The organism is Stenotrophomonas sp. SbOxS2 (assembly GCF_013416715.1).
In the GTDB taxonomy this organism is placed as follows: Bacteria; Pseudomonadota; Gammaproteobacteria; order Xanthomonadales; family Xanthomonadaceae; genus Stenotrophomonas; species Stenotrophomonas lactitubi.
Window position 1 is genome coordinate 567,554 of the sequence record NZ_JAAVXD010000005.1, and the last position, 56,662, is coordinate 624,215.

Sequence of the window (56,662 nt, forward strand, 5' to 3'; positions counted from 1 at the left end):
GCCGAAGATCCGTCGATGCGCCGGCTGGTGCAGCGTGGCGTGGCGGCGGCCGTGCCGGAGCTGGCCCATTCGGTGCACGTGGAAGTGACCGGCCTGCGTCCAGGGCGCGATTACTACTATCGATTCGCCTGCGACGGCGGCGAGGAGAGTGCGGTCGGGCATTTCCGCACCGCGCCGCTGCCGGATGCGCAGCTGCAGCAGCTGCGGCTGGCGCTGTGCACCTGCCAGGCCTGGAACAGCGGCTACTACCCGGTACTGGCGGATATCGCCCGCAGCGATGTTGATCTGGTGCTGCATGCCGGTGACTACCTGTACGAATACAGCCCGTTGCAGAACGCGCGTGGCAGCACCCTGGATGCACAGCGCTTCAGCGGTGAAACCCTCAGCCTGGAGCGTTATCGCGACCAGTACGCGTTGTACAAGCTCGACCCGGACCTGCAGGCCGCGCACGCCGCACACGCCTTCGCGGTGATCTGGGACGACCACGAAGTGCAGAACGACTATTCCGGCATCCATCCGGAAAAGAGCGACGTACCGACCGAGGACTTCATCGTCCGTCGCGCCGCGGCGTATCGCGCGTTCTACGAACACCTGCCGATGCGCAGTACGCCCACCGGCAACGGTGGCCTGCGCGTGCACCGTCGCCTGCGCTACGGCGACCTGGCCCAGCTGACGCTGCTGGATTGCCGTCAGTTCCGTCCCGCCAATCCCTGTGGCGTCGGCGAATCGGCGCGCTGCGAGGCGGCGCTGGACCCGCGCATGAGCATGCTCGGGGTGGGGCAGGAGGCCTGGTTCGCGCAGTCGATGGCGGCTGCGGCGGGAACGCGCTGGAACGTGGTGGTGCAGCAGCTGTTGATGGCGCAGTTGCGGTTGGAGCAGGGCACGCCGCGCGAACGTTTCTGGAACGACGCCTGGGATGGCTACCCGGCCGCCCGCAAGCGCCTGCTGCAGGCGATGCAGGCCGGTGGGCAGGGCAACGCCATCGTACTGGGCGGCGACTGGCACTCCACGTTCGTCAATGACCTGAAGCTGGATTTCGATGCCGGGGATGCAGCGGTGATCGCCACCGAGTTCATCGCCCCGGCGATCAGCAGCGGTGGCGATGACACCCCGTATGGCCCGTATTACGGCCCGTCGATCCCGCAGAATCCGCACATCCGGTACTTCGATGGTGACCGGCGTGGCTGGTGGAAGCTGCAGTTGAACCGGCAGACCGTGGACGCGGAACTGCGCTTCGCCGACAGCGTGCTGCGGCGCGATGCGGAAGTTCGCACTGCCGCCCGGTTCCAGGTGAGCCACGGTCGTCCGGGGGCAGTGCCGGTGTAATGGCGGGTGCGGACCTCCTCGGTGGGTGCGGACCTTGGTCCGCACACTCATGCAACCCGCCGGGCATGGCCCGGCGCTACCGGGCAGAGGCAGGGCGCAGATCGACCGGTTTCGTCGCCCCCAGCCGGGTTTCATCGCAAACCGTTTGCCCGGGCCGGGGCAGGGCGCCAAGGTGATGGCAGGCGGCGGGGTGCCGCCGAGGGAGCCTGTGATGAAGACCTTGTTCGCGCTCGGTGTGTGGTGCCTGTTGTTCGTGCTGTGCTGGCCGTTGGCGATCCTCGCCTTGATCGCCTGGCCGTTCGTATGGCTGCTGAGCCTGCCGTTCCGGTTGGTCGGCATCACGTTCTCGGCGCTGTTCGCCTTCCTGCGCGCGCTGTTCATGCTGCCGGCACGCCTGCTCGGCGGTGGCCGCGGCGCGGTGACGGCATGAGGCCGCTGCTCATCGCGATGCTGGCGCTGCTGATGGCGGCGCCGGCCTGGGCCAGGCAACCGACGTCGGCCTACCTTGAGCGTCAGCACCCTGCCGGCAAGACGGAAGCCAAGGCGACCGACAAGGACGCCGGCAAGGAGAGCTGCCGGGTGGTGAAGGAATGGAAGGTGGGTGAGGTGATCGCCCAGCACCGTATCTGTGACGATCCGCCGAAGCCGGACACTACGGACCGGGAAACTGCACCGCCGCAGCGTTGATGCGCGACCCGCGATGGGTGCAGGCAGTCCCGGCACGCGCCAGGACCCGGACGACGCACGACTCAGCCCGAGGGCGGTCGGCCAATAGCCAGCGACCGGACCAGCTCTTCGCCGGTCGCGGCGATTTCGAAATCCACACCGTTGAAGGTGACGGAATTGCCGTTTGCCAGCGCGTATCTCGGCAGGCCTTCGGCCAGGCGTGCGCCGGGAAGAATCGTCGCGTCGAACTGCGGCCAGAACTTGAACACCAATACTCTGCGGCCATCTTCGCCGCGGGTCTCGATTCGTTCGTTTTCCATGGAAATCTCCACTGTCTGAGCAGCCCCACGAGCAGGTGCGGGAGCACCACCTGTCGCGCATCCGTGGCTTGGCGATGCAACGCGACCTCAGGGGTGAGCCTACCGCACTGGAGGTCGACGCCCGTGTGAGGGCGAGGGTGACACTGTTTGCCTGCCACGCGCCGAGTGCCAATGGGCTCCGCCCTTGCTCCGCAGTCATCGTGCAACAAAAAACCCCGCCGAGGCGGGGTTTCAGCATCCGGGGATGCCGGCCAGCGGCCGGCACTACCCGCGAACGATCAGTTCGCCTTGTGGATCGCGCGCTTGCTCACGGCCATTGCCGCGTCGTGCACCACTTCCGACAGCGACGGGTGGGCGTGGCAGATGCGCGCCAGGTCGTCGGCCGAACCGCTGAACTCCATGGTCAGAACGCCTTCGTGCACCAGCTCGGACACGTTGGCGCCGACCAGGTGCATGCCCAGGATGCGATCGGTTTCGGCGTGGGCCAGAACCTTCACGAAGCCTGCCGGCTCGATCATCGCCACGGCACGGCCGTTGGCGGCGAACGGGAAGCTGCCGGCCTTGTACGGGATGCCCTCGGCCTTCAGCTGCTGCTCGGTCTTGCCGACCCAGGCCAGCTCCGGCTCGGTGTAGATGACCCACGGAATGGTGTCGAAGTTGACGTGGCCGGGCAGGCCGGCGATCAGTTCGGCAACCGCGATGCCTTCCTCGAAGCCCTTGTGTGCCAGCATCGGGCCGCGCACGCAGTCACCCACCGCCCAGACGCCATTCACGCCGGTGTGGCAGTGCGCGTCGACTTCGATCTGGCCACGCTCGTTGATCTTGACGCCGGTACCTTCGGCCAGCAGGCCCTTGGTGGCGGCGCGACGGCCGACGGCCACCAGCAGCTTGTCCACCACCAGCGACTTCTCGCCTTCGGCGTCGGTGTAGGTCAGGGCGACTTCCTTCTTCTTGCCCTTGCCGGTCACTTCGGCCTTGGAGACCTTGGCACCCAGGCGGATGTCCAGGCCCTGCTTCTTGAATTCCTTGGCGGCGGTCTTGGCCACTTCGGTATCAGCCGCCGCCAGGAAGTCCGGCAGCGCTTCCAGGATGGTCACTTCCGAACCCAGGCGCTTCCACACGCTGCCCAGCTCCAGGCCGATCACACCGGCGCCGATCACGGCCAGGCGCGCCGGCACTTCGGTGAAGTCCAGGCCGCCGACGTTGTCGACGATGGTCTCGCCGTCGAACTTGGCGAACGGCAGTTCGATCGAATCCGAACCGGCGGCGATGATGACGTTGGTGCCCTTCAGCTCGACGACCGAACCGTCATGCTGGGTGACCTTGACCACGTTGCCCGGCTGCAGTTCGCCGAAGCCGTAATAGGCGGCGACCTTGTTGGCCTTGAACAGCATGGCGATGCCGCCGGTGAACTGCTTGACGATCTTGTCCTTGCGGCCAACCATCGCCTCGACGTCCATCTTGGCATCCTTGAAGCTGATGCCGTGGTCGCCAAAGATGTGGCCCATGTTCCAGAACTGGCGCGAGGAATCCAGCAGCGCCTTGGACGGGATGCAGCCCACGCGCAGGCAGGTGCCACCCAGGGCCGGCTTGCCGTCCTTGCCCAGCGCTGCGTCGATGCAGGCGGTCTTCAGGCCAAGCTGGGCCGCGCGGATGGCAGCGTGGTAACCGGCCGGGCCGGCACCGATGACGACGACGTCGAATTGTTCAGCCATTGAAATAGTCCTTGTTGCATTACCAGAACCCCTCCGCGCAGGCGCGGAGGGGCGGGAGGTCTCTTACAGGCCGAACAGCATGCGGCCCGGGTTTTCCAGCTGGTTCTTGATGTCCACCAGGAACTGCACCGAGTCCTTGCCGTCGATGATGCGGTGATCGTAGGACAGCGCCAGGTACATCATCGGCGCGATCACGACCTGGCCGTTCTGGGCGATCGGACGCTCCTTGATGGCATGCATGCCGAGGATGGCGCTCTGCGGCGGGTTGATGATCGGGGTCGACAGCAGCGAACCGAAGGTGCCGCCGTTGGTCACGGTGAAGGTGCCGCCCTGCAGTTCTTCCAGGCTCAGCTTGCCGTCACGGGCCTTCTTGGCGTAGTCGGCGATGGTCTTTTCGATGTCGGCGAACGACATGCGCTCGACGTTGCGCAGCACCGGCGTGACCAGGCCCTTCTCGGTCGACACGGCGATCGAGATGTCCGAGTAGCCGTGGTAGATGATGTCGTCGCCGTCGATCGAGGCATTGACCAGCGGGAAGCGCTGCAGCGCGTTGGCGGCGGCCTTCACGAAGAAGCTCATGAAGCCGAGCTTGATGCCGTGTGCCTTGACGAACTCGTCCTGCAGTTCCTTGCGCGCCGCCGACACCTTGGACAGGTCGACTTCGTTGAAGGTGGTCAGCATGGCGGTGGAGTTCTTCGACTCCATCAGGCGCTCGGCGATGCGCTTGCGGATGCGGGTCATCGGCACGCGTTCTTCCGGACGTGCGCCACCGGCCTTGCCGGCACCGCCGTTGCGGGCGAAGTTGACGATGTCTTCCTTGGTGACGGCGCCACGACGGCCGGTGCCATCGACGTCGGCCGGATTCACGCCTTCGGTGATGGCGCTGAAACGGGCGCCCGGCGGCAGTGCATCGGCAGCCGACTTGGCAGCCGGGGCCGGAGCAGCGGCAGCGGCCGGAGCAGCAGCGGCCGGAGCGGCCTCAGCCTTCTTTTCTTCGGCAGCCGGAGCCGGGGCAGCGGCCACGGCGCCTTCTTCGATGATCGCCACGACCTGGCTGGAAGTGACGGTGTCGCCTTCCTTGAACTTGATTTCCTTGATCACGCCATCGACCGGCGACGGCACTTCCAGGACGACCTTGTCGGTTTCCAGGTCAAGCAGGTTTTCGTCGCGCTTGACGGCGTCGCCCACCTTCTTGTGCCAGGTGGCGATGGTGCCGTCGGCGACGGATTCGGGCAGTACCGGGGCTTTGACTTCGGTGGCCATGCGGGAGCTTCCTGGTTTGTCTTCTAAATAGGGGGAGAGTTATTCAGCGAACGAGTCGTTGAACGGGTTGACCAGTGCATCGGCGACCAGCTGCTGCTGTTCGCGGACGTGGTCAGCCATGTGACCGGCAGCCGGCGAAGCCGAACGTGCGCGACCGGCGTAGTGCAGGCTCTGGCCATCGGCCAGGCAGAACTGCAGGTGGTGGCGGATCTGGTACCACGCCCCCTGGTTCTGCGGCTCTTCCTGCGTCCACACCACGTCGGTGGCCTTGCCGTACTTCTTCAGTTCGGCAGCCAGCAGCGCACGCGGGAACGGATACAGCTGCTCCACGCGGATGATCGCCACGTCGTCCTGGCCACGCTTGGTCTGGTCTTCCAGCAGGTCGTAGTAGACCTTGCCCGAGCACAGCACCACGCGCTTGACCTTCTTGGCATCTGCATTGGCATCGCCGATCAGGTGCTGGAATTCGCCATTGGCCAGCTCGTCCAGGGTCGACACGGCCAGCTTGTGGCGCAGCAGCGACTTCGGCGACATCACCACCAGCGGCTTGCGGGTGGTGAGGTGCTGCTGGCGACGCAGCATGTGGAAGGCCTGCGCCGGGGTCGACGGCACCACCACCAGCATGTTCTCCAGCGCGCACAGCTGCAGGAAGCGCTCCAGGCGCGCCGAGCTGTGTTCCGGACCCTGACCTTCATAACCGTGCGGCAGCAGCAGGGTCAGGCCGGAAATACGGCCCCACTTTGCTTCACCGGCGGCGATGAACTGATCGATCACCACCTGGGCGCCGTTGGCGAAGTCGCCGAACTGGCCTTCCCAGATGCACAGGGTGTTCGGATCGGTGGTCGAGAAACCGTACTCATAGGCCATCACGGCTTCTTCGCTGAGCAGCGAATCGATGATGGTGGCCTTCTCCGGCGAATCCACCAGCTGCCGCAGCGGCAGGTAGTAGTTGTCGGTCTTCTGGTCGTGCAGGATCGCGTGGCGGTGGGTGAACGTACCGCGGCCGACGTCCTGGCCGACCAGGCGCAGGGCACTGCCTTCATCCAGCAGGGTGGCGTAGGCCAGGTTCTCGGCAAAGCCCCAGTCGCCCGGGATCTCGCCGGCAGCCATCTTGCGGCGGTCGTCGTACACCTTGGACACGCGCGAGTGCAGCTGCACTTCTTCGGGCACGGTGTTGATCAGCTTGGCCAGCGCGACCAGCTTGTCCTTGTCGACCTTCGTCGACACCGGGTCGGACAGCTTGCCTTCCAGCAGCTTGGGCCAATCAACGAACAGCGGGCTGGTCGGCGGGGTCTTTTCGACCTTGGCCAGCTCGGTGGTCACTTCACCGGCATCGAGCTTCTCACGGTACGCATCGACCATCGCCTTGCCGGCACCGGCGGCGATCACGCCAGCCTTTTCCAGCTGCTCGGCGTACATCTCGCGGGTTGTGGCGTGCTTGCGGATCACCTGGTACATCAGCGGCTGGGTGATCGCCGGCTCGTCGGCCTCGTTGTGGCCCCAACGGCGGTAGCACATCAGGTCGATGACCACGTCCTTGGCGAACTTCTGGCGGAACTCGAACGCCAGCTGCGCGGCGAACACCACCGCTTCCGGATCATCGCCGTTCACGTGCAGCACCGGCGCGGCGATCATCTTCGCCACGTCGGTGGCATAGCGCGTGGAGCGCGTATCCAGCGGATTGGAGGTGGTGAAGCCAACCTGGTTGTTGACCACGATGTGCACGGTGCCGCCGACGGCGAAGCCGCGGGCCTGCGACATCTGGAACAGCTCCATGACCACGCCCTGGCCGGAGAAGGCCGCGTCGCCGTGGATCAGGATCGGCATCACCTGCTTGCGCGCGGTGTCCTTGCGGCGTTCCTGGCGCGAACGCACGGAACCGGCAACTACCGGGTCGGCGATTTCCAGGTGCGACGGATTGAACGCCAGCGCCAGGTGGACTGGGCCACCTTCAGTGGCGACGTCGGCGGAGAAGCCCATGTGGTACTTCACGTCGCCGGCCGAGGCGTGCTCGTCGTGCTCGAACTTGCCTTCGAATTCGTCGAACAGCTTGCGCGGGTTCTTGCCGAGGGTGTTGACCAGCACGTTCAGGCGGCCACGGTGGGCCATGCCCACCACCACGTCCTTGACGCCATCCTTGCCGGCGCTGCGGATGATGGTGTCCATCATCGGGATCAGCGAGTCGCCGCCTTCCAGCGAGAAGCGCTTCTGGCCGACGTACTTGGTGTGCAGGTAGCGCTCGAGGCCTTCGGCGGCGGTCAGGCGCTCCAGCGTACGGCGCTGGGTGTCAGCGTCCAGCTGGTAGTTGCCACCGGCCAGTTCCAGCTTCTTGTAGATCCACTGGCGCTGCTCGACCTCGGAGATGTGCATGAACTCCGCACCGATCGAACCGGTGTAGGTCGCCTTCAGGCGCGCCAGCAGGTCACGCAGCTTCATGCGCGGCTGACCGCCCACGCCGCCGGTGCTGAACTCGCTGTTGAGGTCAGCATCGGACAGGTTGTGGAAGGGCAGGCCCAGGTCCGGGGTGTTGACCGGAGCGGCCAGGCCCAGCGGGTCCAGGCGGGCGTCCAGATGACCACGCGAACGGTAGGCGGTGATCAGGCGACCGACATTGCGCTCGCGCTCATCGCCTGCACCGGTGCCGGTGCCTGCTTTCAGCGCATCCTTGGCCGCGTCCGCGATGTGGGAAATGACGGCCGAGTGCGGAATGTCGCCTGCTTCGCGGCCCTTGAAGCCGTCGAAGTAGGTTTTCCATTTGGGATCGACACTATCCGGGGAGACCAGGTACTGCTCGTACAGGTCCTCGACATAGGAGGCGTTGCCGCCGGCGAGTTGCGAAGATTGCGCAAACTGCTTCAGTTGATTGTCCACGATGGAGGGTGCTGATTCGCTTTGTGGGGTATGGCTTCAGAAGGACCCGGCACGAAGATGAATAGCCATGCACGGGCGCGTTCAAACGGCCAAATTGTACCCCCATCCGGACACGAAGGGGCAGCGACGAGGGCATCGGGCGTCCCCCGGTGTCGGTCCCAGACAGGTTGAGCGCACCGGTCGCGGTCAGATGCCGAGTGCGCGCAATTCGCTGCATTCGCGCGAACGGTCCCAGACACGCTGCAATTGCTGCTCGAACGGCTGCGAACGTGCCGGCAGCGCGATTGCGGATTCGCCGTCGAGGCGATGACCGATGAGACGAAAGTAGAAGTCGCCTGCATCGTTGAGCAGACAGGCCGAGGCCAGGGCGCGATCGATCGGATCGGCCACCTCGCGGAACTGGATCACACTGGGAAGGCGCTGGAACAGCGCCAGCAGTGGCGCACCGGCGCTGGCGATGGCGGCCGCGTCATGCACGATCACCCGCAACTGCTTGTCGTGGCGGGCGGTGACGAAGCGGCGCAGGGCCGCCTGCACCGGTGGCGCATCCAGCAGGCCGGGGTCCAGCTGCCGGCTGTGCAGCCACAGCCGGCGGCGTGCGCGGTGGATGATTGCCGTGGTGATCGCCACCGCTTCAGCACGGCTGTCGATGGCGGAAACGGCTTGCAGCCGGCGCCGCATCTGCTGGTGGCCGATGCCGGCTTCTTCGAATTCCGGGCCTTCCGGCAGGAAGCCCTGGCGGGCGTAGAAGTCGCGGGCCGGCAGCTGCGCATGCAGGTGCAGCTCGGCCAGGCCGAGCTGGCGCCCGGCCTGTACCAGCGCCTCCAGCAGGGCCTCGCCAACGCCGTGGCCGCGATACGCAGCCAAGACCGCCATGCGGCCGATGCGACCATCCGGCGCCAGCCGCCCGGTGCCGACCGGTTGCCCGTCGGCATCCAGCGCCAGCACGTGGGCGCAGACCGGGTCCAGGGCATCGCGCTCGAGTGCGGCGTCGATGCCCTGTTCCTGCACGAACACCCGTTGGCGCACGTCGTGGATGGCGACGTGGGCCTCGGCATGGCGTACCTGCTGGACCCGCAGTGGGCTCATGGCTCAGGCGTGGCTGGGGTCGCTGTCGTCTTCGTCGTGGTCGTCGAAGTTGACGATCACTTCAATGCCGTCATCGTGCACGGTCACCAGATGGACGTCATCGGACATGGCGTCAGCGTCGATGACCTCGACCTGCTCGCGGCCCTCGATCACCTCACCCAGCACCGCTTCCTCCTCGTCGGCATACACCTCGTTCGGATCGATCAGCTGGAACACACCGCCGACCAGCAGCTGCTGGAGTACTGTGCGGCCCTTGTCGGACAGGCCGCGGTAGGCGGCAGCGTCGAGCTGCTCCGCACCGGCCAGGCGCTGCGCGTCCTTGACCGGCAGGGCGAAGTCCTGGCCGCTGACATACAGGCTGGCGCCGCGCTTGGCCCGGCGCCAGGCCAGGCGCGCCCACGGGTGACGCTGCAGCAGCAGGCCCGACTGCAGGGCCTCGAGCACTTCTTCCTGCGGTGGCGCGGCCTGGTGGGCCATCACCTCGCCGGCGGCGCGGTAGGTGGTGATGAAGCGGCCGAACCAGTCACCCAGCTTGTCCGGGTCATTCATGCGAATGGCGTTGAGCGCGGTGATCACCCGCGCCATCGCCACGGTGTCGATCTCGTTCGGGTCGGCCGGTGCCTTCAGGTCAGCGTCCTGGTAGCGGATGTTCTCGTCGGCGTCGGCGATCAACGTGTCCAGATAATCACTGATCAGCTCGGCCGAGGACGGTGCACGCATGCCGAACGAGAACGTCAGGCACGGGTCTTCAGCGACGCCGTGATGCGGCACGTTCGGCGGCAGGTACAGCATGTCGCCCGGCGCCAGCACCCAGTCGTGGGTCGGCTTGAACACTTCCAGCAGCTTCAGTTCCACGTCGGGGCGGAAGCCCAGCGGCGGGCGCTTGCCCTTGATCGATTCGCTGGCATCGATCTGCCAGCGGCGGTGGCCGTGGGCCTGCAGCAGGAACACGTCGTACTGGTCGACATGGGCGCCGACCGAGCCACCGGTAGCGGCGAAGCTGATCATCACATCGTCCATGCGCCAGCGCGGCAGGAAGCTGAAGTGTTCGATCAGGGCGCGCACGTCCTTGTCCCACTTGTCCACGTCCTGCACCAGCAGGGTCCAGTCGTGGTCGGGCAGGGCGGGGAAGATGTCTTCCTGGAACGGGCCGCTGCGCACGCGCCAGCTGTCCTGGGCCTTGTCGTGCTCGATCAGGCGGGCCAGCACGCCCTCTTCGCAGGCCAGGCCGGCCAGGTCTTCCGGCTGTACCGGGGTCTGGAAGTCGGGAAAGGCGTTGCGGATCAACAGCGGGCGTTTCTGCCAGAAATCGCGCAGGAACACGGCCGGGGACATGCCCAGCGGCTGGCCACGACGGGCGGTGACTTCGATCAGGGGGGAGGTGGACTTGCGGGCGGCCATGGGGGAGTTCCTTGCAGCGGAAAGCGGGAGGGGCGGCGTGGCGGGCCGCCAAGGCCTCCATTGTCCGACGTTCGTTGGGATTGCGCACGTGCGGTGGTTTGTCGCGGGGTTCCGGCCAACGGCTGAGCCCCTCGTGGCGACATCTTGGTAGGGTCGACTGTTAGTCGACCGGCTTCATGGGCTTGGCCGGGCGGGTGGGCCATGCAGGGGACGCTGCAAGTACGTCCCTGTAAGCTTGGCCGCGGCATCCATGCCGCGGACACCCCCGCGCAGCCCACCCGCCCGGCCCCTGACAGTTTCCTGCGTGGCCCGCCACGGAATGGAAGAAAATCAAAGGCAAGAGCGGGTCGCGCGCTGCGCTTGCTCGTGCATCTGTAGAGCCGAGCCCACGCTCGGCTTGCTGTTGGAACAAGCAGCCGAGCATGGGCTCGGCTCTACAAAGACCCCAAAAACCAAAACGAAAGAGGGACGCGGCGAAGCCGCGTCCCTCTTTCAAATTCCGTCCCGACAACCCAATGCTCTTCGATCCGTCACCGGACAACTGTCAGAGGTGGGGCGGGTTGGGTTCGCGGGGGTGTCAGCCGCATGGATGCGGCTGCCAAGCCTCCACGGACGGATTCACGGCGTCCCCCGCGAATCCAACCCGCCCCGCCAAGCACGGCAAAAACCCAGAGCCGCCTTTGACGTTGCAGTTGCAGTTGCAGTTGCCTGCCGCAGGCAGCGCCCGCGGCCGCCGCCGCAAGGAAACCCCTTAGATCTTCTTCGCCAGCGACTCCGCCAGGCCGGTATAGCTGCCCGGGGTCATCTCCAGCAGACGCTGCTTGGCATCGGCCGGCAGTTCCAGCCCCTGCACGAACGTGCGCATCGACTCTGCCGTGATGCCCTGGCCACGGGTCAGTGCCTTCAGCTGCTCGTACGGATTCGGCAGGCCATGGCGGCGCATCACCGTCTGCACGGCTTCGGCCAGCACTTCCCAGGCCGCATCCAGATCGGCGTCGAGGCGCTGCGGGTTCACTTCCAGCTTGCCCAGGCCCTTGGCCAGCGAATCCAGCGCCACCTGGCTGTGGCCGAATGCGGTGCCCAGCGCGCGCAGCACGGTGGAATCGGTCAGGTCGCGCTGCCAGCGGCTGATCGGCAGCTTCGCGCTGAAATGCTCGAACAGCGCGTTGGCGATGCCGAAGTTGCCTTCGGCGTTCTCGAAATCGATCGGGTTGACCTTGTGCGGCATCGTCGACGAACCGACTTCGCCTTCCTTCAGGCGCTGCTTGAAGTAGCCCAGCGAGACGTAGCCCCAGATGTCGCGGGCCAGGTCGATCAGGATGATGTTGGCGCGACGGGCGGCATCACCGATTTCGGCGATGTTGTCGTGCGGCTCGATCTGCGTGGTGTACGGGTTGAACACCAGGCCCAGGCCGGTGACGAAGCGCTCGGCGAAGGCCGGCCAGTCCACGTCCGGGTAGCTGGCGACGTGTGCGTTGTAGTTGCCGACCGCGCCGTTGATCTTGCCGGTCAGTTCGACTGCGGCAATCTGCCGGCGCTGGCGCTCCAGGCGGGCGACCACGTTGGCCAGCTCCTTGCCCAGGGTGGTCGGCGAGGCGGTCTGGCCGTGGGTGCGCGACAGCATCGGCTGGCCCGCCTGGGCGTGGGCCAGCGTGCGCAGTGCGTCGGCGACGCCGTCCAGGGTCGGCAGCAGCACGTCGCAACGGGCCTGTTCCAGCATCAGGCCGTAGCTGAGGTTGTTGATGTCTTCGCTGGTGCAGGCGAAATGCACGAATTCCAGCGCCGGGGCCAGCTCGGCATCGTCCTTCAGCTGTTCCTTGATGAAGTACTCCACCGCCTTGACGTCATGGTTGGTGGTGCGCTCGATTTCCTTCACGCGCGCGGCCTGGGCCGGGCTGAAGCCGCTGGCCAGTGCACGCAGGCGGGCGATGACAGCATCGGAGAATGCGGCCAGCTCGACGATGCCCGGCTCGGCGGCCAGGGCCAGCAGCCACTCCACTTCGACCGTGACACGGGCCTTGATCAGGCCGTACTCGGAGAAGATCGGGCGCAGGGCGTCGACCTTGCCGGCATAGCGGCCATCGAGCGGGGACAGGGCGAGCAGGGCGGATTCGGACATGTCGGCAGGGCTGGGACGAGCGGCGGGGGCCATATTCTACGACGCGTGGCCATCGCATGCTTGGTAGCGCCGGGCCATGCCCGGCGGAGGATGGCCGCGCTGCGCGCTCGCCGGGCGCGGCCCGGCGCTACCCGTTCAATCGGCCCTTCGGATGAAACGATCTGGCCCGTCCTCGCCATCCCACGCTGCGGACAAGGGAGTATCGTTGTCGCAGCCGCCAGCCCGGGAAGCGACACCCTGCCAGCCGCCGCTTCCCTTTCCCCAACCGAAGTAGTGCGGAGTTGATGCAATGAGCAAAGCTGCAAGCAAGAGCGCCCCCAAGGGTTTCCGGATCGAGCACGACAGCATGGGCGAGCTGCAGGTGCCTGCCGACGCCCTGTGGGGCGCGCAGACCCAGCGCGCTGTACAGAATTTCCCGGTGTCGGGCCAGCGCATGCCGCGCGGCTTCATCCGTGCACTGGGCCTGGTCAAGGGAGCCGCCGCCGGCGTCAACGCCGAGCTGGGCCACTTGCCCAAGACCGTAGCCAAGGCCATCCAGTCTGCCGCCGCCGAAGTGGCTGACGGCACGTGGGACGCGCAGTTCCCGATCGACGTCTACCAGACCGGCTCGGGCACTTCCTCGAACATGAATGCCAACGAGGTCATCGCCACGCTGGCCAACCGTGCCGGCAAGGCAGGCAAGACCACCGTGCACCCGAACGATCACGTCAACCAGGGGCAGAGCTCCAACGACGTGATTCCGACGGCGCTGCGCGTGTCGGCCGTGCTGGCCACCCATGAGCAGCTGCTGCCGGCGCTGGTGCACCTGCGCAGGACGCTGGACAAGAAGGGCCGCAGCCTGCGCAAGGTGGTCAAGACCGGCCGCACCCACCTGATGGACGCGATGCCGCTGACCTTCGAGCAGGAATTTGGTGCGTGGTCGGCGCAGCTGGCCTCGGCACAGGAGCGCATCGAGGACAGCCTGAAGCGCGTGCGCCGCCTGCCGCTGGGCGGTACCGCCATCGGCACCGGCATCAATGCCGACCCGCGCTTTGGTGCGCAGGTGGCCAAGGCGCTGAAGCAGCAGACCGGCTTCAAGTTCGACAGTGCCGAGAACAAGTTCGAAGGCTTGGCCGCGCAGGATGATGCGGTGGAACTGTCGGGCCAGCTCAATGCGCTGGCGGTGGCCCTGATCAAGATCGCCAACGACCTGCGCTGGATGAATGCCGGTCCGCTGGCGGGCCTGGGCGAGATCGAACTGCCTGCGCTGCAGCCGGGGTCCTCGATCATGCCGGGCAAGGTCAATCCGGTGATTCCGGAGGCGACGGTGATGGCCTGCGCGCAGGTGATCGGCCACCACACGGCGATCACCGTGGCCGGCCAGACCGGCAATTTCCAGCTCAATGTGACGCTGCCGCTGATCGCGGTGAACCTGCTCGATGGCATCGGCCTGCTGGCCAATGTGTCGACCCTGCTGGCCGACAGCGCCATTGCCGGCCTGAAGGTGCGCGAAGACCGTGTGGCCGAAGCGCTGGCACGCAATCCGATCCTGGTGACCGCACTGAACCCGATCATCGGCTACGAGAAAGCCGCAGCGATCGCCAAGCGTGCCTACAAGGAACAGCGACCGGTGCTGGACGTGGCGCTGGAAGACAGTGGCCTGGCCGAAGCCGAGCTGCGCCGGCTGCTGGACCCGGCCGCGTTGACCGCCGGTGGCATCCAGGCCGGTGGCGGTGGTGCCGGCGGCTGATCTGCAATCTGCACTCTGTAGAGCCGAGCCTATGCTCGGCCCTACAAACGTAAACGCCGCCCGGGAGGGCGGCGTTCTCGTTTCAGCGACGGTCGGCGACGATGTTGCCGAAGGTCTCGGTGTAATCCTTGAACTCGGGAATGGTCTGCACCAGGTCCGGCGGAATCACCTCCATGCCTTCCGGTGGCACGATCTTCACCGGCTGCATGTTGGGATCGGCCGGGGCGGCCACCAACGTGTTCTGGCGCAGCACCTGCAGCTTTCCGAACATCGTCTGCAGCATCTGCTTCTGCTCGGCGTTGAGCGGGATCAGGATCTCGTCGATCTTCATCTGCCCGTCGGGCAGGATGATGATGTTCGGCGCCGGCTGGCGACGCACGGTCACGATGCTTTCGCTGACCGAGATCTTCGGTTTGCCGCGCTCGGCGCGGTGGTTGCGGTAATCCTGGTCACAGCCGACCAGGCCCAGGCAGAGCAGGGCGGCCAGCAGCAGAAACAGCTTTTTCATGGCGGTTCAATGAAGTGCATCCGGGGCCGCCATTGTAAGCCCGCTGGGGCGCAGCAGCCGGCAACGCCTGCGCGCTGCCGGCCGGGTGCGCTGATCTGTCACAGGGTCAGCGGTTGACGACGGTGTCCTTGCCGCAGTCGTCCACATCGCTCTGGTCCATCGTGGCGTAGGGCTTGAACGCCGGCAGCGAGGCCGCCAGCGCCTGCTGGCTGGCCAGCAGGGCCGGCATGCGGTCGCAGATGCGCTTGGCCTGCGCTTCGATCTTGGCGGCCTCGGCGTTGATCCGCTTTTCGATGCCTTCGCTGTCGCCGCTGAAGATGCCCTTCAGTGCTTCCCCGGCAGCGTTGGCGCCGAGCTTGGCGCCCGCCAGGCCCACATCCATGCCGTTCATCGCCACCGCCACCACGTGGCCGCGGTAATCGATCAGCTGGCGGCGCTGGCCATCGTCCAGCGTCACCTGCTTGCCGCCGATCAACAGCTGTCCCTGCGGGGTGATCTCCGCGCGCGGCTGGTTGTCGGCGGAGATCTTGATGTTGCCCTCGGCGATTTCCTTGCGGGCGTCGTCCATCGCTTCCTTGACGGTCTGGCCGACGCCCCCGGCGGTCTCGGCCACCGCCTTGCCGGCGGTCTTGTCGGGGCTGGAGGCGCCGCCACAGGCGATCAGCGGCAGGCACAGCAGGGCAGCAGGCAGCAGGCGCAGCAGGTTCATGGCATTCCCCTCGAATCGGATGGTTGGGCGTTACTTGCCGCGGGGCAGGGTGACGGTGCCGGCCACACTGCGATGCTGGACGTCGCCGCTGCCGCTGTGCTCGACGGTGAGATTGCCGCGCACGCCATCGACATCGATGTCGCCCGAGCCGTGGCTGCGCACACGGACATTGCCGCCGACCTGCTCGATCTCGACATTGCCGGAGCCGACCACGCCGATCTCGACGTTGCCCTGCACCTGCTTGAAGCCGATGTCGCCGGAGCCGACGGTATCCAGCCGTGCGTTGCCACGCACGTCGGTCACCTTCAGGTCACCGGAGCCGACGGTGCCGACGCTGGCATCACCGCCGATGTTGCGGGCGTTGACGTCGCCCGAACCGAGCGAGAGCAGGTTGAACGATGCGGCGCCATCGACGTCCAGGTCGCCCGAACCCACGGCGGCATGCACGCTGCCACGGGTGCCGCGGGCGATGCCATCACCGGAGCCCACGTCCATGCTCAGCGACTGCGCGTTCTCGATGCTGCCATCACCGGAGCCGATCTTGAACTGCAGCGGCAGGTTGTCCGGCACGCTGCCACGGATGTCCAGCCAGGCATAGCTGTTGCCCATCGACAGCGCGTCGCGGCTGTCGCGGCGCAGGCTCACCACCAGCTTGTCGCCCACGCGCCGCTGGTCCAATACCAACTGATCCAGCCAGTCCTTGTTGGACGCGCACGCGCGGCCGTCGAGCTGGCCGCCACCCGCGCTGGCGACCACCTTCAGGTCATGCTGGTTGATCTCAAACACCACCGCCTTGGCGCCGGCCGTGTCGATCTTCAGCGCGCGCGGCGCGGAGTACTTGCAGTTCGGTGCATCGGCGGCCAGCGCCGACAAGGGCAACAGCAACAGCGCAGTACAGGCAATCAAGGAACGCATGGGTGGTGCCTCCAGGTTGAAGATCAGATTTCGCCGGCGCGCTTGCGCAGGCGGATGGCGATGAAGATGAAGACCACGCCGAAGGCCGCGCCGATCCACAGGCCGGGCATTGCCAGCGACTTCAGCTGCGCGGCGGGCGCCATCAGCGCCACGATCGAGTCCAGATCCTGCCTGGATTCGCCGCCACCGGCGCGGTACAGCAGGTCCATCCCCGGCATCGCACCCAACAGCAGGCGACCGACGATGTGCTGCCAGAACCAGCCGGTGGTCAGGTCGAACAGGTGCATCAGCTTGGTGGTGCTGACGATGATGCCGGCGAACAGCGGCAGCATGACCGCCCACAGGAACGGCTTGCTCTTGGCCCAGGCCGAGCACAGCAGCAGCCAGCCGGCAGTAGGCAGCGCCCACAGGGCGTACACCGGGATGGACACGAACATGCCCAGCACCAGGCTCATCGGGTTGGCCGGGCCGACGATCAGCTGCATCGCGTCACCGCCGTGCGAGACCACCACCAGGCACAGCACCAGCATGAACACGAGCAGGGTCAGGCTGGACGCGATGATGGCGATCAGCGGTGCGACGATCAGTGCACTGAACACCTTGGACAGCACGGTCTGGGTATCCGACAGCGGCAGCGATTTCCAGAACAGGATGCTGCGGTCGCGGCGGTCGTCATACAGCGCGCCCAGGCAGTAGAAGAACACCACGAACGCGAGCACGATCAGCGGCCAGGACGAGGTCAGTACCATCGCCAGGTCCAGGCCGTTGCCCAGGTCGGCCATGTCCTTGGCGCTGATGTCGCGGGTCAGCACGGCCAGATCCAGACCGTTGATGTTCACGCTCTCGCCGTCGATGTGCAGGCCGCCATCGCGCGCGGCACGATGCAGGGCGAACAGGCCCAGGCCGATGCCGATGCCGCTCATCAGCAGCGAAACGATGCCGGCGATCACCGGGGCATACAGGAAACCACCACGGTTTTCCCAGTATTCGCGCTTGAGCAGCCAGCGCAGGGTGCCGGCCGGACTGACGGGATGATTGACGGCATTCATGCGTAGGTCCCCTTCATGACAGCGACGAACAGATCGGCAAGGCCGGCGTTGCGGGTTTCACCCAGGCTGGCCAGCTGGCTGCGTGGCACCCCGTCGAACAGCAGGACGGTCTTGCCGAAGGCCTGGCTGCGCTCGTCGATGGGCTTCAGTGCGCGGGCAGTTTCAAGCTGGTCGGCGCCGACCAGCAGCTCGGTATAGCGCTCGCCGACCTCATCCATTTCCGCATTGAGCACGATGCGGCCGTCGCGGATGAACATCACGTCGGTGAGGATGTGCTCGATCTCTTCCACCTGGTGGGTGGTGACGATGATGGTCTTCTGCTCGTCGAAGTAGTCTTCCAGCAGGCGCTGGTAGAACTCCTTGCGGTACAGGATGTCCAGGCCGAGCGTGGGTTCGTCCAGCACCAGCACCTTGGCGTCGATGGCCATCACCAGGGCCAGGTGCAGCTGCACGATCATGCCCTTGGACAGCTCGCGCACGCGCTGCTTGGGCTGCAGCTTGGTGTTGGCCAAAAAGCGCTCGCAGCGGGCACGATCAAAGCGCGGGTGCACGCCGGCGACGAAGTCGATCGCCTCACGCACCTTCAGCCAGCGCGGCAGCACGGCGACATCGGCGATGAAGCAGATGTCGTTCATCAGATCGTCGCGGTGCGCACGCGGGTCTCGGCCGAGCACGCTCAGCTCGCCTTCCACCGAGGTCAGGCCGAGCACCGCCTTCAGCGCGGTGGTCTTGCCGGCACCATTGGGGCCGATCAGGCCGATGATGCGGCCTGCCGGAATGGAGAAGCTGGCGTTGTCGAGCGCGAGCGTGTTCTTGTAGGCCTTGCGAAGGCCACGGGCGGTAATGACAGCGTCGCTTGGCACAGCGGTAGTGGGACTGGCATTCATCAGAATTTCCCCTGGGGCAACAATTCGTCGAGACTCAGGCCCAGTCGCTGGATCCGTTCCAGTACGGCCGGCCATTCTTCATTGAGGAAGCGTTCGCGCTCGCTGCTGCGCAGCTGCGTGGCCGCCTGTTCGGTCATGAACATGCCCAGCCCGCGGCGCTTCTCGACCAGGCCTTCATCGGCCAGCTCCTGGTAAGCGCGCGAAACGGTGATGGGGTTGAGCTGGTAATCGGCGGCCACCTGGCGCACCGAGGGAAGGGCATCGCCCGGCTTGAGGATTCCGTCAAGCATCATGGCGATGACGCGTTCCTTCAGCTGGCGGTAGATGGGAGCGCCGTCGCTCCACTGGATGTCGCTCATATTCAGCTCCGTGGGGTCAGCGGCTGTGCGAACGAGAAATACGGCATGGACAGGGAGCTGTGCAGCCGACGCGGGGGGGAGGGGGAGGGAGCGGCATTCCCTGCCGGGGGTACTGCTGCGTCCTGCGTACTGTCTTCGGAGAGGGCGGGGGAGGACGCGGCCGGTGGGGCCGGCATGGCCAGCCAGACCAGGACGAACAGGGTTGATACCGCGGTGACCGCGGGGGCGGTAAGGCTGCGACGCATCCGGGTGTTCATGGTTCCCCCCTGTCTCAGGTGACTGGTGTTGTATGCAACTATAACACCGGCACGCCTGTGTGCAAGTCCTGCCCCTACCCAACTGATGGCAGGGGTGGTCATGGCACCGAAATAATTATTCAACCATTTGATTTTCATTGAAAAAGCTAAATTTCGGAAGGCTGTTCTCGGCCAATCTCCCATTCAGTCATGTCCATGCTATGTCATCAGCTGAGGACGGAGACGCGTTTCCGGCGACTTCCGCCACGCCGCGCAAAGCGCAACAGCGCCTGTGCTCCAGAGGGGGGCAGACCCCGGTGCTATAGTTCGGCCGATTCCCGGCCGGCCACGGCCGGACCCCTGGAACGGCTACCGCGGAACGTCTCCCATGCCCTTGTCGACTGCCTCCTCTCGCCGCCTTCGCGGCCTGTCCCTGTTGACCCTGCTGGCCGCAGGCCTGGCCACGTCGGCCGGCGCGTTCGCCGCCGATCTGCTGGATCTGTCGTATCGGCCGCTGGCGGGCAAGCAGCAGGTCAACCTGCAGCAGCGTTACCACGGCCAGGTGCTGCTGGTGGTCAATACCGCAAGCAAGTGCGGCTATACCCCGCAGTACGAAGGCCTGGAAGCGCTGCAGAAGCAGTACGCCGGCAAGGGATTTGCAGTGCTCGGCTTCCCGTCCAACGATTTCAAGGGACAGGAGCCCGGTGACGAAAAGCAGATCCAGGATTTCTGCACACTTACTTATGGTGTGAAGTTCCCGATGTTCGAAAAGGTGCACGTGACCGGCGCGCAGGCTACGCCGCTGTATCAGCGCTTGACCGCCGCCACCGGTGTGGCGCCCGCCTGGAATTTCCACAAGTATCTGGTCGGGCGCGATGGCAGGGTAATTGCCCAGTTCGCCAGCAAGGTCACCCCGGATGATCCGCAGCTGAAAGCGGCCATCGACAAGGCGCTTGCAGCACCAGCTGCACATTGAATGCCGGCATGGATGCCTCGACATCGACGGCATGCGTGCGACAATACGTGTTTTCGCGCCGACGTCGGCGTCCAGTCACTTCCAGGAATGCAGCGAATGAAAATGGGAATGCGCGGCGCCGCGGCGTCGGTTCTGATTCTGGCGATGGGCACCTCCGGTGTCGCCCTGTCGCAACAACCGGCCGCTCCCTCGGCCGCCAAGGAGACCGCACCCTTGAATTCCCCCAAGCAGAAGCTCGGCTACGCCATTGGTCTGGATGTGGCCAAGTCGTTCGCGCCGATCGCCGATGAAATCGATGCGGCCGCGCTGCGCACTGCCGTGGAACGTTCCTTCGAAGGCCTGCAGCCGCAGATCACCCAGGAACAGGCCAAGGCCACCGATGCCGCCCTGCGCCAGGTCGTGATGGCCCGCAGCGGCCAGCAGGTGCCGGGCGTTGCGCCGGGCTCGCAGCCGGCGAAGGTCGACCGGGTCAAGGTCGCACAGATGATCGGCGCCTATTCGGTCGGGCCGTCGCTGGCACAGCTGAAGGACGATATCGATACCGCCTCGCTGTTTGACGCGATCAACACTGGCCTGAGCAAGGGCCAGCCGAAGATGACCGAAGCTGACGCCACTGCCACCATCCAGGCGTTCATGGGCGCCAAGCAGGCCGAAATGCAGGCCAAGGCCGCACAGGCCGCGCAGACCAACCGTCAGGAAGGCAATGCGTTCCTGGCCAAGAACAAGACCCAGCCGGGCGTGGTGACCACCCCGTCGGGCCTGCAGTACCAGGTGATCCGTCCGGGCAGCGGCGAGCGTCCGTTGCCGTCCAGCAAGGTGCGCGTGAACTACGAAGGCAAGCTGCTCAACGGCACCGTGTTCGACAGTTCCGCAGGCCGTGGTCCGGCCGAGTTCGGTCTGGACCAGGTCATCAAGGGCTGGACCGAGGGCGTGGCCCTGATGCCGGTCGGCTCGAAGTACCGCTTCTGGATTCCGGGTGAACTGGCATACGGCGAGAACGGCACCCCGGGTGGTCCGATCGGTCCGAACGCCACCCTGACCTTCGACGTCGAGCTGCTGGGCGTTCTGCCGTAAGCCACCACGGAGTCAGTACGGATATGCGCGTTGCGATTTTTGGTACGGGCTATGTAGGCCTGGTGACCGGCACCTGCCTGGCCGACGTCGGCCACCAAGTGGTCTGCGTCGATATCGACCAGGCCAAGGTGGATGGCCTCAACCGGGGCATCATCCCGATCTACGAGCCCGGCCTGGAGCCGATGGTGAAGGCCAACCACGCCGCGTCGCGGCTGGCGTTCACCACCGACGCGGCGACCGCCATCGGCCACGGCCAGGTGGTGTTCATCGCCGTGGGCACGCCGCCGGACGAGGATGGCAGCGCCGACCTGCAGTACGTGCTGGCCGTGGCCCGCACCATCGGCCGGTACATCTCGGTGCCGACGGTGGTGGTCAACAAGTCGACGGTGCCGGTGGGCACCGCCGACAAGGTCCGTGCGGCCATTGCCGAGGAACTGGCAGCGCGTGGCGCGGATATCGCCTTCGATGTGGTGTCCAATCCCGAATTCCTGAAGGAGGGCGACGCCGTTGCCGACTGCATGCGGCCTGACCGCATCATCATCGGTGCGACCAGCGCCGAGTCGGTCGCCGTGATGCGTCGCCTGTATGCACCGTTCAATCGCAACCACGATCGCGTGGTGGAGATGGACGTGCGTTCGGCCGAGCTGACCAAGTACGCCGCCAATGCAATGCTGGCAACCAAGATTTCGTTCATGAATGAAATCGCCAACATTGCCGAGCGCGTGGGCGCCGACGTCGAGCAGGTCCGCCAGGGCATCGGTTCGGACCCGCGCATCGGCTGGCACTTCATCTATCCGGGTGCGGGTTACGGCGGTTCGTGTTTCCCCAAGGATGTGCAGGCCCTGGCCCGCACCGCGCAGCAGGCCGGCCTTGAGCCGAAGCTGCTGAACGCAGTGGAGGCGGTCAATGAATCGCAGAAGGGGCACCTGTTCGCCCTGATCCAGCGGCACTATGACAAGGGCGAAGACGAGGGTGTGCGCGGCAGGACGTTTGCCATGTGGGGCCTGGCGTTCAAGCCGAATACCGACGACATGCGCGAGGCCTCCAGCCGCCGCCTGCTGGCCCAGTTGTGGGAAGCCGGTGCAACGGTGCGTGCCTACGATCCGGAGGCGATGCATGAATCGCAGCGGATCTTCGGCGAGCGCGACGATCTGGTGTTCTGTGACAGCGCCGACGACGCGCTGCAGGGCGCCGATGCGTTGGTGGTGGTGACCGAGTGGAAGCAGTTCCGCAGCCCCGATTTCCAGATGCTGCGCGAGCGGCTGAAGGATGCGGTGGTGTTTGATGGCCGCAATCTGTACGAGCCGGCCGAAGTCGAGGCCGCTGGCCTTGCGTATTACGGCATAGGCCGGGGACGTTCGCTGCATGTCTGAAGTGCCGACCGAACGCGAGCAGGCGCTGGAAGCGCGCCTGGTCGAACTGGAGATGCGCGTGTCCTTCCAGGAACACGCGCTGGCCGAACTGAGCGATGCGCTGGCAGACGCGCGTATGGAAGGCAGCCGCAATGCCGGCATCCTGCGCGTGCTGCTGGAGGACCTGGGCAAGGTCCGCAATGCATTGAATTCTTCTGATCCGGCGAGCGAACCGCCGCCGCCGCACTACTGATCCATATCCTATGAGCGATACCCTCCGCGACCAGCTGATGGGCCTGGGCTTCAAGCCCGCGCCTAAGCCCGAGCGCAAGAATGATGGCCCCCGCCGTGATGGCCGCCCGCAGGGCAAGGGTGGCGCTGGCAATGGAAAGCCGCAGCACGCAGGCAAGGGCGAACACAAGCCTGGCGAGCGGCGGGCGCATGGCAATGGTGGTCCGGGCAAGCCCGGCCAGCAGCGTGGTCAGGGCCAGGGCCAGGGCCAGGGGCAGGGCCAGGGCCAGGGCCAGGGGCAGGGGCAGGGCCAGGGGCAGGGGCAGGGCCCGCGCAAGCCGCGTACCGCTGAGGAAATGGATCTGGCCAAGGCCTACGCGATCCGTGCGCAGCGCGAAAAGGAAGAGCGCATCGAGACCGAGCGCCTGAAGCAGGAAGAAGCACGCCAGCGCCGCGAGGCCAAGGTGAAGCTGGAAGAACTGCTGAAGGACAAGAGCCTGAATGCCGAAGCGGCTGATATCGCGCGCCACTTCCCGTACGGCGGCAAGATCAAGCGCATCTACGTCACCGCCGAGCAGCTCAAGGCACTCAACGCCGGCGAACTGGGCGTGGTCCAGCTCAACGGTCGCTACCTGCTGGTGACGGCCGACGTTCTGGCCCAGTCCGAGGCGGTGTTTGCCGCGTCGGTGGCGTTGAAGGTCGACCCGAATGCGCCGGCCGAGGATGATCCCTACGCCGACCCGCAGTACCAGGTGCCAGACGACCTGGTCTGGTAAGTCTCTGGAAAGTCACAACAACGACGCCGGGCAATGCCCGGCGTCGTTGTTTGATGCGGTACTGTTCTGGACGCGGTGCGTGCTCATTGGGTGGAGTCGGGCGCTAGCTGCCCCTGCTGCTCCAGCCGCCCAAGGAAGGTGACTACCCGTTGCGCGATCAGCACGGCGTGCTCCTCAACGGCGAAATGTCCCGCATCGATCAGGCTGATGTCGGCGTCGGGTAGATCGCGGCGATACGCCAGTGCACCGGCGGCGATGAACGCGGGATCATGCTTGCCCCATAGCACCAGCGCTGGAGGTTGGTGCGCACGCAGGAATGCCTGCCATTCCGGATAGGCCTCTATATTGCTCCAGTAGTCCTGGAAAAGTTGCACCTGCGCCAGTTGCTGGGCTTGGCTGGCCAGGCCTCTGAGATCGTGTTGCCATGCGTCGGGGCTGATCTTCTCGGGGTGGCCGTTCACGTCCCGCAGGTATTGCAGGTTGATCACGCCTTCAGCGGAGGTCAGGCCATGCAGCTGCAGGAGGGTGCCGGGGGAAGCGTCACGGTGTGCCTGTTCGAAGAAGCGCAGCCGTGCTGGTGTGAGTCCGTCCAGGTAGGCATTGGCGTTCTGCACCACCAGCGCCTGCAATCGTTCGGGCTGCAGTTGCATGAGGCGGAAGCCCACTGGTGCACCGAAGTCCTGCATGTACAGGCTGTAACGCTGCAATCCCACCGCGTCGGTGAACGCGGCGATGTGCCGTGCCAGGCGCTGGAACGTGTAGTTCTCGTCGGTAGGGTCGGGATGGTCTGTCAGGCCGGAGCCAAGGTAGTCTGGTGCGATCACATGGTAGTGGCCGGACAGGAGAGGAATGAGTTCGCGGTACGTATGCGACGACGACGGATAGCCGTGCAGTAGAAGCAGGGTGGGCCGTGAGCGTTCGCCGGCCTCCCGATAGAAGGTGCGATGTCCATCAACGTCGACGCTGCGATAGAAGGTCTTCGATGGCCAGGCCGCTGGAGGCGGCGCGGCTGCCGCAGACGCGGACGCCAACAGTGTGAGCAGAAGCAGGAGGAGTCGCATGAGGGATCCACTCTGGGGAGCGGGCAGGATGAAACAGCGTTGTCTCGTATGGAGACGATCTCGAGCTTCTGAAGCAATCGCGTTCAGGAACATTGGCTGCACGCGTCAATTGGCGTCGCAATTGCGACTCAACGGGTGATGGATGCGCCCCGTGGCGATAACACCGCTTCGCAGGGACTAGTCGAATGCGTCAGATGGTCACGTATGCAACGTATCGGACTCGACGGCATCATTCCGGATCGTAATCGAGGTTCGAAGCCAGCCAGCGCTCGGCCTGCGCGCGGTCCACGCCCTTGCGGCGTGCGTAATCGATGACCTGCTCGCGACCGAGGCGGCCGACCACGAAATACTGGCTCTGCGGGTGGCTGAAGTAATAGCCCGACACTGCCGCGGTCGGCAGCATCGCGAAGCTCTCGGTCAGCTGCATGTCGGCGTTGGTTTCCGCGCCCAGCAGGTCGAACAATCGGCGCTTTTCACTGTGTTCGGGGCAGGCGGGGTAGCCGGGCGCGGGGCGGATGCCGCGATATTTCTCGTCGATCAGCGCTTCGTTGTCGAGTGTTTCGGCATGGTCGTAACCCCAGAAGCTGGTGCGTACGCGCTGGTGCAGGCGTTCGGCCAGAGCTTCGGCAAAGCGGTCGGCGAGCGCCTTCAACAGGATCGCGTTGTAGTCGTCGTGGTCGGCCTCGAAACGAGCCACGTGCGCGTCGATACCGATGCCTGCGGTGACCGCGAAAGCGCCGATCCAGTCCTGCTTGCCGCTGTCGATCGGGGCGATGAAATCGGCAAGGCAGAAATCCGGGCGTTCGGCAGGCTTGTCCACCTGTTGCCGCAGGAAGTGCAGGGTTGTCTCGCCATCGGGATGCTGCACGCGTACGTCGTCGCCGATGCTGTTGGCGGGCCACAGGCCGAACACGGCCTTGGCCTGCAGCCACTTCTCGTTGACGATGCGGTCCATCATCGCGCGCGCGTCCTGGTAAAGCTCGCTGGCCTGGGTGCCGACGATTTCATCGGTGAGGATGGCCGGGTACTTACCGGCCAGTTCCCACGCCTGGAAGAACGGCGTCCAGTCAATGTAGGGCACCAGTTCGGCCAGCGGGTAGTCATCGAATACATGCAGACCCGGCTGCTTCGGTGCGGGTGGCGTGTACGCCTCCCAGTCGCACTTGAATTTCTGGCCGCGTGCATGCTCCAGCGAGACCAGGCGCTTGGCGTCGCCGCGGTTGCGATGGCGGGTACGGATCTCGGCATAGTCCGCCTCGTTGGCAGCGACGAACGCATCGCGCAGCTCGCGCGAGATCAGCGACTGCGCCACGCCCACGGCGCGCGAGGCATCCTTCACCCAGACCGTCGGCGCTTTGTAATGCGGGTCGATCTTCAACGCGGTGTGCGCGCGCGAGGTGGTCGCACCGCCGATCATCAGCGGCAGGTCAAAGCCCTGTCGCTGCATTTCACGGGCGACATGGCTCATTTCCTCCAGCGACGGCGTGATCAGGCCGGACAGGCCGATGATGTCGGCGTGGTGCTCGCGTGCGGCATCCAGGATCTTCTGCGCCGGTACCATCACACCGAGATCGATCACCTCGAAGTTGTTGCAGGCCAGGACCACGCCGACGATGTTCTTGCCGATGTCGTGCACATCGCCCTTCACCGTGGCCATGATGATCCTGCCATTGCTGCGGGCGGTGTCGCCGCTGCGTGCCTTCTCAGCTTCAATGTAGGGCAGCAGGTAGGCCACCGCCTTCTTCATCACCCGCGCCGACTTCACCACCTGCGGCAGGAACATCTTGCCGGCGCCGAACAGATCGCCGACCACGTTCATGCCATCCATCAGCGGGCCTTCGATCACGTCCAACGGGCGGCTGGAACGCTGCCGGGCTTCTTCGGTATCGGCTTCCACCCATGCGTCCAGACCGTGCACCAGCGCATGCGCCAACCGCGCATCCACCGGCTTCTCGCGCCAGGCCAGGTCTTCGGTCTTCGCCGCGCCCTTGCTGCCCTTGTAGCGCTCGGCGATTTCAAGCAGGCGCTCGGTGGCATCACGGCGGCGGTTGAGGATCACGTCTTCCACCCGCTCGCGCAGGTCCGGTTCCAGTTCGTCGTAGATCGGCATCGCGCCGGCGTTGACGATGCCCATGTCCATGCCCGCGGCGATCGCGTGGTACAGGAACACCGAGTGGATCGCCTGGCGCACGGTCTCGTTGCCACGGAACGAGAACGAAACATTCGACACGCCGCCGGACACATGGCAGTGCGGCAGCGTCTGCTTGATGATGCGGGTGGCTTCGATGAAGTCGACCGCATAGTTGTCATGCTCTTCAATGCCGGTGGCGACGGCGAAGATGTTCGGGTCGAAGATGATGTCCTGCGGCGGGAAACCGATCTCATCGACCAGCAGGCGATAGGCGCGGGTGCAGATTTCGACCTTGCGCGCGCAGGTGTCGGCCTGCCCGGCCTCATCGAAGGCCATCACCACCGCGGCGGCGCCATAGCGCAGCACCTTGCGCGCATGCTCGCGGAACAGCTCCTCGCCTTCCTTCAGCGAGATCGAATTGACCACGCTCTTGCCCTGCAGGCACTTCAGGCCAGCCTCGATCACGCTCCATTTGGAGGAATCGACCATCACCGGAATCCGGGCGATGTCCGGCTCGGACATGATCAGGTTGAGGTAGCGGGTCATTGCCGCTTCCGAATCGATCAGGCCCTCGTCCATGTTGACGTCGAGGATCTGTGCGCCGCTGGCCACCTGCTGCCGGGCCACGTCCACCGCTTCTTCGTAACGGCCTTCCTTGATCAGCTTGCGGAACTGCGCACTGCCGGTGACGTTGGTGCGTTCACCGACGTTGACGAACAGCAGGTCCGGGGTGATGACCAGCGGTTCCAGGCCGGACAGGCGGGTAGGGCGGACAGGTGTCATGGTGGGCGGCGGCTCAGCGGCAACAGGGCGGAAGATGGATGTCGGTGTCAGTGCTGCTCATGCGGCCTGGACCTGGGCGGCCGGCAGGGCGCGCGGCGGCAGACCGGCCACCGCCAGCGCGATCGCGCGGATGTGGTCCGGGGTGGAGCCACAGCAGCCGCCGACCAGGTTCAGCAGGCCATCTTCGGCAAAGCCGCGCAGGGTGGCCGCCATTTCCTCGGGTGTTTCGTCGTACTCGCCGAACGCATTGGGCAGGCCCGCATTGGGATGGGCACTGACGTAGCAGTCCGACACCTGCGACAGGGTTTCCACATGTGGACGCATCGCGTCGGCGCCGAGCGCGCAGTTCAGGCCGATCGACAACGGCCGTGCATGCGCCAGCGAGGCCTGGAAGGCCTCGGCGGTCTGCCCGGACAGGGTGCGCCCGGAGGCATCGGTGATGGTGCCGGAAATCATGATCGGCAGCCGCGCGCCACGTGCATCGAAGGCTTCCTCGATGGCATACAGCGCGGCCTTGGCGTTGAGCGTATCGAAGATGGTCTCGACCATGATCGTGTCGGCGCCACCATCGATCAGGCCATCGATGGCTTCGCGGTAGGTACTGCGCAGCTCGTCGAAACTGGTGTTGCGGAAACCGGGATCGTTGACGTCCGGGCTGATCGAGGCGGTGCGGCTGGTCGGGCCGAGCACACCGATGACGAAGCGCGGCTTGCCCGGCGTGGTCGCCGCCACCGCATCACAACAGGCACGGGCAACGGCAGCGCCCGCCTTGTTCAGCTCGTACACCAGGTGTTCGAGGTGGTAGTCGGCCTGGCTGACCGAGGTGGCGTTGAAGGTATTGGTTTCCACCAGGTCCGCGCCTGCTTCCAGGTAGGCGGTGTGGATGCCGGCGATGACTTCCGGCCGGGTCAGCAGCAACAGATCGTTGTTGCCTTTCAGGTCGTGACCTTCCGGTGTTCCGCCATGGTCGCAGCCGGGGCCATGGGTGTGGTCGTAACCGCCGGCGAAGCGCTCGCCCCGGTAGTCGTCTTCCTGCAGGCCGTGGCGCTGGATCATCGTGCCCATCGCGCCGTCGATGATCAGGATGCGATCACGCAGGGCAGCGAGCAGCGATTCCACACGTTCCGGGTGCAGCCAGGGCAGGGCGGGCATGTCGACCTCAGGGCTTGTTGGCGATCAGCGAAATCACTTCGAAATGCGGCGGGCGCTTTTCGCGGGTGACCGTTTCCAGGTTGGAGACCTGCAGTCCGGCCTTGTCGACGAACTTCTTCAGTTCCTTGTCGCTGAAGCCGAGGTTGACGTGGCCATAGGCATCGACCGCGGCCTTGTGCTCGTGGCGGGCCAGGCTGCACAGCAGCAGGCGACCGCCGGGGCGCAGCACGCGCGCGGCCTCGGTGACGGCCTGCGCCGGCTTGCTGGCGTAGGTCAGCGCGTGCATCAGCACGACCAGGTCGAAGCTGCGGTCCTTGAAGGGCAGGGCATGCATGTCGCCCTCGCGCACTTCCACATTGGGCAGGCGACGCAGGCGTTCGCTGGCGGCGGCCACCACGCGCGCACTGGTGTCGATGCACACGTAACGCCGGGCGTGCGGAGCGACCAGTTCGGCCAGCACACCGTCGCCGGAGGCGATATCCAGCACGTCGCCGGTTTCCAGCAACGGCAGCGCGGTGCGCGCCAGCGCTTCCCAGGTGCGCCCCGGAGAGTAGTGGCGTTCCATGTCACCGGCCACGCTGTCGGCCCAGTTCTGGTCGGAAGCGCGGTGGGCGAGCACCGCAGCAACCCGCTCAGCGTCCTGGCGCAGCAAGGGGTCGTCGCTTCCGTTGCTCAGTGCATGCCACAATGCACGCTGCGCCGGGTCCAGCTGGGCCTCGTCGAAGCGGTAATAGGCCGACACGCCCGCCCGGCGGTCGCGCACCAGGCCGGCTTCCTTCAGGCGCGCCAGATGAGTGGACACCCGCGGCTGCGCCAGCCGGGTGATGGCCGAGAGTTCGGCCACGGTCAGCTCTTCCTGCTCCAGCAGCGCCAGCAGGCGCACACGGGTAGCGTCGGCGAACACCTTCAGGCGGGTCGACCAGTCTTCCAGATCCATAAATATCTAGCTATCGCGATATAGAGATATATTCGCCGACCGTCCCCCTTGTGGTCAAGTCGCAGCTCCCCGCCAGTCAGCCGCCGATGCGCGGCCCCGGTACAATCGGGGCACCTGGGCGCGCGCTGCGCGCCCATAACATCATGTACCCGGGAGGGTGTTGTGGATTTCAGCTTTACCGAAGAGCAGTTGATGCTGCAGGACGTGGCGCGTCGCATCGCGCAGGAAAAGATCGCCCCGAGTGCGGAGCACCATGACCGTACGGGCGAGTTCCCGCTGGACAACATCCGCCTGCTGGGCGAGAACGGCCTGATGGGCATCGAAGTGCCGTCCGAGTATGGTGGCGCAGGCATGGACCCGATCGCGTACGTGCTGGCGATGGTGGAGGTCGCCGCCGGTGATGCTGCGCATTCGACCATCATGTCGGTCAACAATTCGCTGTTCTGCAATGGCATCCTGACCCATGGCAGCGAAGCGCAGAAGCAGAAATACGTGCGCGCCATCGCCGAGGGCGAGGCCATCGGTGCATTCGCACTGACCGAGCCGCAGTCGGGCTCGGACGCCACGGCGATGCGTTGCCGTGCGATCAAGCAGGCCGACGGCAGCTACGTCATCAATGGCAAGAAGAGCTGGATCACCTCCGGCCCGGTGGCCAAGTACATCGTGCTGTTCGCGATGAGCGAGCCGGACAAGGGCGCGCGTGGCATCACCGCGTTCATGATCGACACCGACAAGGCCGGTTTCGGTCGCGGCAAGACCGAACCGAAGCTGGGCATCCGTGCCTCGGCCACCTGCGAGATCGAGTTCAACGACTACGTGGCGCAGCCGGAAGACGTGCTGGGCCTGGAAGGCGAGGGCTTCAAGATCGCCATGGGCGTGCTTGACGCTGGCCGCATCGGCATCGCCTCGCAGGCGATCGGTATCGCGCGTGCCGCCTATGAAGCGACCCTGGAGTACGTGAAGGATCGCAAGGCCTTCGGTGCGGCCATCGGTACCTTCCAGATGACCCAGGCGAAGATCGCCGACATGAAGTGCAAGCTGGACGCGGCGCTGCTGCTGACCCTGCGTGCGGCCTGGGTGAAGGGCGAGGGCAAGCGCTTCAGCAACGAGGCGGCCATCGCCAAGCTGACTGCTTCGGAAGCGGCGATGTGGATCACCCACCAGGCCGTGCAGATCCATGGCGGCATGGGCTATTCCAAGGAAATGCCGCTGGAGCGCTACTTCCGTGATGCCAAGATCACCGAGATCTACGAAGGTACCTCGGAGATCCAGCGCCTGGTGATCGCCCGCAACGAGACCGGCCTGCGCTGATCACCAACGGCCGCGCCGCTGCAATGGCGGCGCGGCCGTAGATCCACGCCACGCGTGGATGGCGTTGTGTCCAAGTGGCGTACCCGCCTCTGGCCTGCCAGGATCCATGCTGCTGTAATGCGGATCGTTTTTCTGGAGATACCGCATGATCTACCGCGGCTGGGGCTTCATGACGCCGGTGACGCCGATCGCAGGCATCCTGTTGCTGGCGTATTTCTTCCCGCACGACGGCCCCAAGGGCAACATTCCGCTGCAGCAGGTGCTGCTGGGTGGTGGCATCGGTGCGGCAGTGAACATGCTGCTGGGCCTGTGGCTGAACCGTGTGCCCCGGCAGAAGGGTGAGGCCGCGCGCCATCATTTCTTCTTCGTGCCGATGCAGTGGGCTGCGCTGATTCTCGTGGCTGTGTGCGTGGTGATCGCGCTGCTGCGCTGACACGTCGCCTTGGCAAGCGCCAACCAAGGTTGGCGACTACCGGGCATGCCGCTGCCCAGGTTGGCGACTACCGGGCATGCCGCTGCCCAGGTTGGCGAATACCGGGCATGCCGCTGCTTTGGTAGATGCCAACCTTGGTTGGCATGGATTCAAAAGCAGCAAAGAAAAAAGCCCCGGATCGCTCCGGGGCTTTTTTCATTTCAGCAACTCACCGACAGATCAACGATCCGGGCGGTGGGCGCTTTCCGCATCACGCTGGCGGCCGAGGAATTCCTTCGACGGTTCATCCAGCTTGTCGCCCAGCATGCGCCGCACGACCACGAAGAACACCGGGATCATCAGCAGGCCGAGCAGGGTGGCGAACAGCATGCCGCCGATCACGCCGGTGCCGATGGCGTGACGCGAGTTGGCGCCGGCACCGGTGGAGATCGCCATCGGGATCACGCCCATGATGAACGCGAAGGACGTCATCAGGATCGGGCGGAATCGCAGGCGCGCCGCTTCGATGGTGGCATCGCGCAGGGTCTTGCCCGCCGCACGCTGCTCCACCGCGAACTCCACGATCAGGATCGCGTTCTTCGCGGCCAGGCCGATCACGGTGATCAGGCCGATCTTGAAGAACAGATCGTTCGGCAGGCCGCCCATCATCGACAGGGCGAGTGCACCCAGCACGCCGAGCGGTACCACCAGCAGTACCGCCACCGGAATCGACCAGCTTTCATACAGTGCGGCCAGGCACAGGAACACCACCACGATGGACAGCACCAGCAGCAGCGTCGCGGCGTTGCCGGCCAGGATTTCCTGGTAGGACAGGCCGGACCAGTCGTAGCCGAAGCCCGCCGGCAGGTCGTCGTTGACGATGCCTTCCATCGTCTGCATCGCTTCACCGGAGCTGGTGCCCGGTGCCTGCGAACCGACGATGTTGATTGCCGAGTAGCCGTTGTAGCGGCTCAGCGACGGCGGTGCCGAGACCCATTCGGACTTGACCACCGTGCTCAGCGGGATCATCGCGTTGGTGCCATCGGCATTGGTGGTCAGGCTGGACGGGCTGTAGAAGCTCTTCAGCGATTCCTGGCCGGTGCGGTACGGACCATCGGCCTGCATGGTCACGCGCTTGATGCGGCCTTCGTAGAAGAAGTCGTTGACGTACACCGGCGCCAGCATCAGCTGGATGGTGCTGTACACGTCCGACACCGACATGCCCATCGACTGCGCCTGCACGCGGTCCACGTGCAGCTGCAGCTGCGGGGCGTTTTCCAGGCCGTTCGGACGCACGCCGACCAGATGGTCCGGCTTCTGCGCGGCCTGGCCGAGCAGGATGTTGCGGGCCTGGGTCAGCTGCTCGTAACCGGCACCACTACGGTCCTGCAGCCACATGTCGAAGCCACCGAACTGGCCAAGGCCCTGCACGGTCGGCAGGTTGACCACGAAGATCTGCGCTTCCTTGATGCCGTAGAACGCGCCGTTCATGTTCTGGATGAACTCCGGAGCAGTGAACTTGCGCTCTTCCCACGGCTTCAGGCGGATGAAGCCCATGCCCACGTTCTCGCCGGAACCGACGAAGCTGAAGCCGGCCACCTGCAGCATGCCTTCATAGCCATCCTGCTTTTCCAGGATGCCGCGCATCTGTGCGAACGCTTCGTTGGTCTGGCTCTTGGTCGAGCCCGGCGGCAACTGCACGATCGCCAGTGCATAGCCCTGGTCTTCTTCAGGCAGGAAGCTGCCCGGCATGCGGGTGAACAGGAAGCCGCACAGCGCGGTCAGCACCACGAACAGGATCATCCAGCGTGGGGCATGGCGCACCGCGGAGGTGATGTGGCCCACGTAGGTGTGGCTGATCTTGTCGTAGTACTTGTTGAAGGTGCGGTAGACGATGTTCGGGTTGTCGTTGTGCGTCGGCTTGAGGAACGTCGCGCACAGCGCCGGGGTGAAGCCCAGTGCCAGGAACGCCGAGAACGCCATCGAGATGGCGATGGTCAGGGCGAACTGCTTGTAGATCTCACCGGCCGCACCGCCCTGCAGGGCCGAGGGGATGAACACCGCCGCCAGCACCACGGTGATCGCCACCACCGCGCCGGTGATCTGGGTCATCGCCTTCTGCGTGGCCGGCTTCGGCGCCAGGCCTTCCTCGGTCATGATGCGTTCGACGTTCTCGATCACCACGATCGCGTCATCGACCACGATGCCGATCGCCAGCACCATCGCGAACAGGGTCAGCTGGTTGATCGTGAAGCCGATCATCCACATGCCCAGGAACGTACCCAGCAGCGCCACCGGGATGACCAGCGTCGGGATCAGGGTGGCGCGGAAGTTCTGCAGGAAGATCAGCATCACCAGGAACACCAGCAACACGGCTTCGAACAGGGTCTTGACCACTTCCTGGATCGAGATCTTGACGAAGGTGGTGCTGTCGTACGGCGAGAACCAGGTGACGCCGGACGGGAAGCTGGGCTGCAGCTCGTCCATCTTGCCGCGCACGGCCTCGGCCACGTTCAGGGCGTTGGCGCCCGGCAGCAGCTGGATCGCGAAGGCGCCGGTGGGCTTGCCGTTGTACTGGGTATCGAAGCCATAGTTGTTGGCACCGAAGGCAACGCGGGCGATGTCCTTCAACAGTACGCGCGAGCCATCAGCGTTGGCCCGCAGGATGATGTTCTCGAACTCCTGCGGCGAGCTGAAGCGGCCTTCGGCCGATACCGTGGCGGTGAAGTGCTGGCCTTCCGGCGACGGGTCGGAGCCCAGTGCACCGGCGGCGAACTGCACGTTCTGCGCACGTACCGCCGCCAGCACCTGGCTGGCCGACAGGCCATAGCCCTGCATCTTTTCCGGGTTGAGCCAGATGTTCATGGCGTACTCGGAACCGAACTGCTGGGTGCTGCCGACGCCGGGGATGCGCGAGACCTGGTCGAGCACGCGCGAACCGACGATGTCGTTCAGCGCGTCACGGTTGATGGTCGGCGTATCGGACTGCAGCGCCACCACCATCAGGAAGCCGGCGTTGGCCTTGGCCACCACCACGCCCTGCTGGGTGACTTCCGAAGGCAGTCGCGGCGTGGCCAGCGAGACCTTGTTCTGCACCTGCACCTGGGCGATGTCCGGATCGGTACCGGTCTCGAAGGTCAGGGTGATCGAGGCGCGGCCGTTGGACGCGGACGAGGAGCTGAAGTACAGCAGGTGATCGATACCGGTCAGCTGCTGCTCGATCACCTGGGTGACCGACTTCTCCGTGGTGTCCGCGCTCGCGCCCGGGTAGGTGGCCGAGACGGTCACCTGCGGCGGGGCGATGTTGGGGTAGGACTCTACGCCGAGGTTGAGGATCGCGATCACGCCGCTGAGCGAGATCAGGATCGCCACCACCCAGGCGAAGACTGGATGTTCAATGAAAAATTTAGGCATGACGGAAGGTCCCGTTACTGCTTGTTCGATTCGGTGGCGGCCGGCTCGGCCTTGTCGGCCTGGTCAGCCTTGGCCGGTGCCTTGGCGTCGGCCGGAGCCGCAGCAGCCGCGCCCGGAGCAGCGGCACCCGGAGCAGCGGCGCCGGCGGCAGGCTTGCCGTTGGCGTCCTGGCCCGGGGTCCACGGCTTGGCCGTGGCCGGCGTACCCTCCTTGACCTTCTGTACGCCGGCGACGACCACCTTGTCACCGGCGGCCAGGCCTTCGCTGACCAGCCAGTTGCCGTTCTGCGCGCCGTCGGTCTTGACGTTCTTGCGGACAACCTTGCCGTCGGCGCCGACCACCATCACATAGCCGCCGGTGGTGTCACGCAGCAGCGCCTGCTGCGGCACCAGGTAGGCGTTGTTGCGCTCGCCCAGGTTGGCCTGGAAGCTGACGAAGGCGCCCGGCAGCAGGATCTTCTGCGGGTTCGGCAGCACCGCACGCAGCGACACCGCGCCGGTGGCCGGGTCGACCGTGGTCGAGGAGAAGTCCAGCGTGCCCGGTTCGCTGTAGGTGCTGCCGTCGGCCAGCTTGACGTTGACCGTGGCCTTGCCGTCGCCGGACAGGGCCAGCGTGCCCTTGGCCTGCTGCGCACGCAGCTGGGTCAGTTCATCCACGCTCAGCGAGAAGTTCACGTACAGCGGGTCGAGCTGGTCCACGGTGGTCAGCAGGGTCACATCGCCCTGGCCGACCAGCGCGCCTTCGGTCACCTGCTGCTTGTTGGCCACGCCGCTGATCGGGGCGGTGACGTTGGTGTAGCCCAGGCTGATGCGGCTGCTGGTCACCGAGGCTTCGGCCTGCTTGACTGCGGCCAGCGCGGTGCGCTCGGCCGACTCGGCGTTGTCCAGGTCGGCCTTGGACACGAACTTCTGCGGTGCCAGCGAACGGGCGCGGTCAGCGGCGACCTTGGCGTTGGCGTAGGTCGCGCGGGCCGAAGCCAGCTGGGCTTCGGAGGCGCTGAGCGAGGCGCGCAGCGGTGCCGGATCGATCAGGAACAGGGTCTGGCCCTGCTTGACCTCGCTGCCTTCCTGATAGACGCGCTTGAGCAGCACGCCAGGTACGCGGGCGCGCACATCGGCGCTGCGGAACGGCGACAGGCGACCGACCAGCTCGCGCTGCAGCGGCAGGGTCTGCGGCTTGGCGTCGATCACGCCCACCTCCGGCGGTGGGGGCGTCGGCTGTTCCGGCTTCTTGCAGGCAGCTACGGCGACAGCAACGGCGCACGTCAAGGCAAGGGTGCGGAGTGGGGCGGTCATCAGGAGGAACTCCGGGGTTGGTTTGAAGACGGGGCCGGCGAGGGCTGCGGCGCGAACGCGCGCAGGAAGCCATCGACGGAGAACTCTGCCCAGCGCCGACGCAACGCAGCGTCATCACGATGGGGGGTATGGAAGCGCTGTTTGTCGAAATCCTGACCGGCGATCATGCTCAGCAGCAGTTCGGCCATGAAGTGCGGGTCGTCATGCCGCAGCAGACCGCGACTGCAAACGGTTTCAATCCATTCAGCAAGATGAAGCGTCAGCGCGCCGGCGCCATGCCGGTACAGCGTACGCGCCTCTTCGGGAAACTGTGCTGCATCGGCGGCGATCAGGCGGCAGGCCTGACCGACGTGGGGCTGGTTGAAGTGCTCCAGGAAGTCGGTGGCGAACTGCAGCAGGCTGCCACGCAGGTCGTCACCGCGGAGTGCACGCAGCATGGCCCCGGTCGCGTGACCGACGTGGCGCTGCATCACCCGCCGCAGCAGGGCCTGCTTGTTGCCGTAGCGCGAGTACAGGGTCTGCTTTGAACACCCGGCGTGCTGGGCGACCGCGTCCATGCTCATCTGCATGCCCTGCTGGGCAAGCAGTTCGCGCACGGCATCGAACACGCGCTCATCACGCGCGTCGAGGGCGACAGGAAGGTAGGCCGGATTCACGCGGTGGACTATACCGTCCAGTTCAGGATTGTGGAATCGCGCCGATGTTGCCGCATGTGTCTTCCGGTAACACGTTTTGCCGATCCTGTCGGCAACGCTGTGCGACCGCGATGCCCATACCGGTGCGAACTGAATAGGGCGTCTAAACCGCAGCAAACCCGAATCTGGTTATTCCGTCCTGCAGCAAGGCCTTTTCGTGCGGTAGGGCTACAATTTCATTTTCCCAACTGAGCAAGCGCGCCGCTCTGCCATGAAACCGCAAAAAACCGCAGCCAAGACCGTGAAAAACAAAAGCAAACCAGTTGAGTCGGAGGTCGCAGTGACCGCTGGTTTCTCCCTGGAGCCGGTGTACACGGCCTTGCGCAAGCGTTACCCCGCGGCCGCTCAGGCCGAGGCAGTGGCATTTGCCTCCAGCTTCTACAAGCGCATGGAGGCCGACGAGTTCCCCCATCACAGCGCTGAGGAATGGGCCGCGCTTGCCGCCGAAACGCTGGAGTTCGCCCGCGCCCGCAAGTCCGGCAAGGCCAACGTCCGCGTCTTCAACCCGACGGTGAAGGCCAACGGTTGGGAATCGCCGCACACCGTGCTGCAGATCATCAACGACGACATGCCGTTCCTGGTCGACACCGTGACCATGTCGCTGGCCGAGCATGGCGTTGGCGTGCATGTGCTGGGTCACCCGGTGCTGCATTTCACCCGTGACAAGGCCGGCAAGCTGACCAAGGTCGGCGAGGGCCCGCTGGAATCGGTGATGCTGCTGGAGATCGACCGCCAGCCGGCCGAAGCCATGGCAGACATCGAGCAGGCCATCAACAAGGCGCTGGATGAAGTGCGCGCCATCGTGCGCGACTGGCAGCCGATGCAGGACAAGGCGCTGGCGCTGGCCGACGACCTCGGCAGCCGCCAGCTGCCCGTCGACGCTGCCTCGCGCAAGGAAGCACAGGAATTCCTGCGCTGGGCCGCCGACAACCACTTCACCTTCTTCGGCTACCGCGAGTACCGCGTCGAGAAGCAGGGCAAGGAAGACGTGCTGGCGCCGCTGAACGATACCGGCCTGGGCCTGATGCGCGGCAAGGACAAGTCGGCCGCACGTCCGGTCAAGACCTTGGCCGCCCAAGGCCTGAACACCACGTCCGGGTTGAAGGACGCGCTGATCCTGACCAAGACCAATGCCCGTTCGCGCGTGCACCGCGCCGGCTACATGGACTACATCGGCGTGCTGGAATTCGACGCCAAGGGCAAGATCATCGGCGAACAGCGCTTCCTCGGCCTGTTCACCTCCAGCGCCTACAACCGCCGCCCATGGGAGATCCCGCTGGTGCGCCAGCGCTACGAACACGTGATGAAGCAGTCCGGCCTGGCCGGCTCCAGCCATAGCGGCAAGGCCCTGCGTCACATCCTGGAAACCCTGCCGCGCGAAGAACTGTTCCAGTCCAGCGAGGACGAACTGTTCCGCACCGCGATGGGCGTGCTGGGCCTGCAGGAGCGTGTGCGCAGCCGCCTGTTCCTGCGTCGCGACAAGTACAGCCGTTTCATTTCCGCGCTGGTCTACCTGCCGCGCGAGCGTTTCAACACCGACGTGCGCCTGCGCATCGAAGCGATGCTCAAGGAAGCACTGCACGGCGAGTACGTGGACAGCTCGGTGGTGCTGGGTGAATCGCCGTTGGCCCAGGTGCACCTGATCGTGCGTCCGAAGCCGGGCGAAATGCTCGACGTCGATACCGCCGAACTGGAGCAGAAGCTGGCCCAGGTGCTGCGCAACTGGCAGGACGATCTGCGCGAAGCGCTGGTCACCCGCCATGGCGAAGCCGAAGGCCTGCGCATCGCTGCGCGTATCGGCAAGGCGCTGCCGGCCGGTTACATCGAAGACAACAGCACCGCCGTTGCCGCCAACGATGTCAGCCAGCTCGACGCGCTGACCGGCCCGGACGACCTGCGCCTGAGCCTGCAGGCCGTGCCGCGCGAATCCGGCGATGGCCTGCGCCTGAAGCTGTATCGCCAGCTGGATGACATTCCGCTGTCGGACGCGCTGCCGATGATGGAAAACATGGGCCTGCGCGTGATCGCCGAGCGTCCGTACCGCCTGTCGGTGGACAACGCGCCGGTGTACGTGCAGGACTTCGAGGTCGAATCGACCGCTGGTGCGATCGATGCGGCCAGTGTCGACGAAGCCTTCGGTGAGACCTTTGCCCGCGTGTGGCACGGCGATGCCGAGAACGATGGCTTCAACCGCCTGGTGCTGGCTGCCGGCCTGCACTGGCGCCAGGTCGCCATGCTGCGTGGCTACTGCAAGTACCTGCTGCAGACCGGCGTGCCGTTCTCGCAGGCGTACGTCGAAGGTACCTTCACCCGCTACCCGCTGCTGGCACGCCTGCTGGTCGAACTGTTCGAAGCCCGCTTCGATCCGGCCACCGGTCATGAAAGCAAGGAAGACATCGCCACCGGCCAGGCCCAGCTGAAGGCCCACCTCGACGTGCTGGCTGCCGGCGACGAGGCCACCCTTAAGGTGCTCAAGACCGTGGTCGACGCCCGCAAGGGAGACCGCGATGCGCAGATGCAGGCCGCGCGCGAAGCGCTGCTGAAGCTGATGGACCGCGTGTCGAGCCTGGACGAGGACCGCATCCTGCGTTCCTTCATGGGCGTGATCGATGCAACCCTGCGCACCAGCTATTACCAGACCGATGCCAATGGCCAGCACGGCCATGTCATCAGCTTCAAGTTCGATTCGGCCCTGGTGCCGGACCTGCCGAAGCCGCGTCCGTACCGCGAAATCTTCGTGTATGGCCCGCGCGTGGAAGGTACCCACCTGCGCTTCGGTGCCGTCGCCCGTGGCGGCCTGCGCTGGTCGGATCGTCGCGAAGACTTCCGTACCGAAGTGCTGGGCCTGGTCAAGGCGCAGATGGTCAAGAACACCGTCATCGTGCCGGTCGGCGCGAAGGGTGGCTTCTTCGCCAAGATGCCGCCGGTGAACGGCGATCGCGATGCGATCTTCGCCAACGGTGTGGCCTGCTACAAGCTGTTCATCCAGGGCCTGCTGGACATCACCGACAACATCGTCAACAACAAGATCGTGCCGCCGGTGGATGTCGTGCGTCATGACATGGACGATCCGTACCTGGTGGTGGCCGCCGACAAGGGCACCGCGACCTTCTCCGACATCGCCAACGGCCTGGCCATCGCGCACGGCTTCTGGATGGGCGATGCGTTCGCCTCCGGTGGTTCGGTCGGCTACGACCACAAGGGCATGGGTATCACCGCGCGCGGCGCATGGGAGTCGGTCAAGCGCCACTTCCGTGCACTGGGCCGTGACAGCCAGACCCAGGACTTCACCGCGGTCGGCGTCGGCGACATGTCCGGCGACGTGTTCGGCAACGGCATGCTGTTGTCGCGCCACATCCGCCTGGTCGCTGCGTTCGACCACCGCCACATCTTCCTGGACCCGAACCCGGATGCAGCGACCACGTTCGTCGAACGTGAGCGTCTGTTCACCGTGCCGCGTTCGAGCTGGGCGGACTACGACGCCAAGCTGATCAGCAAGGGCGGCGGCGTGTATCCGCGCAGCCTGAAGTCGATCGAGATCACCCCGCAGGTGCGTGAGGTGCTGGGCCTGGACGAGAGCGTCAAGGCGCTGTCGCCGAATGACCTGATGAGCGCGATCCTGAAGGCACCGGTCGACCTGCTGTGGAACGGCGGCATCGGTACCTACGTCAAGGCCGCAAGCGAGCAGCACAGCGATGTCGGCGACCGCGCCAACAACGCCCTGCGCGTGAACGGTGGCGAGCTGCGCTGCAAGGTGGTGGGCGAGGGCGGCAACCTGGGCATGACCCAGCTGGGCCGCATCGAAGCCGCCCAGGCTGGCGTGCTGCTCAACACCGACTTCATCGACAACTCGGCCGGTGTGGATACCTCCGACCATGAAGTCAACATCAAGATCCTGCTCAACGATGTGGTGCGGGCCAAGAAGCTGACCGTCGAGCAGCGCAACAAGCTGCTGGCGTCGATGACCGACGAAGTCGCCGCACTGGTGCTCAACGACAACTACCGCCAGAACCAGGCCCTGAGCCTGATGGAGCGGATGGCGGTCAAGCGGCTGGGTTCCAAGCAGCACTTCATCCGTACCCTGGAACAGCAGGGCCTGCTGGATCGCCAGATCGAGTTCCTGCCATCCGATGCCGAGCTGTCCCAGCGCAAGGCGCGCGGCCAGGGCCTGACCCGTCCGGAACTGTCGGTGCTGCTGTCCTATTCCAAGCTGGTGGCGTTCGCCCAGCTGCTGGATTCGGACATCCCGGAAGATCCGTACCTGTCCAAGGAACTGCAGCGCTACTTCCCGACCCCGCTGCAGAAGAAGTACGCCGACGCGATGGAGCGTCACCGCCTGAAGCGCGAAATCATCGCCACGGCCGTGACCAACCAGACCATCAACCGCATGGGCGCCACCTTCCTGATGCGCATGCAGGAAGACACCGGCCGCACCATCGCCGAGGTCGCCAAGGCCTACACCATCAGCCGCGAAACGCTGGATGCACGCGCGCTGTGGGCGCAGATCGACGCCCTCGACGGCACTCTGCCGGAGTCGGTGCAGATCGATGCGCTGGAAGTGATCTGGAAGCTGCAGCGTTCGTTCGTACGCTGGCTGCTGTCGCGCCCGGGCCCGATGCCGGGCATCACCGAGGCGGTCAACCGCTACCAGGGTCCGTTCAACGACATCCGCGTTGCTTCGGGTGTGCTGCCGGATTCGCAGCGTCCGACCTACGAAGCCCTGGTGGCCGAGTGGAAGGAAAAGGGCCTGCCGTCGGCACTGGCACAGCAGCTGGCCGAACTGCACTTCCTGGAGCCGGCGTTCGACATCATCGAACTGGCCCGTACCCGCAAGCTGAAGCCGGTGGATGTCTCCAAGATCCACTTCCGCCTGGGCGATGCCCTGCAGCTGCCGTGGCTGTTCGAGCAGATCGACGCGCTGGAGGTCAACGGCCGCTGGCACGCAGTGGCACGTGGCGTGCTGCGCGACGAACTGGCCGCACACCACCGCAGCCTGGCTGGCCAGGTGCTGGCCACCAAGGGCAGCACCGCTGAAGCCAAGGTGGCTGCATGGATCGGCCGTGACGACAGCAGCCTGCGCTTCACCCTGGCGATGCTGGCTGAACTGGCCGAGCAGAAGACCCTGGACTACCCGACCGTCTCGGTCGCAGTGCAGCGCCTGGGTCAGCTCGCTGCCCACGGCGCGTAAGTGATGTAGTGCCAGGCCATGCCTGGCATGCGTGAACCGGAACGGCCCCGCGAAAGCGGGGCCGTTCTGTTTCTGCCCTTGACCTTTGCGACCACCTGACCCGACGCCGGCCGTGAACCTGCCGGTCATCCGCCCCACGGGATCCAACTCCCGGCGCTCGGTTATGCTCTCCATCAAACCTCCCCGGATCCACCGATGAGCGACACCCCCCGCATCGCTTTCCTGGCCAGTACCACCGAACCGGCGCAGATGGCCCGCGCAGCGATGGTCTCGCGCTATGGCGACCACGCGCCCGACCAGGCCGACGTGCTGTGCCCGCTCGGCGGCGATGGCTTCATGCTGCAGACCCTGCATCGGCACGGACACCTGGGCAAACCGGTATTCGGAATGAAGCTGGGCACGGTGGGTTTCCTGATGAACCAGTACCGTGGCGACGACGACGTGCACGCGCGTATCGCCCGCGCCGAGCCCGCCCACCTGCGCCCGCTGGAAATGGTGGCGCTGACCGAATCGGGCACCACCACCGGGTCGCTGGCCTACAACGATGTCTCGCTGCTGCGGCAGACCCGGCAGGCGGCGCATATCGGCATCGACCTCAATGGCCAGGAGCGGGTAGGCGAACTGATCGGTGATGGTGTGCTGGTGGCAACCCCGGCCGGAAGCACCGCCTACAACTACTCGGCGCATGGACCGGTGCTGCCGCTGGGCTCGCACACCATCGCCCTGACGCCGCTGGCCCCGTATCGCCCGCGGCGCTGGCGTGGCGCCATCCTCAAGGCCGACACCGAAGTGCGCTTCCGCGTGCTCGATCCCTACAAGCGTCCGGTCAGCGTCACCGCCGATTCGCACGAGACCCGTGATGTGGTCGAAGTGACGATCCGCGAGTCGCGCGAGCACCGGGTGACCCTGCTGTTCGACCCGGAGCACAACCTGGAAGACAGGATCCTGAGCGAACAGTTCGTTTTTTGACGACAATAGGCGGCCGGCACTGCCGACCGCTTGAAGGACCCCACCGATGGGCGACAACTCCCCCCGTTTGCTGACCGTCGCGGTGACCTCGCGTGCGCTGTTCGACCTGGAAGAAAGCCATGCGCTGTTCGAGAGCGATGGCGTGGCCGCCTATGCCGAGTACCAGCGCCAGCACGAGGACGACATCCTCGGGCCGGGCGTGGCCTTCCCGGTGGTGCGCAAGCTGCTGGCGCTGAACCAGGGCGCCAGCCCCGAGAACCCGCGCGTGGAAGTGATCCTGCTGTCGCGCAACTCAGCCGATACCGGCCTGCGCATCTTCAATTCCATCCAGCACTACGGGCTGGGCATCATCCGCGCGACCTTCACCGCCGGTGAGCCGACCTGGCCATACGTGAAGCCGTTCGGCACCGACCTGTTCCTGTCGGCCAATCCGGAATCGGTGCGCAGCGCGCTGCGCCATGGCATCGCCGCGGCGACCATCCTGCCCAAGCCACCGGGCGAGACCGCTGCCGCTGCCGCCGACCAGATCGACATCACCCGCCCGGCCGGGCAGCTGCGCATCGCCTTCGATGGTGATGCGGTGATCTTCGGCGATGAGAGCGAGCGCATCTCGCGCGAGCAGGGCGTGGAAGCCTTCGGCCGGCACGAACGCGAGCGTGCACGCGAGCCACTCAGTGGCGGTCCGTTCCGTGGTTTCCTCTCTGCGCTGCACACGTTGCAGGAAGTATTCCCGGCTGGCGACAGCGCGCCCATCCGCACGGCGCTGGTGACCGCGCGTTCTGCACCGGCGCACGAGCGCGTGATCCGCACCCTGCGCGAATGGGGCGTGCGCCTGGACGAGGCGCTGTTCCTCGGTGGGCGGCACAAGGGCCCGTTCCTGCAGGCGTTCGGCGCGGATATCTTCTTTGATGATTCGCAGCACAACATCGACAGTGCGCGTGAACACGTGGCGGCCGGCCATGTGCCGCATGGTGTCGCCAACGAGGGCTGAAACCATGGCCGGTGGGTGCCAACCGTTGGTTGGCACTGCCATGCATCGGCGCCCACCAAGGTGGGCGTCTACCAGGGTGCCATGCCCCGGTAGTTGCCAACCTTGGTTGGCACTTCTTTGTATCGGCGCCCACCAAGGTGGGCGTCTACCGATCAAGGCGTGGCTGACATCCCCAGCTGCAGGTCCACCACCTTCCAGCGCAGGCCCTGCGGTTCCAGCACTACCTTCAACGGTGGCTGGCCGGGACCGCGATCAACGTCCACCACGAAGCGGTCCAGGGCTTCGAAGTGGTGTTCGGCGTTCTTCAGCGGTCGCGCCGGTTCGGTCGTGCCGAAGGCATCACCACCCTGTAGTTCATTGCGGCCGCGCTTCCACAGCACGTGGCCCTGCAGCATCGCGCCGATGCCGGTGGGGGTGACCATCGTTTCCACCGCGGCACCGCCCAACTGGTCGCCCAACCCGTACAGCAGCGCGCCGAAGGGGCTGGCAGCCACCTCGGGGCCGGCCTGGCGCACCAGGTAATCATTGAGCTGGGCGCGCAGGCTGGTGCGCACGCGTGGGAAATCCACGTAGCGCTCCAAGCGCGCGGTGTCGCGTTGTTCGATGGCCTTGGACAGGCCATGCACGGTCAGGTACGGGCCGCCGAACCACCAGCCCGCCATCACGACGATCAGCAGAACGAGGATGCCAATGAGCTTCTTCATGGTGCACAGCCTGCCGCAAGTGGGGGTACCGGTGGTGAACGACGGGTGATGCCGGTGATGGCCCCGGCGCAGTTCAGAACTCCAGATCCAGCGCGGCGCAGAGGTAGTCGACGAACGGGCCCAATCCTGCCAGATCCTTGCCAAGCGTGGACAGCAGGCGCGGACCGGTCATCGTGGCATCGTCCAGCGAACGCCACATCACCCAGTTGCGATGCTTCAGGTCATCGATGAATTCGAAGTCGGCCGGGAAGCCGCGCGGCGGTCGCACCAGCTTCTCGGTTTCCTCGAAGTCGAAACGCTTGCGCAGCGCCGGTGCATGCGCGGCTGCCTTCCAGCTGCCCGGGTTGTCGAGGATGAAGTGGCGGACGCGGCGCTGGGTTTCCGGTTCGGGATGCCACAGCCCCGCACCGACGAAGCTCTCGCCCGGCTGCAGGTGCACGTAGAACGAGGGTGCGGCCACTTCGCGGCGGCGCTCATGGAACAGGCGCGCGCCCTGCCAAGTCTTGTACGGCGACTTGTCGTTGGAGAAACGCGCGTCGCGGTGGATGCGGAACAACGAGCCGCCCACGCCACGGGTGTCTGCGCGGAAGTGTCCGCTTACCTCGGTCAGTGCCGGCTGCAGGTCGCCCAGCAGGCGCAGGAACGGCTGCCGCACGTGGTCTTCGTACTGCTGGCGATGGTCGTTGAACCAGGTCTTGTCGTTGTGCAGCGCCAGGCTGCGCAGGAACTTGAAACTGGCATCGGAGAAATAGGTGCTCACAGGTCCTCCTGCAGGTGCTGGCCCCAGTCACGCAGCGATTGCAGCAGCGTGGCGCGGCGAACATCGTCGGGTGCTTCGGCCGCCAGCGCATCCAACTGCTGCTGGTACTGGGCCAGGTTGAGTTCGCCCAGGCTTTCCTCACCGAGCAGGCGCTGGCGGCGATAGGCATTCCAGCGCTCGCGTTCTTCCGGTGCGAGGCTGCCGGGATGATTGCGGGCGCGGTAGCGGAACAACAGCTCGGGCAGGCGCGGGTCGCGGAAGCGGCCTTCCAGTGCAGCCAACTGTTCCGGTGGCGTGGTCCGTGCCAGTGCCAGCAGCGGCTTGTCGCCGGCACCGAGGAAGCCGTCGTACAGCGAAGCGTCCACGTCGGAGACGCTCGCCGCGCGCGGCTGGTTGTAGACCTGGCGCGCCTTCTCGGCCAGCTGCGGTGCGAACGTGCGCAGTCGTTCAGCCTTGGCTTCGATCGCTGCCACGTCCAGCCCGAGTCTTGCGTGGTCATCGGCGCGCAGGTGGTTCCAGGCCACCAGCGCCGGCACCTTGTTCAGGTGTACTTCCTTCAGCGGTACCCGGGCGACGCCCTCGGGCAGTTCGGTGGCACGCAGGTACAGGCGCTGGGCGATCACCTCGGCGGGCAGTTCCAGCAGGTCATCGATGTCGCCATCGAGGTCGAACACGATCACCCGGTTGTTGATGGTCGGATGTACCGCCAGCGGCAACACCGGCGCCGCGCACAGGCGGCTGGCCGGGTAACGCATCGAGACATGCAGCACCGGCTTCAGCGCGGTGATATCGAGCAGGCTGCCGACGAAGCGCTTGTCGCGCAGCTTCAACGCGTAGTCCCACAGCCGCGGCTGCGACTGCTTGAACAGGCGCGCCATGCCTATCGTGGCGCGCACGTCCGACAGTGCTTCGTGGGCATCGCCCTCGCGCACGCCATTGGCCTCGGCCAGGTGTTCGAGCTTGAACGACGTGGCGCCGTCCTCGCGCTTGGGCCAGTGGATGCCCTCCGGACGGATGGCATGCATCAGCCGCAGCATGTCCAGCAGGTCCCAGCGCGAATTGCCATTGCGCCACTCGCGTTCGTACGGGTCGTGGAAGTTGCGGAACAGACCGTAGCGGATGAACTCGTCATCGAAGCGCAGGGTGTTGTAGCCCAGCGCGCAGGTGCCGGGACGCGACAGCTGCTCGTTGATGCGATCGAATGCTTCAGCTTCGCTGATGCCTTCGGCCAGCGCCTGCTGCGGGGTGATGCCGGTGACCATCGTGGCCATCGGCGAGGGCAGCAGATCATCGGCCGGACGAACAAAGAAGCTGACCGGCGTGTCGATCTCGTTGAGATCGCTGTCGGTGCGGATCGCCGCGTACTGGGCAATGCGGGTACGGCGCGGATCCTGGCCGAAGGTTTCCAGGTCGTAGAACAGGAAGCTGTCGGCCATCAGTGCGCGCCCTCCAGCACCGGCAGCCGCGCATGGATCTGCGCCTCCAGTGCGTTCCAGTCGATGTTGCCCAGCGTGTCGTGGCCTGCGGTGGCGGTGATCAGCATCTCGCGCTGGATGTCGGTGCGGCGCAGGGCCTCGGCATAGGGCGTGTGCAGGAAGGTCACCATCGTGTAGTGCGGGACGAAACGCGTCGGCCAGCGCCGCTGCAGTTCCTGTTCCAGCTCGCGCTGCAGCAGGAAGGCCGGATCGGCCACCCGGTCGCGCATTTCCAGATAGTTCTCCAGCGCCATCTGCTGGATCGCATGCGCGTTCGGTTTGCGCTCGACTTCGAACGCGGCGAAGGCGCTCTGCAGGTCGTCCGCCTCCATCAGATGGCGGGCCAGTGCCACGCAGTCCTCGAACGCACAGTTCATGCCCTGGCCGTGGAACGGCACCATTGCATGCGCAGCATCACCAATCAGCACGGCGCGGTCCTGCTGGTGCCAACGTTCCAGGGTGAGCGTGCCGAGCAGGCCCGGCGGATGCTGCTCCCAGTCCGCACGCAGGTTGGGAATCAGCGGCAGGGTATCGGCGAACTCGCGCGCGAACAGTGCTTCCGCCTGGACGCCGGTGTTGACCGTAGCGAAACTCGGATCGCCCTGGTTGGGCAGGAACAGGGTCACCGTGAACGTGCCCTCGTGGTTGGGCAGGGCGATGCACATGTAGTGGCCGCGTGGCCAGATGTGCAGCGCATTGCGCTCGATGCGGAAGCCGCCATCGTCGGTGGGCGGGATCTCCAGTTCCTTGTAGGAATGGTCGAGGAAGGCAATGTCCTCGCCCAGCGGGTCGCGACGGTTCATCGCCGCACGCAGCGCCGAGCCTGCGCCGTCGGCACCCACCAGCGTATCGAAGCGGATATCGTGCGGACTGTCGTCGCGATCATCGATGAAGCGCGCGTAGCCGGCATCGAAATCGACCGTGTGCAGGCGGCGGTGGAAATGCACGGTGGCACCGGCCTGCTCGGCCAGTTCCAGCAGTGTGGTGTTGAGGTCGCTGCGATGGATCGACCAGATCACTTCGCTGTCGTCGCGACCGTAGCGCTGCAACTGCGGCTCGCCTTCGCGCGGATGCACCATGCGCCCGCGCATCATCACCGCACGCGCCATCACTTCGTCTTCCACACCGGCCTGACGCAACGCGTTGCGTCCGCGCTCGGCCAGGGCCAGGTTGATCGAGCGGCCGCTTTCGTAATCGGCGATGCGCGGATCGCCACGGCGTTCGTACAGGGTGATGCGCCAGCCCTGCCGTGACAGCAGGATGGCCAGCAGGGATCCGGCCAGGCCGGCGCCGACAATGCTCAGCGAGCGGGATGCATGTGCGATCAACGAACTGTCCAGCAGTAGGGGAGGGCGGCTTACAGGCCGGCCCAGGCTTCCACTTCCTCGACGAAGTGGTGCACGTCCAGGTAACGGTTGTAGAGCGGGGTGGGCGAGATGCGGATGACGTCCGGCTCGCGCCAGTCACCCAGCACGCCGATGGCGCGCAGATGTTCGAACAGGGCGCGTCCGCGCTCGCGGCCGCCGATCACCCGCAGCGACAGTTGGCAGCCGCGGCGCTCGGGTTCGGCCGGGGTGACGATTTCCAGTACCTGCGGCAGGCGCGCGCGCACCAGTGCGTCGAGCATGCCGGTCAGTGCCAGCGACTTGCTGCGCAGCGAGTCCATGCCGGCACGTTCGAACAGGTCCAGCGACGCACGCAGCGGCGCCAGGCCGAGGATCGGCGGATTGCTCAGCTGCCAGCCCTCGGCGCCGACTGCTGGCTGGAACTGCGGCGCCATCTGGAAGCGGGTGGCTTCGTCATGGCCCCACCAGCCGGCAAAACGCGGCAACGTGGTGTCGCGATGATGGCGTTCGTGCACGAAGGCGCCGGCCACGGCGCCCGGGCCGCTGTTGAGGTATTTGTAGTGGCACCACACGGCGAAGTCCGGGGCGACGTCATGCAGGTGCAGTGGAAGGTTGCCGATCGAGTGCGCCAGGTCGAAGCCGATGCGCGCGCCCTGCAGGCGTGCTGCGCGGGTGATCGCATCCAGGTCGAAGGCCTGGCCGCTGCGATACTGCACGCCAGGCCACAGCACCAGCGCCAGGCGCGGACCGTGCGCGGCGATCGCGCGTTCGATCGCGGCCATCGAGATCGTGCCGTTGGCTTCATCCGGCTGCACTTCCACCAGGCAGTCGGCCGGGTCGAAGCCATGGAAGCGGATCTGTGCTTCCACTGCATGGCGGTCAGTCGGGAACGCGCCGGCTTCCATCAGGATCACCGGGCGTTCGGCCGTGGGCCGGTAGAAGCTGACCATCATCAGGTGCAGGTTCACGCTCAGCGTGTTCATCGCCACCACTTCGCTGGGCAGTGCGCCGACCACGCGTGCCAGCTGCGCGCTGACCAGACGGTGGTACGACAGCCATTGGGTCGGCCCGGTGAAGTGACCTTCCACCGCCAGCTCGCCCCACTGCTTCATCACTTCCTGCACCGCCGCCTGCGCGCCGCGCGGTTGCAGGCCCAGCGAGTTGCCGACGAAGTAGGTCTGCTCACCACCACCGTGGCGCGGAATCAGGAATTCCTGCCGCAGCGGCCGCAGCGGATCGGCGGCATCAAGGGCAATGGCGTGGGTGCGGCTGAGCAGGTCGGACATGGTCGGGCAACAGGCTGCAACGGGACTGCCAGTGTAGCGCCTGGGGCATGACCCGGTGCCTGCCAACCCAACACCAGCGCCGCATGATGCGGTAGTCGCCAACCTTGGTTGGCGCACTTCCGACCGAGCGCCCACCAAGGTGGGCATCTACCAGCGCGGTGGCGCTGTCAGGCCGTCGCCGGTGCCGGCAACGGATCCACGTGGCCGCACTCGCTGCAGGTGCGCAGTTCCAGGCTGGCCTGGTAGCGCGCGAACACCTTCGGCAGGTCGGTCTCGATGTTCTGCAGCGTGAAGTACTCTTCGTACAGCTTGTGGTTGCAGCGCTCGCAATGCCAGATCACCCCGTCGCGCTCATGCGGCAGGCGCTTGCGTTCCACCACCAGGCCGACGCCGCCGGGTGGGCGCCGCGGTGAGTGCGGCACCTTGCCCGGCAGCAGGAAGATTTCGCCAGCGCGGATCGGAATATCGCGCACCGCGCCATCCTCCTGCACCTTCAGCACCATCTCGCCTTCCAGCTGATAGAACCACTCCGGGCCTTCGTCGTAGTGGAAATCGGTGCGGCTGTTCGGCCCGCCGACCACCATCACGATGAAATCGCCGTTGTCGATCATCTTGTTGCCGACCGGCGGCTTCAACAGATGCCGGTTTTCCTCGATCCAGCCCAGCAGGTTGATGGGGGAGGCAAGCATGGGAGTGTCCGTGGGAGGGAGGGTCAGTCGCGGCGGCCGCGGCGCGGAACGTAGGACAGGGCCTTCTCATATGCAGGCTGCAGGTCTTCCGGTGCGCCCACGTCGATACCCATTTCGCGCACGCGGCCATCCTTCAGGCTGTACACCCAGCCGTGCACCATCAGCTTCTGGCCGCGTGCCCAGGCGTCCTGCACGATTGTCGAGCGGCAGGCGTTGACCACCTGCTCGATCACGTTCAGTTCGCACAGGCGTGCATGCTTCAGCTCCGGCTCCTCGATCGCATCCATGATCGCCGCGTGCTTCTGTGCCACGTCACCGACATGGCGCAGCCAGTTGTCGGCCAAGCCCACCCGCGTGTTGTTCAAGCTGGCGTGCACGCCGCCGCAGCCGTAGTGGCCGACGATCAGGATGTGCTTCACCTTCAGCTGGTCCACGGCGTACTGGATCACGCTGAGGCAGTTCAGGTCGGTGTGCACCACCACGTTGGCCACGTTGCGATGCACGAACACCTCACCCGGGGCCATGCCGATGATCTGGTTGGCCGGCACGCGCGAGTCGGAGCAGCCGATCCACAGGTATTCCGGATGCTGCTGCTTGGCCAGCTGATGGAAGAACTCCGGATCTTCCTTCTCGATGCGGTCCGCCCAGTCGCGGTTGTTCTGCAGCAGCTTGTGGATGTCTTTCATGTTCGGGGTCCCTGACGTCGGGTGGGGGCAAGGCGCGGCCGTTCTGGTCGCGTCGTCGCGGGAAACAGGGCGCTCAGCTGCCTGCGGCGGCTTCGTCGCGATACCGGCGCATCCACTGCGCCAGTTCGGTGGAATGGGGATTGTCCAGGCGTTCCAGCTCGGCCATCACCGCCTGCTGGTTGGCCTCGGGGTGGTTCTGGCTCAGCTTCAACGTCAGCTGCACCTGTTCGACGGTGAAGCGGAAGCCGATGATGCCGCGCAGCTGGCGACGGTGGTCGTCACGCTCGGGTTCGAACCGCCACGCCTGGCCGACGCTGGCTTCGAAGCGGTCACCGGTATCGCTGACCAGCTGGGCCAGGGCATCGGTATCGTCGAAGGTCTGCAGCTGGCCGCGCAGTTCGGCGGCGGCGTAGTTCCAGGTAGGCACCCGCGCGGCGGGCTCCTTGTCCGGGTACCAGCTGGCCGAGACATAGCCATGCGGCCCGTCCACCAGCACCTTGGCCGCACCGCTGTGGCGTGCCTGCGGGTTGGCGCGGGCCCAGTGGCCGCGCAGCTCGATGTGGTCGCCGTCGCGCCGGTACAACACCGGCAGCCGGGTCAGTTCAGGCAGGCCGTCGCCACCGGCGGTGAGCACGGTGACGAATGGATCACGCGCCAACAGGCGATCCAGCCACTGCAGGTCGGTCTGTGCGAAAGCGCGCGGGGTGAACATCGGTTGGCCTCAGGCGCGGCTGCCGAGCGACTGCACCATGCGTCCGCGCAGGCCTTCGTCACTGCCCGCCTGCGGTGGCTGCACTTCATGCAGCGAGAAGCCGCGTACCAGCGCATCTTCTTCGTCCAGGCCGTCGTATTCGACGAACTCGGCGTCGAACAGCTGCGAGCGGGCGGTGTCTTCGCTGTCGTAGCTCAGTGTATTGCCATCGCTGTCCAGCACTTCGGCGGTGCCGGCCTCGCGGATGCGCAGGCGTGCCCAGATCAGGGTGTTGCCGAGGCTGGCCAGCCACCAGCTGTCGCGGGCGTGGGAAAGGTCGTTCATGTGTGTCTTACCAGAGCGAGGCCAGCCAGAGCAGGGCAGCCATGCCCAGTCCGGCCAGCAGGGTCAGCAGCGATACCCAGGCGGGCGTCGCCAGCCCGGACAGCGAGCGGTCCGGCTGGGTGCGGTATTCGCGCCGCAGCAGCCAGCCCAGCGCATCGGGCTTGAGGAAGGCGCCACTGCCGAAGCGCTGCGCCAGCGCCGGATGGCGGTCGCGCACATGCACCAGGGTCAGCGGCCAGAAGATCACAAAGGCACTGAACCCGGCCACTGCCACGCCGACGAAACACAGGGCGAAGAACAGGGTCATGGGGGCAGTACCTCCGTGGTCGGGCGTGTGGGCTTAGAAGTCCGCGCTGCCCGGGGCGCGCGGGTAGGGGATCGCATCGCGGATGTTGGACAGGCCGCAGACGTAGACCACCAGGCGCTCGAAGCCGAGGCCGAAACCGGCGTGCGGTACCGAGCCGTAGCGGCGGAAATCGCGGTACCAGCTGTAATGCTCGCGATCCAGGCCGAACTGCGCCATGCGTGCATCCAGCACATCCAGACGCTCTTCGCGCTGGCTGCCACCGATGATCTCGCCGATGCCCGGGGCCAGGACGTCCATCGCGGCGACGGTCCTGCCGTCATCGTTCAGGCGCATGTAGAAGGCCTTGATGTGCTCGGGGTAGTTGGTCACCACCACCGGGCGGCCGACGTGTTCCTCGGTCAGCCAGCGCTCGTGCTCGGTCTGCAGGTCCAGGCCCCATTCGACCGGGAAGTCGAACTTCTTGCCGGACTTCTGCAGCAGGGCGACCGCATCGGTGTAGTCGATGCGCTCGAACGGCGCGTTGATGAAGTCTTCCAGCTTGGTGATCGCGTTCTTGTCCACGCGCTCGGCGATGAAGGCCAGGTCGTCGCCGCGCTCGTTGAGCACCGCGCGGAACAGGTACTTCAGGAATTCTTCGGCCAGGCGTGCGTCTTCAGCCAGGTCGGCGAAGGCGATTTCCGGCTCGATCATCCAGAACTCCGCCAGGTGGCGGGTGGTGTGGCTGTTCTCGGCGCGGAAGGTCGGGCCGAAGGTGTACACCTTGCTCAGCGCCAGGCAGTAGGCCTCGACGTTCAGCTGGCCGGACACGGTCAGGAAGGTTTCCTTGCCGAAGAAGTCGCGGCTGAAGTCGATCCCGCCCTGTGCATCACGCGGCAGGTTCACCATGTCCAGGGTGGACACGCGGAACATCTGGCCGGCGCCTTCGGCATCGGAGGTGGTGATGATCGGGGTGCTGATCCAGTTGAAGCCGTTCTCGTGGAAGAAACGGTGCACGGCCTGGGCCAGGCAGTTGCGGATGCGGGTGACTGCGCCGAACAGGTTGGTGCGCGGGCGCAGGTGCGCCACTTCACGCAGGAACTCCGGCGTCATCGGCTTGGGCTGGATGGGGTAGGTGAGCGGGTCTTCGACCCAGCCGACCACCTCGACCGCGCTGGCCTGGATCTCGAACGACTGGCCCTTGCCCTGCGACTTCACCAGGGTGCCGGTGGCCACCAGCGAGCAGCCGGTGGTCAGGCGCTTGATCTCGTCGAAGTTGGCCAGCGCGTCGCCGGCCACGACCTGGATCGGGGCGAAGCAGGAGCCGTCGGTCACATTCACGAAAGCCAGATTTGCTGAACCGCGCACCGTGCGCACCCAACCGCGTACCGTGACTTCGCCACCTTCCGGGATCTTCCCGGCAAGCGCATGTTCAACGCTGACCACCGTCATGACTTGAATCCTCTGCTGATCGACTCGATCTCTGAACACGGGAGTTTACCGGTTGCAGCGTTCTGCTTGCGAGGCATTTCTGCGGTCATCGGCTCCCTATAATGTCCCGGTACCTCTGGAGTGATCCACCATGGCTGTCAGCCTGACCCCTATTGCCTTCGAGCGCGTGCAGCGCTTCGTCGCCCAGACCCCCGGCGCGCTGGGCCTGCGTTTTGGCGTGACCAAGACCGGCTGCTCGGGCTGGGGCCACATCACCGACCTGGCCCGCGACGAGCGCGCGGACGACACCGTGTTCGACCAGGACGGGGTGAAGATCTACGTCGACGCCAAGAGCCTGGCCCTGGTGGACGGCACCGTGATCGACTTCGGCAAGCACGGCCTGAGCGAGACCTTCACGTTCAGCAACCCGAATGCCACCGCCGAGTGCGGTTGCGGCGAGAGCTTCACCACCGACGCCGACAAGGCCTGAGCCCCGATTGGGTAGATGCCGACCTTGGTCGGCACGGACGTTGGGGCGCCCCAGGCCCTGGTCAGCGGCGGTTGCGCCAGGCATCCCAGGCCAACAACGCGCCGCCCGTCATCAGGCAGGCCGCTGCATAGGCGCCTGGCAGCCCTGTGGCGTCGTGCAGAAGATGCATCAGCAGTGCCGTCACCAAGCTCAGAAAGCCCAGGGCCGTAGCGCCGCTGATCGGGCCGTTGCCCACACGGAACAGGCGGCCATTGTCGCGGTTGATCCAGTGTCGGATTCGTTTAAGGCGGTCCATGGCTGGACGTTAGCGCAGAGGATCCACGGATGGAACGACCGGTTTTTGCCTATTCTCCCAACGCCTACGCGATCTCCTTCGAGGAGGTGGCGGGTGTCTGCGATTGCTGTGGCGAGCCGCGGGCGCTGCGCTACCTGTGCACGTTCTATTGTGCCGGCGATGCGCCGGGCTATCTGTGTCCCTGGTGCATCGCCAACGGCCGGGCGGTTGAACGTTTCCAGGGCGATTTCATCGGCTGGAGCGACATCGAGGGCGTGTCGCCGGACCCGGCCGATCCGCCACCGACCATTCCCCGCGAGCAGTTGCTGGAGATCTGCGAGCGTACCCCGGGTTACTTCTCCTGGCAGCAGCCGGTCTGGCTGACCCACTGCAATACTCCTTGTGCGTTCCTGGGCTATGCCGGCAGCGATGACCTGGCGCCGATCCTGGAGGAGGTCCGGCCCGACGTGGCGGCGGTCAACCCGCGTGATGCCGACTGGGTGCTGCAGCACCTGACACGCGAGGGGCAGATGGTCGGTTGCCTGTTTCAGTGCCTGGAGTGTGGCCAGCACCGGCTTCATGTTGATCTGGCGTAGTTCAGGCTGTTGAATTTCAAGGAAATTGGTTGGATTTCGGGGCGCTGCCTGCGGCCCCTCATTGGCCCCTGAAGGTCCCTGCCTTGTTCACGCCCCCCATCTGCGCCATAATGCGCGGCTTCCTGCCTCCCTGGCAGGATCCCTTGCCCCACCGCGGTATCAACGGCGGGGGGCTGTCCGGCCGCAAGGCCACATCCGAAAGGTAGAAAAACATGAGTCGTCATTACGAAATCGTGTTCATGGTCCACCCGGACCAGAGCGAGCAGGTCCCGGCCATGATCGAGCGCTACAAGTCGCTGGTCGAGAACGGCAACGGCACCATCCACCGTCTGGAAGACTGGGGTCGCCGCCAGCTGGCGTACCCGATCCAGAACCTGGTGAAGGCGCACTACGTGCTGCTGAACATCGAAGTCGACCAGGCCGTTCTGACCGAACTGACCGAGAGCTTCCGCTTCAACGACGCCGTGCTGCGCAACCTGGTCATCAAGCGTGACGAGGCTGACACCGAGCAGTCGCTGATCATGAAGAGCAAGGACGAGAAGGGCGACAAGCCCGAGCGTGGTGAGCGTCGTCGTCGTGATGACGAAGAAGGCGAAACCACCCCCGCCGCTGACAACGATGCCGGCGACGACGCCGCTTCGGCCGCCTAAGGAGCACTGACATGTCCAAGTTCTTCCGTCGCCGCAAGTTCTGCAAGTTCACGGCCGAAGGTGTCAAGGAGATCGACTACAAGGATCTCAACACCCTGCGCCAGTACCTGACCGAGAACGGCAAGATCGTGCCGAGCCGCGTCACCGGTACCAAGTCGAAGTACCAGCGTCAGCTGGCGACCGCCGTCAAGCGCGCTCGCTTCCTGGCCCTGATTCCGTACACCGACAACCACGACGTCTGATGCCGGCGGAGCAGCTCCGCGCTGCCCCCGCTGTGCCAGCTATTCGGACAGCCTTTGTTGCGGGGCCCGCGCCTCGCTAACGAATAACTTATCTGGAGCAATACCATGCAGCTGATCCTCCTGCAGAAAGTCACCAACCTCGGCAACCTCGGCGACCTGGTCGACGTGAAGCCGGGCTACGGCCGTAATTTCCTCGTGCCGCAGGGCAAGGCCGTTCCGGCCACCGAGAGCAACAAGGCCGAGTTCGAAGCCAAGCGCGCTGATTACGAAGCCAAGGCCCAGTCCATCCACGCCGACGCTGAAGCCCGCAAGGCCAAGCTGGAAGGCGCGAGCGTGACCGTCGCCGCCAACGCTTCGACCGAAGGCAAGCTGTACGGCTCGGTCGGCGCGCGCGAAATCGCCGATGCCTTCACCGCTGCCGGCCTGCCGCTGAGCAAGAGCGAAGTCATCCTGGGCGAAGGCGCCTTCCGCAACATTGGCGAGTACGAAGTCCTGGTGCACCTGCACGCGGACGTCGAGACCACCGTCAAGGTCGTGGTTGAAGCCGAAAAGGCCTGATCCCACGCCGCAAGGCCTGGTATCACCAGAACGGGCGCCCGCAAGGGTGCCCGTTTTGTTTTGGGCGAATGTTGGATTTGTAGAGTCGAGCCATGCTCGACTGGTTGCCTTGCAGTACCAGCCCTTGCTACGAAGCGACTTGCAGGAAGTGGCGTTCAAAATCTGCGAGCGCATTGGCAACATCGGTTCGTAATTGATCGTGCTGGAGGAGTTCTCCTGCGCGACGCGCGCGTTCGACCATCATGC

At 65.6% G+C, this 56,662-nt stretch carries 52 protein-coding genes (2 of these 52 cut by a window edge); 19 read left to right on the plus strand and 33 right to left on the minus strand.

The genetic code is table 11. The features are described from left to right. The 3 genes from HFK18_RS12190 to HFK18_RS12200 all read left to right on the plus strand — a co-directional run. Positions 1-1,326, plus strand: partial view of an alkaline phosphatase D family protein gene (locus HFK18_RS12190; protein ID WP_180166442.1) — the 3' portion only. It extends 264 nt beyond the left edge of the window; only the last 1,326 of its 1,590 coding nucleotides appear in the window; the start codon falls outside the window, past its left edge; the stop codon is at positions 1,324-1,326. 211 nt (positions 1,327-1,537) lie between these two features. After that, positions 1,538-1,756, plus strand: a complete 219-nt coding sequence (locus HFK18_RS12195; protein ID WP_099821131.1) for a hypothetical protein — start codon at positions 1,538-1,540, stop codon at positions 1,754-1,756. Beyond that, entirely contained in the window at positions 1,753-2,013 is a 261-nt protein-coding gene (locus tag HFK18_RS12200) for a hypothetical protein (RefSeq protein ID WP_180166443.1), read from the plus strand. The genes HFK18_RS12195 and HFK18_RS12200 overlap by 4 nt, the downstream gene beginning before the upstream one ends. A 62-nt stretch (positions 2,014-2,075) precedes the next feature. On the opposite strand, the gene HFK18_RS12205 is transcribed toward HFK18_RS12200, so the two are convergent. The 7 genes from HFK18_RS12205 to purB all read right to left on the minus strand — a co-directional run bounded on the left by HFK18_RS12205 (position 2,076) and on the right by purB (position 12,770). Next, positions 2,076-2,312: a hypothetical protein gene (locus HFK18_RS12205; protein ID WP_180166444.1), complete on the minus strand. Its 237-nt coding sequence runs from the start codon at positions 2,310-2,312 to the stop codon at positions 2,076-2,078. Between the two features lie 278 nt (positions 2,313-2,590). Then, positions 2,591-4,027: a dihydrolipoyl dehydrogenase gene (lpdA, locus tag HFK18_RS12210; RefSeq protein WP_032951934.1), complete on the minus strand. Its 1,437-nt coding sequence runs from the start codon at positions 4,025-4,027 to the stop codon at positions 2,591-2,593. A gap of 63 nt (positions 4,028-4,090) precedes the next feature. Beyond that, positions 4,091-5,290, minus strand: a complete 1,200-nt coding sequence (sucB, locus tag HFK18_RS12215; RefSeq protein ID WP_099821127.1) for a dihydrolipoyllysine-residue succinyltransferase — start codon at positions 5,288-5,290, stop codon at positions 4,091-4,093. Positions 5,291-5,329: 39 nt separating this feature from the next. Then, a complete protein-coding gene (locus HFK18_RS12220) occupies positions 5,330-8,161 on the minus strand; it encodes a 2-oxoglutarate dehydrogenase E1 component (protein ID WP_100460485.1) in 2,832 nt (943 codons plus the stop codon). A gap of 186 nt (positions 8,162-8,347) precedes the next feature. Further along, positions 8,348-9,250 (minus strand): GNAT family N-acetyltransferase, encoded by a 903-nt coding sequence (locus HFK18_RS12225; protein WP_180166445.1) that lies wholly within the window; start codon positions 9,248-9,250, stop codon positions 8,348-8,350. A 3-nt stretch (positions 9,251-9,253) separates the two neighbouring features. After that, positions 9,254-10,651: a cupin domain-containing protein gene (locus HFK18_RS12230; protein WP_180166446.1), complete on the minus strand. Its 1,398-nt coding sequence runs from the start codon at positions 10,649-10,651 to the stop codon at positions 9,254-9,256. A 751-nt stretch (positions 10,652-11,402) separates the two neighbouring features. Next, positions 11,403-12,770, minus strand: coding sequence for an adenylosuccinate lyase (gene purB / locus HFK18_RS12235; RefSeq protein WP_180166447.1), 1,368 nt, complete (start codon positions 12,768-12,770; stop codon positions 11,403-11,405). A 289-nt stretch (positions 12,771-13,059) separates the two neighbouring features. Here purB and HFK18_RS12240 point away from each other — a divergent pair, with 289 nt between their 5' ends. Beyond that, entirely contained in the window at positions 13,060-14,499 is a 1,440-nt protein-coding gene (locus tag HFK18_RS12240) for a class II fumarate hydratase (protein WP_080148444.1), read from the plus strand. Between the two features lie 82 nt (positions 14,500-14,581). Here HFK18_RS12240 and HFK18_RS12245 read toward each other — a convergent pair whose 3' ends face one another. The 6 genes from HFK18_RS12245 to HFK18_RS12270 all read right to left on the minus strand — a co-directional run bounded on the left by HFK18_RS12245 (position 14,582) and on the right by HFK18_RS12270 (position 18,926). Next, positions 14,582-15,007, minus strand: a complete 426-nt coding sequence (locus HFK18_RS12245; RefSeq protein WP_180166448.1) for a hypothetical protein — start codon at positions 15,005-15,007, stop codon at positions 14,582-14,584. Between the two features lie 106 nt (positions 15,008-15,113). Next, positions 15,114-15,716, minus strand: coding sequence for a DUF2884 family protein (locus HFK18_RS12250; protein ID WP_180166449.1), 603 nt, complete (start codon positions 15,714-15,716; stop codon positions 15,114-15,116). A 30-nt stretch (positions 15,717-15,746) separates the two neighbouring features. After that, positions 15,747-16,631 carry a DUF2807 domain-containing protein gene (locus HFK18_RS12255; protein ID WP_180166450.1) on the minus strand — a complete coding sequence of 295 codons (885 nt, stop codon included), beginning with the start codon at positions 16,629-16,631 and terminating at the stop codon, positions 15,747-15,749. A 23-nt stretch (positions 16,632-16,654) separates the two neighbouring features. Next, positions 16,655-17,680 (minus strand): hypothetical protein, encoded by a 1,026-nt coding sequence (locus tag HFK18_RS12260; RefSeq protein ID WP_180166451.1) that lies wholly within the window; start codon positions 17,678-17,680, stop codon positions 16,655-16,657. Beyond that, entirely contained in the window at positions 17,677-18,567 is an 891-nt protein-coding gene (locus tag HFK18_RS12265; protein WP_089236130.1) for an ABC transporter ATP-binding protein, read from the minus strand. Before HFK18_RS12265 ends, HFK18_RS12260 begins: the two co-directional genes overlap by 4 nt. Continuing rightward, complete coding sequence (locus HFK18_RS12270) at positions 18,567-18,926, minus strand: GntR family transcriptional regulator (protein ID WP_012511573.1); 360 nt, start codon at positions 18,924-18,926, stop codon at positions 18,567-18,569. Before HFK18_RS12270 ends, HFK18_RS12265 begins: the two co-directional genes overlap by 1 nt. A 624-nt stretch (positions 18,927-19,550) precedes the next feature. On the opposite strand from HFK18_RS12270, the gene HFK18_RS12275 reads away from it, so the two are divergent. The 5 genes from HFK18_RS12275 (at position 19,551) to HFK18_RS12295 (ending at position 23,571) form a co-directional block, all read left to right on the plus strand. Next, a complete protein-coding gene (locus HFK18_RS12275) occupies positions 19,551-20,138 on the plus strand; it encodes a glutathione peroxidase (protein WP_100552965.1) in 588 nt (195 codons plus the stop codon). A gap of 96 nt (positions 20,139-20,234) precedes the next feature. Beyond that, entirely contained in the window at positions 20,235-21,212 is a 978-nt protein-coding gene (locus HFK18_RS12280) for an FKBP-type peptidyl-prolyl cis-trans isomerase (protein ID WP_180166452.1), read from the plus strand. A gap of 23 nt (positions 21,213-21,235) precedes the next feature. Continuing rightward, positions 21,236-22,585 carry a UDP-glucose/GDP-mannose dehydrogenase family protein gene (locus HFK18_RS12285; RefSeq protein WP_180166453.1) on the plus strand — a complete coding sequence of 450 codons (1,350 nt, stop codon included), beginning with the start codon at positions 21,236-21,238 and terminating at the stop codon, positions 22,583-22,585. Then, positions 22,578-22,817: a SlyX family protein gene (locus tag HFK18_RS12290; RefSeq protein WP_025876828.1), complete on the plus strand. Its 240-nt coding sequence runs from the start codon at positions 22,578-22,580 to the stop codon at positions 22,815-22,817. The genes HFK18_RS12285 and HFK18_RS12290 overlap by 8 nt, the downstream gene beginning before the upstream one ends. A gap of 10 nt (positions 22,818-22,827) precedes the next feature. Next, positions 22,828-23,571, plus strand: a complete 744-nt coding sequence (locus tag HFK18_RS12295) for a DUF2058 family protein (protein WP_180166454.1) — start codon at positions 22,828-22,830, stop codon at positions 23,569-23,571. A gap of 83 nt (positions 23,572-23,654) precedes the next feature. Here HFK18_RS12295 and HFK18_RS12300 read toward each other — a convergent pair whose 3' ends face one another. The 4 genes from HFK18_RS12300 to HFK18_RS12310 all read right to left on the minus strand — a co-directional run bounded on the left by HFK18_RS12300 (position 23,655) and on the right by HFK18_RS12310 (position 29,635). After that, positions 23,655-24,632 (minus strand): alpha/beta hydrolase, encoded by a 978-nt coding sequence (locus HFK18_RS12300; RefSeq protein ID WP_180166455.1) that lies wholly within the window; start codon positions 24,630-24,632, stop codon positions 23,655-23,657. A gap of 229 nt (positions 24,633-24,861) precedes the next feature. Next, positions 24,862-27,546, minus strand: a complete 2,685-nt coding sequence (gene metH, locus HFK18_RS12305) for a methionine synthase (protein WP_218946690.1) — start codon at positions 27,544-27,546, stop codon at positions 24,862-24,864. A gap of 57 nt (positions 27,547-27,603) precedes the next feature. Then, the gene (locus HFK18_RS21665; protein WP_218946691.1) at positions 27,604-28,698 is read right to left on the minus strand and encodes a homocysteine S-methyltransferase family protein; all 1,095 of its coding nucleotides are present in this window, start codon (positions 28,696-28,698) and stop codon (positions 27,604-27,606) included. A 7-nt stretch (positions 28,699-28,705) separates the two neighbouring features. Next, the gene (locus HFK18_RS12310) at positions 28,706-29,635 is read right to left on the minus strand and encodes a metalloregulator ArsR/SmtB family transcription factor (RefSeq protein WP_089236121.1); all 930 of its coding nucleotides are present in this window, start codon (positions 29,633-29,635) and stop codon (positions 28,706-28,708) included. Between the two features lie 162 nt (positions 29,636-29,797). Here HFK18_RS12310 and HFK18_RS12315 point away from each other — a divergent pair, with 162 nt between their 5' ends. Then, positions 29,798-30,946: an acyl-CoA dehydrogenase family protein gene (locus HFK18_RS12315; protein WP_100460456.1), complete on the plus strand. Its 1,149-nt coding sequence runs from the start codon at positions 29,798-29,800 to the stop codon at positions 30,944-30,946. Positions 30,947-31,091: 145 nt separating this feature from the next. Then, positions 31,092-31,379 (plus strand): hypothetical protein, encoded by a 288-nt coding sequence (locus tag HFK18_RS12320; RefSeq protein WP_100460455.1) that lies wholly within the window; start codon positions 31,092-31,094, stop codon positions 31,377-31,379. A 219-nt stretch (positions 31,380-31,598) separates the two neighbouring features. Here HFK18_RS12320 and HFK18_RS12325 read toward each other — a convergent pair whose 3' ends face one another. The 3 genes from HFK18_RS12325 to HFK18_RS12335 are packed head-to-tail and all read right to left on the minus strand — an operon-like array spanning position 31,599 to position 36,723. Then, on the minus strand, positions 31,599-34,772 hold the full coding sequence (locus HFK18_RS12325; RefSeq protein WP_180166456.1) for a multidrug efflux RND transporter permease subunit: 3,174 nt from the start codon (positions 34,770-34,772) through the stop codon (positions 31,599-31,601). 14 nt (positions 34,773-34,786) lie between these two features. Next, a complete protein-coding gene (locus HFK18_RS12330; RefSeq protein ID WP_180166457.1) occupies positions 34,787-36,067 on the minus strand; it encodes an efflux RND transporter periplasmic adaptor subunit in 1,281 nt (426 codons plus the stop codon). Next, positions 36,067-36,723, minus strand: coding sequence for a TetR/AcrR family transcriptional regulator (locus HFK18_RS12335; RefSeq protein ID WP_025876846.1), 657 nt, complete (start codon positions 36,721-36,723; stop codon positions 36,067-36,069). Before HFK18_RS12335 ends, HFK18_RS12330 begins: the two co-directional genes overlap by 1 nt. A 250-nt stretch (positions 36,724-36,973) precedes the next feature. Here HFK18_RS12335 and HFK18_RS12340 point away from each other — a divergent pair, with 250 nt between their 5' ends. From HFK18_RS12340 to HFK18_RS12350, 3 genes are all read left to right on the plus strand, one after another. Next, on the plus strand, positions 36,974-41,950 hold the full coding sequence (locus HFK18_RS12340) for an NAD-glutamate dehydrogenase domain-containing protein (protein WP_180166458.1): 4,977 nt from the start codon (positions 36,974-36,976) through the stop codon (positions 41,948-41,950). 195 nt (positions 41,951-42,145) lie between these two features. Continuing rightward, complete coding sequence (locus HFK18_RS12345; RefSeq protein WP_089236114.1) at positions 42,146-42,919, plus strand: NAD kinase; 774 nt, start codon at positions 42,146-42,148, stop codon at positions 42,917-42,919. Between the two features lie 46 nt (positions 42,920-42,965). Further along, complete coding sequence (locus HFK18_RS12350; protein ID WP_033831508.1) at positions 42,966-43,910, plus strand: 5'-nucleotidase; 945 nt, start codon at positions 42,966-42,968, stop codon at positions 43,908-43,910. Positions 43,911-44,062: 152 nt separating this feature from the next. Here HFK18_RS12350 and HFK18_RS12355 read toward each other — a convergent pair whose 3' ends face one another. From HFK18_RS12355 to asnS, 11 genes are all read right to left on the minus strand, one after another. After that, a complete protein-coding gene (locus HFK18_RS12355) occupies positions 44,063-44,614 on the minus strand; it encodes a DUF2939 domain-containing protein (RefSeq protein ID WP_108268062.1) in 552 nt (183 codons plus the stop codon). 73 nt (positions 44,615-44,687) lie between these two features. Next, positions 44,688-45,374 (minus strand): DUF2461 domain-containing protein, encoded by a 687-nt coding sequence (locus HFK18_RS12360; protein ID WP_089236112.1) that lies wholly within the window; start codon positions 45,372-45,374, stop codon positions 44,688-44,690. Further along, the gene (sbcB, locus tag HFK18_RS12365) at positions 45,371-46,810 is read right to left on the minus strand and encodes an exodeoxyribonuclease I (RefSeq protein WP_180166459.1); all 1,440 of its coding nucleotides are present in this window, start codon (positions 46,808-46,810) and stop codon (positions 45,371-45,373) included. The genes HFK18_RS12360 and sbcB overlap by 4 nt, the downstream gene beginning before the upstream one ends. Next, positions 46,810-48,177 carry an NAD(P)/FAD-dependent oxidoreductase gene (locus HFK18_RS12370; protein WP_180166460.1) on the minus strand — a complete coding sequence of 456 codons (1,368 nt, stop codon included), beginning with the start codon at positions 48,175-48,177 and terminating at the stop codon, positions 46,810-46,812. The genes sbcB and HFK18_RS12370 overlap by 1 nt, the downstream gene beginning before the upstream one ends. 29 nt (positions 48,178-48,206) lie before the next feature. Then, positions 48,207-49,481, minus strand: a complete 1,275-nt coding sequence (gene kynU / locus HFK18_RS12375) for a kynureninase (RefSeq protein ID WP_180166461.1) — start codon at positions 49,479-49,481, stop codon at positions 48,207-48,209. Positions 49,482-49,648: 167 nt separating this feature from the next. Then, entirely contained in the window at positions 49,649-50,170 is a 522-nt protein-coding gene (locus HFK18_RS12380; protein ID WP_089236108.1) for a 3-hydroxyanthranilate 3,4-dioxygenase, read from the minus strand. Positions 50,171-50,193: 23 nt separating this feature from the next. Next, complete coding sequence (can, locus tag HFK18_RS12385) at positions 50,194-50,856, minus strand: carbonate dehydratase (RefSeq protein WP_180166462.1); 663 nt, start codon at positions 50,854-50,856, stop codon at positions 50,194-50,196. Positions 50,857-50,929: 73 nt separating this feature from the next. After that, the gene (locus HFK18_RS12390; protein WP_180166463.1) at positions 50,930-51,568 is read right to left on the minus strand and encodes an FMN-binding negative transcriptional regulator; all 639 of its coding nucleotides are present in this window, start codon (positions 51,566-51,568) and stop codon (positions 50,930-50,932) included. Between the two features lie 9 nt (positions 51,569-51,577). Beyond that, complete coding sequence (locus tag HFK18_RS12395; protein WP_180166464.1) at positions 51,578-51,892, minus strand: hypothetical protein; 315 nt, start codon at positions 51,890-51,892, stop codon at positions 51,578-51,580. Between the two features lie 7 nt (positions 51,893-51,899). Beyond that, the gene (locus tag HFK18_RS12400) at positions 51,900-52,199 is read right to left on the minus strand and encodes a hypothetical protein (RefSeq protein WP_006376524.1); all 300 of its coding nucleotides are present in this window, start codon (positions 52,197-52,199) and stop codon (positions 51,900-51,902) included. 33 nt (positions 52,200-52,232) lie between these two features. Next, positions 52,233-53,627 (minus strand): asparagine--tRNA ligase, encoded by a 1,395-nt coding sequence (gene asnS / locus HFK18_RS12405; protein ID WP_099820767.1) that lies wholly within the window; start codon positions 53,625-53,627, stop codon positions 52,233-52,235. A 130-nt stretch (positions 53,628-53,757) separates the two neighbouring features. On the opposite strand from asnS, the gene HFK18_RS12410 reads away from it, so the two are divergent. Further along, positions 53,758-54,096 (plus strand): iron-sulfur cluster assembly accessory protein, encoded by a 339-nt coding sequence (locus HFK18_RS12410; protein ID WP_033831500.1) that lies wholly within the window; start codon positions 53,758-53,760, stop codon positions 54,094-54,096. 61 nt (positions 54,097-54,157) lie between these two features. Here the strand turns inward: HFK18_RS12410 and HFK18_RS12415 are convergent, their stop codons facing one another. Further along, complete coding sequence (locus HFK18_RS12415; RefSeq protein ID WP_180166465.1) at positions 54,158-54,391, minus strand: hypothetical protein; 234 nt, start codon at positions 54,389-54,391, stop codon at positions 54,158-54,160. 29 nt (positions 54,392-54,420) lie between these two features. On the opposite strand from HFK18_RS12415, the gene HFK18_RS12420 reads away from it, so the two are divergent. The 4 genes from HFK18_RS12420 to rplI all read left to right on the plus strand — a co-directional run bounded on the left by HFK18_RS12420 (position 54,421) and on the right by rplI (position 56,416). Continuing rightward, positions 54,421-54,966, plus strand: a complete 546-nt coding sequence (locus HFK18_RS12420; protein ID WP_180166466.1) for a CbrC family protein — start codon at positions 54,421-54,423, stop codon at positions 54,964-54,966. A gap of 212 nt (positions 54,967-55,178) precedes the next feature. Next, positions 55,179-55,616: a 30S ribosomal protein S6 gene (gene rpsF, locus HFK18_RS12425; RefSeq protein ID WP_025876882.1), complete on the plus strand. Its 438-nt coding sequence runs from the start codon at positions 55,179-55,181 to the stop codon at positions 55,614-55,616. Positions 55,617-55,627: 11 nt separating this feature from the next. Continuing rightward, on the plus strand, positions 55,628-55,858 hold the full coding sequence (rpsR, locus tag HFK18_RS12430; RefSeq protein ID WP_002804494.1) for a 30S ribosomal protein S18: 231 nt from the start codon (positions 55,628-55,630) through the stop codon (positions 55,856-55,858). Positions 55,859-55,963: 105 nt separating this feature from the next. Beyond that, positions 55,964-56,416 carry a 50S ribosomal protein L9 gene (rplI, locus tag HFK18_RS12435; protein ID WP_089236101.1) on the plus strand — a complete coding sequence of 151 codons (453 nt, stop codon included), beginning with the start codon at positions 55,964-55,966 and terminating at the stop codon, positions 56,414-56,416. A gap of 127 nt (positions 56,417-56,543) precedes the next feature. On the opposite strand, the gene HFK18_RS12440 is transcribed toward rplI, so the two are convergent. Continuing rightward, positions 56,544-56,662 carry the 3' portion of a hypothetical protein gene (locus HFK18_RS12440; protein WP_180166467.1) on the minus strand. 316 nt of this gene lie beyond the right edge of the window, so the window shows 119 of its 435 coding nt (coding positions 317-435); its start codon lies beyond the right edge, outside the window; it ends in the stop codon at positions 56,544-56,546.

Bases quoted from the DNA above. Each gene is read 5' to 3' on its own strand.
- HFK18_RS12395 (WP_180166464.1), bottom strand. From the start codon at position 51,892: ATGAACGACCTTTCCCACGCCCGCGACAGCTGGTGGCTGGCCAGCCTC.
- HFK18_RS12245 (WP_180166448.1), bottom strand. From the start codon at position 15,007: ATGAAAAAGCTGTTTCTGCTGCTGGCCGCCCTGCTCTGCCTGGGCCTG.
- HFK18_RS12330 (WP_180166457.1), bottom strand. From the start codon at position 36,067: ATGACCGCCCCACTCCGCACCCTTGCCTTGACGTGCGCCGTTGCTGTC.
- lpdA (WP_032951934.1), bottom strand. From the start codon at position 4,027: ATGGCTGAACAATTCGACGTCGTCGTCATCGGTGCCGGCCCGGCCGGT.
- HFK18_RS12420 (WP_180166466.1), top strand. From the start codon at position 54,421: ATGGAACGACCGGTTTTTGCCTATTCTCCCAACGCCTACGCGATCTCC.
- HFK18_RS12350 (WP_033831508.1), top strand. From the start codon at position 42,966: ATGGGCGACAACTCCCCCCGTTTGCTGACCGTCGCGGTGACCTCGCGT.
- HFK18_RS21665 (WP_218946691.1), bottom strand. From the start codon at position 28,698: ATGCCCGCCCTGCCCTGGCTGCACCCGGAACGTGTGGAATCGCTGCTC.
- metH (WP_218946690.1), bottom strand. From the start codon at position 27,546: ATGACACCTGTCCGCCCTACCCGCCTGTCCGGCCTGGAACCGCTGGTC.
- HFK18_RS12400 (WP_006376524.1), bottom strand. From the start codon at position 52,199: ATGACCCTGTTCTTCGCCCTGTGTTTCGTCGGCGTGGCAGTGGCCGGG.
- HFK18_RS12340 (WP_180166458.1), top strand. From the start codon at position 36,974: ATGAAACCGCAAAAAACCGCAGCCAAGACCGTGAAAAACAAAAGCAAA.
- HFK18_RS12225 (WP_180166445.1), bottom strand. From the start codon at position 9,250: ATGAGCCCACTGCGGGTCCAGCAGGTACGCCATGCCGAGGCCCACGTC.
- HFK18_RS12250 (WP_180166449.1), bottom strand. From the start codon at position 15,716: ATGAACCTGCTGCGCCTGCTGCCTGCTGCCCTGCTGTGCCTGCCGCTG.
- HFK18_RS12265 (WP_089236130.1), bottom strand. From the start codon at position 18,567: ATGAATGCCAGTCCCACTACCGCTGTGCCAAGCGACGCTGTCATTACC.
- HFK18_RS12285 (WP_180166453.1), top strand. From the start codon at position 21,236: ATGCGCGTTGCGATTTTTGGTACGGGCTATGTAGGCCTGGTGACCGGC.
- HFK18_RS12280 (WP_180166452.1), top strand. From the start codon at position 20,235: ATGAAAATGGGAATGCGCGGCGCCGCGGCGTCGGTTCTGATTCTGGCG.
- HFK18_RS12230 (WP_180166446.1), bottom strand. From the start codon at position 10,651: ATGGCCGCCCGCAAGTCCACCTCCCCCCTGATCGAAGTCACCGCCCGT.
- asnS (WP_099820767.1), bottom strand. From the start codon at position 53,627: ATGACGGTGGTCAGCGTTGAACATGCGCTTGCCGGGAAGATCCCGGAA.
- HFK18_RS12200 (WP_180166443.1), top strand. From the start codon at position 1,753: ATGAGGCCGCTGCTCATCGCGATGCTGGCGCTGCTGATGGCGGCGCCG.
- HFK18_RS12260 (WP_180166451.1), bottom strand. From the start codon at position 17,680: ATGAATGCCGTCAATCATCCCGTCAGTCCGGCCGGCACCCTGCGCTGG.
- HFK18_RS12325 (WP_180166456.1), bottom strand. From the start codon at position 34,772: ATGCCTAAATTTTTCATTGAACATCCAGTCTTCGCCTGGGTGGTGGCG.
- HFK18_RS12410 (WP_033831500.1), top strand. From the start codon at position 53,758: ATGGCTGTCAGCCTGACCCCTATTGCCTTCGAGCGCGTGCAGCGCTTC.
- sucB (WP_099821127.1), bottom strand. From the start codon at position 5,290: ATGGCCACCGAAGTCAAAGCCCCGGTACTGCCCGAATCCGTCGCCGAC.
- HFK18_RS12300 (WP_180166455.1), bottom strand. From the start codon at position 24,632: ATGCGACTCCTCCTGCTTCTGCTCACACTGTTGGCGTCCGCGTCTGCG.
- HFK18_RS12310 (WP_089236121.1), bottom strand. From the start codon at position 29,635: ATGGATCTGGAAGACTGGTCGACCCGCCTGAAGGTGTTCGCCGACGCT.
- can (WP_180166462.1), bottom strand. From the start codon at position 50,856: ATGAAAGACATCCACAAGCTGCTGCAGAACAACCGCGACTGGGCGGAC.
- HFK18_RS12380 (WP_089236108.1), bottom strand. From the start codon at position 50,170: ATGCTTGCCTCCCCCATCAACCTGCTGGGCTGGATCGAGGAAAACCGG.
- HFK18_RS12275 (WP_100552965.1), top strand. From the start codon at position 19,551: ATGCCCTTGTCGACTGCCTCCTCTCGCCGCCTTCGCGGCCTGTCCCTG.
- rplI (WP_089236101.1), top strand. From the start codon at position 55,964: ATGCAGCTGATCCTCCTGCAGAAAGTCACCAACCTCGGCAACCTCGGC.
- HFK18_RS12270 (WP_012511573.1), bottom strand. From the start codon at position 18,926: ATGAGCGACATCCAGTGGAGCGACGGCGCTCCCATCTACCGCCAGCTG.
- purB (WP_180166447.1), bottom strand. From the start codon at position 12,770: ATGTCCGAATCCGCCCTGCTCGCCCTGTCCCCGCTCGATGGCCGCTAT.
- HFK18_RS12205 (WP_180166444.1), bottom strand. From the start codon at position 2,312: ATGGAAAACGAACGAATCGAGACCCGCGGCGAAGATGGCCGCAGAGTA.
- HFK18_RS12290 (WP_025876828.1), top strand. From the start codon at position 22,578: ATGTCTGAAGTGCCGACCGAACGCGAGCAGGCGCTGGAAGCGCGCCTG.
- HFK18_RS12320 (WP_100460455.1), top strand. From the start codon at position 31,092: ATGATCTACCGCGGCTGGGGCTTCATGACGCCGGTGACGCCGATCGCA.
- sbcB (WP_180166459.1), bottom strand. From the start codon at position 46,810: ATGGCCGACAGCTTCCTGTTCTACGACCTGGAAACCTTCGGCCAGGAT.
- HFK18_RS12345 (WP_089236114.1), top strand. From the start codon at position 42,146: ATGAGCGACACCCCCCGCATCGCTTTCCTGGCCAGTACCACCGAACCG.
- HFK18_RS12295 (WP_180166454.1), top strand. From the start codon at position 22,828: ATGAGCGATACCCTCCGCGACCAGCTGATGGGCCTGGGCTTCAAGCCC.
- HFK18_RS12390 (WP_180166463.1), bottom strand. From the start codon at position 51,568: ATGTTCACCCCGCGCGCTTTCGCACAGACCGACCTGCAGTGGCTGGAT.
- kynU (WP_180166461.1), bottom strand. From the start codon at position 49,481: ATGTCCGACCTGCTCAGCCGCACCCACGCCATTGCCCTTGATGCCGCC.
- HFK18_RS12415 (WP_180166465.1), bottom strand. From the start codon at position 54,391: ATGGACCGCCTTAAACGAATCCGACACTGGATCAACCGCGACAATGGC.
- HFK18_RS12255 (WP_180166450.1), bottom strand. From the start codon at position 16,631: ATGCGTTCCTTGATTGCCTGTACTGCGCTGTTGCTGTTGCCCTTGTCG.
- HFK18_RS12240 (WP_080148444.1), top strand. From the start codon at position 13,060: ATGAGCAAAGCTGCAAGCAAGAGCGCCCCCAAGGGTTTCCGGATCGAG.
- HFK18_RS12355 (WP_108268062.1), bottom strand. From the start codon at position 44,614: ATGAAGAAGCTCATTGGCATCCTCGTTCTGCTGATCGTCGTGATGGCG.
- rpsR (WP_002804494.1), top strand. From the start codon at position 55,628: ATGTCCAAGTTCTTCCGTCGCCGCAAGTTCTGCAAGTTCACGGCCGAA.
- HFK18_RS12195 (WP_099821131.1), top strand. From the start codon at position 1,538: ATGAAGACCTTGTTCGCGCTCGGTGTGTGGTGCCTGTTGTTCGTGCTG.
- rpsF (WP_025876882.1), top strand. From the start codon at position 55,179: ATGAGTCGTCATTACGAAATCGTGTTCATGGTCCACCCGGACCAGAGC.